Source organism: Gilvirhabdus luticola, from assembly GCF_040117515.1.
In the GTDB taxonomy this organism is placed as follows: domain Bacteria; phylum Bacteroidota; class Bacteroidia; order Flavobacteriales; family Flavobacteriaceae; genus Gilvirhabdus; species Gilvirhabdus luticola.
On record NZ_JBEEEN010000001.1, the window covers coordinates 1 to 57671 of the forward strand.

General features: G+C 31.2%; 51 protein-coding genes and 1 other RNA gene (1 of these 52 running past the window's edge). 17 read left to right on the forward strand and 35 right to left on the reverse strand.

Translation table 11 applies throughout. The features are described from left to right. Positions 1-136: 136 nt before the first annotated feature. The 5 genes from AAFP94_RS00005 to AAFP94_RS00025 form a co-directional block, all read right to left on the reverse strand. The gene (locus tag AAFP94_RS00005) at positions 137-2104 is read right to left on the reverse strand and encodes a putative porin (protein ID WP_316661264.1); all 1968 of its coding nucleotides are present in this window, start codon (positions 2102-2104) and stop codon (positions 137-139) included. A gap of 113 nt (positions 2105-2217) precedes the next feature. Beyond that, positions 2218-3054, reverse strand: coding sequence for a hypothetical protein (locus AAFP94_RS00010; RefSeq protein WP_316661263.1), 837 nt, complete (start codon positions 3052-3054; stop codon positions 2218-2220). 25 nt (positions 3055-3079) lie between these two features. Then, positions 3080-3892, reverse strand: a complete 813-nt coding sequence (locus AAFP94_RS00015; RefSeq protein ID WP_316661262.1) for a hypothetical protein — start codon at positions 3890-3892, stop codon at positions 3080-3082. Positions 3893-3897: 5 nt separating this feature from the next. After that, positions 3898-5325, reverse strand: a complete 1428-nt coding sequence (locus AAFP94_RS00020; RefSeq protein WP_316661261.1) for a RagB/SusD family nutrient uptake outer membrane protein — start codon at positions 5323-5325, stop codon at positions 3898-3900. A 10-nt stretch (positions 5326-5335) separates the two neighbouring features. Next, positions 5336-8419, reverse strand: a complete 3084-nt coding sequence (locus AAFP94_RS00025) for a SusC/RagA family TonB-linked outer membrane protein (RefSeq protein ID WP_316661260.1) — start codon at positions 8417-8419, stop codon at positions 5336-5338. Between the two features lie 191 nt (positions 8420-8610). Here AAFP94_RS00025 and AAFP94_RS00030 point away from each other — a divergent pair, with 191 nt between their 5' ends. The 3 genes from AAFP94_RS00030 to AAFP94_RS00040 all read left to right on the forward strand — a co-directional run bounded on the left by AAFP94_RS00030 (position 8611) and on the right by AAFP94_RS00040 (position 13337). Then, the gene (locus AAFP94_RS00030) at positions 8611-9210 is read left to right on the forward strand and encodes a ribonuclease HII (RefSeq protein WP_316661259.1); all 600 of its coding nucleotides are present in this window, start codon (positions 8611-8613) and stop codon (positions 9208-9210) included. Further along, positions 9207-11639 (forward strand): DNA ligase-like domain-containing protein, encoded by a 2433-nt coding sequence (locus AAFP94_RS00035; RefSeq protein ID WP_316661258.1) that lies wholly within the window; start codon positions 9207-9209, stop codon positions 11637-11639. The genes AAFP94_RS00030 and AAFP94_RS00035 overlap by 4 nt, the downstream gene beginning before the upstream one ends. A 141-nt stretch (positions 11640-11780) precedes the next feature. After that, entirely contained in the window at positions 11781-13337 is a 1557-nt protein-coding gene (locus tag AAFP94_RS00040; RefSeq protein ID WP_316661257.1) for an OmpA family protein, read from the forward strand. Positions 13338-13374: 37 nt separating this feature from the next. Here AAFP94_RS00040 and lipB read toward each other — a convergent pair whose 3' ends face one another. Continuing rightward, positions 13375-14100 (reverse strand): lipoyl(octanoyl) transferase LipB, encoded by a 726-nt coding sequence (lipB, locus tag AAFP94_RS00045; protein ID WP_316661256.1) that lies wholly within the window; start codon positions 14098-14100, stop codon positions 13375-13377. Positions 14101-14129: 29 nt separating this feature from the next. Then, complete coding sequence (locus AAFP94_RS00050; protein ID WP_316661255.1) at positions 14130-14288, reverse strand: YqaE/Pmp3 family membrane protein; 159 nt, start codon at positions 14286-14288, stop codon at positions 14130-14132. Positions 14289-14398: 110 nt separating this feature from the next. Between AAFP94_RS00050 and AAFP94_RS00055 the strand changes: the two genes are divergently transcribed. The 4 genes from AAFP94_RS00055 (at position 14399) to AAFP94_RS00070 (ending at position 18843) form a co-directional block, all read left to right on the forward strand. Then, positions 14399-15457, forward strand: coding sequence for a helix-turn-helix transcriptional regulator (locus AAFP94_RS00055; RefSeq protein ID WP_316661254.1), 1059 nt, complete (start codon positions 14399-14401; stop codon positions 15455-15457). Positions 15458-15565: 108 nt separating this feature from the next. Then, on the forward strand, positions 15566-15982 hold the full coding sequence (locus tag AAFP94_RS00060; protein WP_316661253.1) for a DUF1573 domain-containing protein: 417 nt from the start codon (positions 15566-15568) through the stop codon (positions 15980-15982). 103 nt (positions 15983-16085) lie between these two features. Further along, positions 16086-17780, forward strand: coding sequence for a lysine--tRNA ligase (gene lysS / locus AAFP94_RS00065; RefSeq protein WP_316661252.1), 1695 nt, complete (start codon positions 16086-16088; stop codon positions 17778-17780). A gap of 16 nt (positions 17781-17796) precedes the next feature. Beyond that, positions 17797-18843 (forward strand): strictosidine synthase family protein, encoded by a 1047-nt coding sequence (locus AAFP94_RS00070; RefSeq protein ID WP_316661251.1) that lies wholly within the window; start codon positions 17797-17799, stop codon positions 18841-18843. 28 nt (positions 18844-18871) lie between these two features. Here the strand turns inward: AAFP94_RS00070 and AAFP94_RS00075 are convergent, their stop codons facing one another. The 4 genes from AAFP94_RS00075 to AAFP94_RS00090 form a co-directional block, all read right to left on the reverse strand. Beyond that, the gene (locus AAFP94_RS00075) at positions 18872-19450 is read right to left on the reverse strand and encodes a luciferase domain-containing protein (RefSeq protein ID WP_316661250.1); all 579 of its coding nucleotides are present in this window, start codon (positions 19448-19450) and stop codon (positions 18872-18874) included. A 123-nt stretch (positions 19451-19573) separates the two neighbouring features. Further along, a complete protein-coding gene (eptA, locus tag AAFP94_RS00080; RefSeq protein WP_316661249.1) occupies positions 19574-21094 on the reverse strand; it encodes a phosphoethanolamine--lipid A transferase EptA in 1521 nt (506 codons plus the stop codon). Between the two features lie 58 nt (positions 21095-21152). Beyond that, positions 21153-22133, reverse strand: a complete 981-nt coding sequence (locus AAFP94_RS00085; RefSeq protein WP_316661248.1) for a PLP-dependent cysteine synthase family protein — start codon at positions 22131-22133, stop codon at positions 21153-21155. 79 nt (positions 22134-22212) lie between these two features. Next, on the reverse strand, positions 22213-23448 hold the full coding sequence (locus AAFP94_RS00090; RefSeq protein WP_316661247.1) for an ABC transporter permease: 1236 nt from the start codon (positions 23446-23448) through the stop codon (positions 22213-22215). Between the two features lie 9 nt (positions 23449-23457). Between AAFP94_RS00090 and AAFP94_RS00095 the strand changes: the two genes are divergently transcribed. Both AAFP94_RS00095 and AAFP94_RS00100 read left to right on the forward strand, forming a co-directional pair. Next, entirely contained in the window at positions 23458-24690 is a 1233-nt protein-coding gene (locus AAFP94_RS00095) for an exo-beta-N-acetylmuramidase NamZ family protein (RefSeq protein WP_316661246.1), read from the forward strand. Between the two features lie 70 nt (positions 24691-24760). Continuing rightward, on the forward strand, positions 24761-25837 hold the full coding sequence (locus AAFP94_RS00100) for a serine hydrolase domain-containing protein (RefSeq protein ID WP_316661245.1): 1077 nt from the start codon (positions 24761-24763) through the stop codon (positions 25835-25837). Here AAFP94_RS00100 and AAFP94_RS00105 read toward each other — a convergent pair. The 3 genes from AAFP94_RS00105 to AAFP94_RS00115 all read right to left on the reverse strand — a co-directional run bounded on the left by AAFP94_RS00105 (position 25820) and on the right by AAFP94_RS00115 (position 28076). After that, the gene (locus tag AAFP94_RS00105) at positions 25820-26650 is read right to left on the reverse strand and encodes a glycerophosphodiester phosphodiesterase (protein WP_316661244.1); all 831 of its coding nucleotides are present in this window, start codon (positions 26648-26650) and stop codon (positions 25820-25822) included. The genes AAFP94_RS00100 and AAFP94_RS00105 overlap by 18 nt on opposite strands. A 63-nt stretch (positions 26651-26713) precedes the next feature. Beyond that, on the reverse strand, positions 26714-27553 hold the full coding sequence (locus tag AAFP94_RS00110) for a sterol desaturase family protein (RefSeq protein WP_316661243.1): 840 nt from the start codon (positions 27551-27553) through the stop codon (positions 26714-26716). Between the two features lie 31 nt (positions 27554-27584). Continuing rightward, positions 27585-28076 (reverse strand): YkgJ family cysteine cluster protein, encoded by a 492-nt coding sequence (locus tag AAFP94_RS00115; RefSeq protein WP_316661242.1) that lies wholly within the window; start codon positions 28074-28076, stop codon positions 27585-27587. A 61-nt stretch (positions 28077-28137) separates the two neighbouring features. Between AAFP94_RS00115 and AAFP94_RS00120 the strand changes: the two genes are divergently transcribed. Further along, positions 28138-28851, forward strand: a complete 714-nt coding sequence (locus tag AAFP94_RS00120) for a class I SAM-dependent methyltransferase (protein WP_316661241.1) — start codon at positions 28138-28140, stop codon at positions 28849-28851. Here AAFP94_RS00120 and AAFP94_RS00125 read toward each other — a convergent pair. From AAFP94_RS00125 to AAFP94_RS00135, 3 genes are all read right to left on the reverse strand, one after another. After that, positions 28823-30442 carry an amidohydrolase gene (locus tag AAFP94_RS00125; protein WP_316661240.1) on the reverse strand — a complete coding sequence of 540 codons (1620 nt, stop codon included), beginning with the start codon at positions 30440-30442 and terminating at the stop codon, positions 28823-28825. The two genes, AAFP94_RS00120 and AAFP94_RS00125, sit on opposite strands and share 29 nt — an antisense overlap. 83 nt (positions 30443-30525) lie before the next feature. Then, entirely contained in the window at positions 30526-32253 is a 1728-nt protein-coding gene (locus AAFP94_RS00130; RefSeq protein ID WP_316661239.1) for a TonB-dependent receptor, read from the reverse strand. A gap of 29 nt (positions 32254-32282) precedes the next feature. After that, the gene (locus AAFP94_RS00135; RefSeq protein ID WP_316661238.1) at positions 32283-35309 is read right to left on the reverse strand and encodes a tetratricopeptide repeat protein; all 3027 of its coding nucleotides are present in this window, start codon (positions 35307-35309) and stop codon (positions 32283-32285) included. 187 nt (positions 35310-35496) lie between these two features. On the opposite strand from AAFP94_RS00135, the gene AAFP94_RS00140 reads away from it, so the two are divergent. Then, entirely contained in the window at positions 35497-36180 is a 684-nt protein-coding gene (locus AAFP94_RS00140) for a cell division ATP-binding protein FtsE (protein ID WP_316661236.1), read from the forward strand. Here the strand turns inward: AAFP94_RS00140 and AAFP94_RS00145 are convergent. Continuing rightward, a complete protein-coding gene (locus AAFP94_RS00145) occupies positions 36177-37763 on the reverse strand; it encodes a right-handed parallel beta-helix repeat-containing protein (protein WP_316661235.1) in 1587 nt (528 codons plus the stop codon). The two genes, AAFP94_RS00140 and AAFP94_RS00145, sit on opposite strands and share 4 nt — an antisense overlap. Before the next feature lie 105 nt (positions 37764-37868). Between AAFP94_RS00145 and AAFP94_RS00150 the strand changes: the two genes are divergently transcribed. Both AAFP94_RS00150 and AAFP94_RS00155 read left to right on the forward strand, forming a co-directional pair. After that, entirely contained in the window at positions 37869-38723 is an 855-nt protein-coding gene (locus AAFP94_RS00150) for a glycosyltransferase family 2 protein (protein WP_316661234.1), read from the forward strand. Then, positions 38723-39658: a glycosyltransferase family 2 protein gene (locus AAFP94_RS00155; RefSeq protein ID WP_316661233.1), complete on the forward strand. Its 936-nt coding sequence runs from the start codon at positions 38723-38725 to the stop codon at positions 39656-39658. The genes AAFP94_RS00150 and AAFP94_RS00155 overlap by 1 nt, the downstream gene beginning before the upstream one ends. Here AAFP94_RS00155 and AAFP94_RS00160 read toward each other — a convergent pair. The 5 genes from AAFP94_RS00160 to typA form a co-directional block, all read right to left on the reverse strand. After that, complete coding sequence (locus tag AAFP94_RS00160; protein ID WP_316661232.1) at positions 39655-40761, reverse strand: glycosyltransferase; 1107 nt, start codon at positions 40759-40761, stop codon at positions 39655-39657. The genes AAFP94_RS00155 and AAFP94_RS00160 overlap by 4 nt on opposite strands. A 15-nt stretch (positions 40762-40776) precedes the next feature. After that, positions 40777-42102, reverse strand: coding sequence for a phosphoethanolamine transferase (locus AAFP94_RS00165; RefSeq protein ID WP_316661231.1), 1326 nt, complete (start codon positions 42100-42102; stop codon positions 40777-40779). Between the two features lie 313 nt (positions 42103-42415). Next, positions 42416-43711 carry an O-antigen translocase gene (locus AAFP94_RS00170; protein WP_316661230.1) on the reverse strand — a complete coding sequence of 432 codons (1296 nt, stop codon included), beginning with the start codon at positions 43709-43711 and terminating at the stop codon, positions 42416-42418. Between the two features lie 35 nt (positions 43712-43746). Beyond that, entirely contained in the window at positions 43747-45051 is a 1305-nt protein-coding gene (locus AAFP94_RS00175) for an O-antigen translocase (RefSeq protein WP_316661229.1), read from the reverse strand. Between the two features lie 192 nt (positions 45052-45243). After that, positions 45244-47043 carry a translational GTPase TypA gene (gene typA, locus AAFP94_RS00180; RefSeq protein WP_316661228.1) on the reverse strand — a complete coding sequence of 600 codons (1800 nt, stop codon included), beginning with the start codon at positions 47041-47043 and terminating at the stop codon, positions 45244-45246. Positions 47044-47196: 153 nt separating this feature from the next. Between typA and AAFP94_RS00185 the strand changes: the two genes are divergently transcribed. Together AAFP94_RS00185 and kdsA are read left to right on the forward strand one after the other, a co-directional pair. After that, on the forward strand, positions 47197-47553 hold the full coding sequence (locus tag AAFP94_RS00185) for a hypothetical protein (RefSeq protein WP_316661227.1): 357 nt from the start codon (positions 47197-47199) through the stop codon (positions 47551-47553). 33 nt (positions 47554-47586) lie between these two features. Continuing rightward, positions 47587-48405, forward strand: coding sequence for a 3-deoxy-8-phosphooctulonate synthase (gene kdsA, locus AAFP94_RS00190; protein ID WP_316661226.1), 819 nt, complete (start codon positions 47587-47589; stop codon positions 48403-48405). A gap of 1 nt (position 48406) precedes the next feature. Here the strand turns inward: kdsA and AAFP94_RS00195 are convergent, their stop codons facing one another. Next, entirely contained in the window at positions 48407-48775 is a 369-nt protein-coding gene (locus tag AAFP94_RS00195; RefSeq protein ID WP_316661225.1) for a DUF1801 domain-containing protein, read from the reverse strand. 233 nt (positions 48776-49008) lie between these two features. Between AAFP94_RS00195 and AAFP94_RS00200 the strand changes: the two genes are divergently transcribed. Continuing rightward, positions 49009-49395, forward strand: coding sequence for a ribosomal maturation YjgA family protein (locus AAFP94_RS00200; protein ID WP_316661224.1), 387 nt, complete (start codon positions 49009-49011; stop codon positions 49393-49395). Here the strand turns inward: AAFP94_RS00200 and AAFP94_RS00205 are convergent. Then, the gene (locus tag AAFP94_RS00205) at positions 49374-50582 is read right to left on the reverse strand and encodes an NAD(P)-dependent oxidoreductase (RefSeq protein ID WP_316661223.1); all 1209 of its coding nucleotides are present in this window, start codon (positions 50580-50582) and stop codon (positions 49374-49376) included. The genes AAFP94_RS00200 and AAFP94_RS00205 overlap by 22 nt on opposite strands. A gap of 105 nt (positions 50583-50687) precedes the next feature. On the opposite strand from AAFP94_RS00205, the gene ssrA reads away from it, so the two are divergent. Continuing rightward, positions 50688-51082, forward strand: a transfer-messenger RNA (tmRNA) gene (ssrA, locus tag AAFP94_RS00210). A 174-nt stretch (positions 51083-51256) separates the two neighbouring features. Here the strand turns inward: ssrA and AAFP94_RS00215 are convergent. The 10 genes from AAFP94_RS00215 to AAFP94_RS00260 form a co-directional block, all read right to left on the reverse strand. Beyond that, positions 51257-52072 carry a T9SS type A sorting domain-containing protein gene (locus AAFP94_RS00215; RefSeq protein WP_316661222.1) on the reverse strand — a complete coding sequence of 272 codons (816 nt, stop codon included), beginning with the start codon at positions 52070-52072 and terminating at the stop codon, positions 51257-51259. Between the two features lie 573 nt (positions 52073-52645). Next, positions 52646-53188 carry a hypothetical protein gene (locus AAFP94_RS00220; RefSeq protein WP_316661221.1) on the reverse strand — a complete coding sequence of 181 codons (543 nt, stop codon included), beginning with the start codon at positions 53186-53188 and terminating at the stop codon, positions 52646-52648. 121 nt (positions 53189-53309) lie between these two features. Next, positions 53310-53609, reverse strand: a complete 300-nt coding sequence (locus AAFP94_RS00225) for a hypothetical protein (RefSeq protein WP_316661220.1) — start codon at positions 53607-53609, stop codon at positions 53310-53312. 187 nt (positions 53610-53796) lie between these two features. Then, complete coding sequence (locus AAFP94_RS00230) at positions 53797-54567, reverse strand: hypothetical protein (protein ID WP_316661219.1); 771 nt, start codon at positions 54565-54567, stop codon at positions 53797-53799. 209 nt (positions 54568-54776) lie between these two features. Beyond that, on the reverse strand, positions 54777-55181 hold the full coding sequence (locus AAFP94_RS00235) for a rhodanese-like domain-containing protein (RefSeq protein WP_316661218.1): 405 nt from the start codon (positions 55179-55181) through the stop codon (positions 54777-54779). Between the two features lie 17 nt (positions 55182-55198). After that, positions 55199-55507 carry a rhodanese-like domain-containing protein gene (locus AAFP94_RS00240; RefSeq protein WP_316661217.1) on the reverse strand — a complete coding sequence of 103 codons (309 nt, stop codon included), beginning with the start codon at positions 55505-55507 and terminating at the stop codon, positions 55199-55201. A gap of 76 nt (positions 55508-55583) precedes the next feature. After that, positions 55584-56204: a thioredoxin family protein gene (locus tag AAFP94_RS00245; protein WP_316661216.1), complete on the reverse strand. Its 621-nt coding sequence runs from the start codon at positions 56202-56204 to the stop codon at positions 55584-55586. Positions 56205-56209: 5 nt separating this feature from the next. Further along, on the reverse strand, positions 56210-56755 hold the full coding sequence (locus AAFP94_RS00250) for a TlpA disulfide reductase family protein (RefSeq protein ID WP_316661215.1): 546 nt from the start codon (positions 56753-56755) through the stop codon (positions 56210-56212). A 164-nt stretch (positions 56756-56919) separates the two neighbouring features. Beyond that, positions 56920-57273: a T9SS type B sorting domain-containing protein gene (locus tag AAFP94_RS00255; protein ID WP_316661214.1), complete on the reverse strand. Its 354-nt coding sequence runs from the start codon at positions 57271-57273 to the stop codon at positions 56920-56922. A 49-nt stretch (positions 57274-57322) separates the two neighbouring features. Further along, on the reverse strand, positions 57323-57671 hold the 3' portion of the coding sequence (locus tag AAFP94_RS00260) for a hypothetical protein (RefSeq protein ID WP_316661213.1). The gene runs 23 nt beyond the window's last position; 349 of the gene's 372 nt are visible here — the last part of the coding sequence; its start codon lies off the right edge, out of view; it ends in the stop codon at positions 57323-57325.

Consider the following 57671-nt stretch of genomic DNA (forward strand, 5'->3'; position numbering starts at 1 on the left):
GCCCCAAAGCGGGTGCAAATATAAAACCCTTTTTGCAATTCTACAATCCTTTTTCAATAAAAATTTTATTTTTTTAAAAACCTTTATAAACAAAGGGGTTAACCCTTGAAAATAAGCAATTTACAACCTAAAAAAATTATAAAAAGAAATTCCAAACAAGACCGAAACGAATTACAAAATCTCTATAAGGGTAGTTTGGAGCTGAATAAAAGTTATACCCTGTCCATGCTGAATTAAAATGTTCTGCTATTAAATATATTCTTGTTTGTCTAACTTTTGCATTTACAAAAAAATCAAATCTAGGAAAAGCACCATATTTTTTTTCATTTTGAACATAAAATTCTGACAACAAAGGGTCATAGGCATTCATATTATATTCTGTGAAATAATTAAATGTTACTCCGGTCTGCAAATACAAGGCATTATTTTTAAAAAAATGATTGGAGTAATACAATGTATTACGCGTTACAACTTCAGGAAGATTTAAAGTTTGATTTTCATCATTAATTTTTTGGTACATTATGGTATTGTCTAAAAAGAAATGTCCAACTTTAAATTCCTTTCTATATTTTACTTTTAAATAATTAATGGCTCCATCATTTTGAAATGGATATACCAAACCATCTTCTTTTTTTGCAAAATAAGTATAGTCATTAATTGTTGAATAGTCTATGTCAAGATTACCAAATCGTTTTGATATTAATTTAAATGAAAGCTCTTCAATTTCGGTGGTATTAAAGTTGTTATTCCAATTATAATTAATGTAATCACTTTGATAGAGAAGTTTATTATAATTAGGTAATTTTGACAAATGCCTTATTTGCGTACTTAATTGTAAATCTTTTAATAGATTAAAAACGGCTTCACCTCTAAAATAATTACCATCAAAATCGCCGGAGACATTAATACCAAGTTCTCCGTTTATCTTAAAGTTTTTAAATTGTTTATTATAGTTCCCTCCTACAGAAAATATATTCCCTTTAAGCCTATTTGTAATTGTATTATCATTTAACACAACAACTTTATCATATCCATAATTATAATTATTATGACCAACATTCAATTGTAAATCGCCAAGAGTTTGGTTGTAATAATTTAATTCTAATCTGTTACATAAGTTTTCAAGCGTCACTTTATCATTCATGTTGGACTGTCTAAATCCTTCGCCAAAATAATTATTTTGAGTACTTTGAGTAAACTGATAATATTTATCATTAAATGAAATTATGTGCTTTGCATTTAAAGTGTTTTTAGAAATAGTGTCTTTCTCTAATATTTTATATGTTTGATCTAGATAAAATCTTTTACCTTTTAATATTCCTTCAGCATTTTGAAAATTAACATCCAATACTGCCCTATCCAGAAATTCAGGATTTCCTGATTCAAAATATTCTATATTGTCGTCTTTTAAACCTCCATTTTCTTCATTAAGAATATCTTGCATAGCAATATGTGCCCTTGCAAAATATTTGTTGTTCTTTGTCTTATAATTGGTAGTAAACCTAAAATTACCTGAACTAGTTACTATGTGTTGATATTTACCAATTGATCTTTCACCTTTATAAGCAATTGAAAAATTAAATTGTTTTGACGTGTTAACCGTAAAAAAAGCATCCAAAAGATTTCCCTGTTCAAATGGTGTTTTATATAAAAGTTCTGTTAAAGGAGTCGGCACATGGTAATAAAACAAATCATTAATTTGCATATAGTTGAAATGTTTAGACTGTGCTGCAAAACCGGGCATCATATCATTTGTAAAAAAACTATATCCTAAATTATTATATGTTTGACCCAAATTTGAAAATGCTAATAATTCAAAATTGTCTTTTCTTAAATAATTAAACTTATAATATTTATTAATCGTTAAGGTAGTGTCTACAAAAGTCGTATCATTACTATGTGAGATAATTAAATAATCGCTTATCAAAGCCTTGTCATTATTCAAATCTTTTGAAAGTGCTTTTGTCCTATCTATGGAATCTCTTAAAACTCGATTTTGAATTTTTGTTGAATCTAATTGTTTAGGTATATTACCATCTGGTTCTTGGCAAAATGCCAATACATCAAAAAGAAGAAATAATATTAAGAATAAATAGGACTTCAATTAATTAATTTTTAGTGAACAAAAGTAAGTATTTGAACGTGAAGTGTAGAAAAATATTTCAAATAAAAAAGCCTGCAATAAAAATGCAGGCTCTAAAATATGTAAGTTTCTATTTAAACTTTGGTTAATCTAATTATAGCATCAGCTTGTGCTCCACAAGAAGCGCCTCCTTCATCATCTGCAAAATGAATCTCGAAAACAGAATCGTCATCAGGATCATAAGTTCCTAAAGTATCTAATGGCCCTAGAGTTGTACTTGAGCCACAACCAACATTTGTGGCTTGTCCTCCTGGAACTTCTACTTTACCGCAAACTAAACTAAAGTCAAATTCCATTGCATTAAATACCCCGAATGCAGGATATGGTCTAGAAACCAAAAATCTATCATTTTCTTCATCTCCCTGATAAACCATAACAGAACCAGGTGTGAATGTAGGGGTATCAAATATCCCATTAGCTACAATTGATAATGTATACTCTCCTAAAAATTCTGCATTAACAGGACAAAATCTAATGATGTTCAATTTGAATCTATTTGTTGTGCCTAATGCTGCATCTTCAACAGAATCCAAATTAATAATTAAAGATTTACCTTCTAATGTGGATGCTCCATAGTCTGCAGTTACTGTAATTTTACCAACCACTGAATTGGCTGGTATTATCATGCTAGAACTCATCGTAAAATCAACGCCCTCAACTGCAGTTGAAGAAGGATCAATTGAAAACACAAAAGCTCTATCTAGAGGTTTTGGTTCAGAGATTCCTATAATAACATCGTAAGAAGAAACACCTGTCTCATTCACAAGTAAAGTGGCTAATCCAGATGGTGCAAAAAATGAAACCGACGTTCTATCATCTAAAAAGCTTGTATTATCATCTGTACTATCACAACCTGACAGGCCAATAAATAGTAAGAATACAAAGCTTAATTTTATAATTTTATTTATCATAATACAATCTGTTTTAAATTAATGGTTATTGTGGCACATAAACTGATACACCTTCTTCTCCATATCCTGTACAATACCAAGATATTGTTATCACTCCAGTACCTAAATCAACAGCATTTACTCCTCCATCCAGTAATATAATATCTCCCCATGGGTCTGTTTGTCCTGTCCAACTAATATTTCCGCAAATATCAGAAAACACTAGCGGCCAATCGCAACAATTAGTACCATAGGCACTGCCATAAGGTCCTTCTGTATATAAACCTCCAGAAAAATCATAAACTGAATATGTGGTCTCATCTATAGCAACGACTTCCATCATAATGGTACTAGGATTGTAATCAGGCAAGAAATCATGATATCCATAGGTAGTAGTTACCTCATACATCCCTGCCAAATCAGATTGGCATAATTTGAAAATATCTAATGTGAAAGTTGTATCAAAACCTGCAATATTTTCTCCAGTTAGATTCAAAACCAATTTTGAACCTGTTTCAAGAGCTCCATCAAAAATTCCATTTACAGTTAAAACACCTTTGTATTCATTTGCAGGTATTGTAACTGTACTAGAAGCTAAAGTATAATCTACACCATCCATGGCTGTAGATGAAGGATCAACGGATACATTAAAAGTTCTAGCGGCAGCAGTAGCTACAGTAGTAACAATTTCAATATCCATACTAGGATTATCAGCAGTAACCAATAATATACTAGTAGTAAGGTCAAAATAAGCAATTTCATCTCCGCTATATATTTGCGTATCATCAGACTCGTCGCATGATATGAAAGCAAATATAGTAAGAAATGCTAATGCCGGAATTAAAACAATTTTTTTCATAACAATTAATAATTTGTACATGGATTTTGTACCATGTTTGGATTAACATCTATCTCTGCTTTAGGGATTGCCAATTGAAATCTACAGTCACCAGAAGGCAACGTCTGCACAAAGGCAGGTGAACCAGAACCATCTGCAAACTCCCCAAAATTATCTCTTTGTACTGGCAGACCATGTCTTTTTATATCAAAAAAACGATGGCCTTCAAAGGCTAATTCTAATCGTCTTTCTAATTGAATAGCATCTTTTAAATCTTGCCCAGTTTCCCCACCAGAAACAAAATCAGTATATCTTTCACTTCTAACAGCATCTAAAGCCGCCAATGCCATACCATCTTGATCCATTTCAGCATAGGCTTCAGCCTTATTTAAATATACTTCTGCTGCACGTATAACCTTAACATCAACAACACCAGAACCCTGATTGATAGCACTAGATAAGTATTTTGCTACATGATTATACAATAGGCCATTATATGCACTTGTATTCACATACGCTGCTTTTCTAATATCATCATCTATAAATAATTCGTTAAATGAGTAAGAAACCAAATATTCTGAATAAATTCCAGCGGTTAATGTCTGGCTGTATGGAATACCAACACCTATACCTTGTTCTGAATCCAAATTCTTAAGTTTAAAAAGCACGCCTTCAGCACTTGAGTCATCCCAAAGACCTACAAAATTACCAAAACTAGAGACTGTAGTTGTTACAGCATTTGCAGCAGTAATTGCTGAAGAATAATTACCGTTGTACAAATAAGCTCTTGATAGCAAACCATTGATAGCTTCAATATTAAACCCATAGACATCATTATCACTACCTATCATTGATTTGGCCATTTCTAAATCGTTAATGATGTTAGTATACACCTCACCTACAGTATTTCTAGAAGGTAGTTGTCTTATATCTGAACTTGTTAAATATGGAACACCTAAAGAACCATTAGCATCAGCAGATTGGGTAGGTATTTTACCATACACTTTTACCAGATCAAAATGAGATAAAGCTCTAGCTGCCAATGCTTTTGCCATGATATCATCTTTAAAATCTCCTTCATCTAACTTGTCAATATTTTCTAAAATAAAATTAGCCTGTTGTATGACATCGGCACAATCTCCCATAAAATTCCGCTTTGCACTATTGGCATCATAACGCCATTCAAAATATACCTTTTGAGTTTGTCTGCCATCTGGATTGAAAATTAAGTTATCCGCAAGTACATCTGGAAAACACATGAGGTCAGCGCCATAGTATGGGGAATTTAACATCATGTAATATAAACCATCTACAGCAAGTTCAAAATCACCTGCAGTATTCAAAGCTGTAGCAGCTGAAACCGAATCGAATGGAGCTAAATCCAGTCTATCTTTTTCACAAGAAGCGAAAACTATACTTATTGTAAATAAATAATAAATTATATTTTTTTTCATTTTCATTTTTTTAAAATTTTAAATCAATACCAAATGTTATACTACTTGTTGTAGGATAGCTATACAATGAAAATTCTCCTGGAATCACATTATTAACCGTTTCTAACGATCCAATACCAACTTCTGGGTCACCCGAATAGTAAGGTGCATAAGTCCAAATATTAGTACCCGCAACATAAAACCTTAATCCTTCAATGGCCAATTTATCAATAAATTCACTAGGTAATGTATAACCAACTTGTAAGCTACGTAATCTTATATAGTCTCCTTTTTCTAAAAATCGATCTGAAGATAAATGCGAATTGCTATTTGGTCTTGGCAACACATTGGTATCCCCTGGGTTTCTCCAGTAGTTGAATGCATCCAGTCTTTGGTTCGCACCAGAATTAGAACCATCACTTAATTGGTCAAAGTTCCAAGCTTGATTCCATATATAGTTACCTGCTTTAAAATAAAAGTTAGCAGATAAGTCAAAGCCTTTATATTGAAAATTCGTTGTAATACTTCCATCAATGTCTGCAAGCGGAGACTTTCCTGATAAGACCACTTGATTACCGGAATTTACATTAGTCACAACGTCAGTTGGGTTTCCATAACCATCACTTTCATAATACAAAGCCTCTCCATTGGCCGGATTAACACCGGCATACCTCACATCATAAAATGTATTGATCTCCTCCCCAACTCTTAATATAGTAGATGTATTGAAAACCGTAAATAATTCTTCAGGTAAAGGATTTCCATCATCATCTAATAAAGGTTCTGCTCCAGTAAGTTTCGTTAATTCATTGTCATACAAGTTAACATTACCAGAAATAGTCCATCTAAAATCTTGTTTTCGAATGACATCAACCGCTAATTCAAATTCCCAACCTGAATTCTCCATTTCTCCAAGATTACCGGTTACATTATTATCCCCCGTAAAAATAGTTAACTGCTCATCTAAAAGTAAATTTGTTGTTGTTCTGTGATAATAATCTACTAAACCACGGACACGGTTATTGAACAAACCAAACTCTAGACCTATACCATAATTAAAATTCTCCTCCCAACCTAAATTTGGATCTCCAAAATTATTAGGCACCAAAGTAGTATTGCCATTGTAAGGCACATAAGTGTAAGTTGTTTGTGACGCATATCTACCTATTTGATCATTACCAGAGGTACCAGCAGCTGCTCTTAATTTTAAAGTGTTTACAAAATCTACACTTTCCATAAATTCTTCATTGTTAATATTCCATGCAAAACTTCCACTGTAGAAAACACCATACTTCGTATTTTCACCAAATCGTGAAGATCCATCACGTCTGACAGTACCATTCAAAATATATCTATTATCGTAATTATAATCTAAATTGGCCGCTAAAGAAAAAATGGCATATTCAGATCTTGTTCCTCCAACAGCATTTGGCGTTGCAGCAACATTTAAAACCGATGGTCCACCAACAACAAACCCCTGGCCATTAGCTGAATAATTTCTAAAATTGTTTTTAATATATTCCGATAAACCAGTCAACTCCACATTGTGCTTTTCACCAAATGTCTTATTAAATGTAATTTTATTTAAAATGGTATATGTCCAGTCGAAACTACCATTATCTGTTTTACTTCCCGTTGGAGTTCCACCAAAAATAATTAAATCAAGCGTAGAACCAGGCTTTAAATAAGATTCTCTTCTATATTGTTGGTAGACCCCAGAAGCTTGTGTTCTCCAAGACACATTATCATGTAATTTTAAATCCAAATAAATATTTCCTCTGGTAGTATTGTAATATCTTGTATTAAGAACTTCTCGTAATTCTGAAGTTACTGGATATCCAGACGAGGTTGGATTTATTATTGGATCCCCATTGTCGTCTAAAATTTGATTGTTATCATCATCTAAAAGATACAATGTTTCATAAGGATTATAAGCGTACGCTGCATAAAACGGATTTTGATCATTATATATATCTCTAGGATCCTCATTTTGTAAAGCACTAAAATTTAGACTGGTCCCAATAGTTGCCCATTCTTTGGCATCATAATCCACATTTAAACTTGCAGATAAACGATTATAACCATTTAAATCCCTAATAATACCCGATTCTTCATCATATCCAAGTGAGAAGTAGTAACTAATTTGCTCTTCACCACCTGTAACGGAAAAGGCCGTAGATTGTATGAAGCTATCTTGTAACAGTGTTTCTCTCCAATCATTATCTCTACTTAAATACCTGTCATATTCTTCTTGGGTTGTAATAGATGATGCAACACCGGCATTTAATCCATAGGCATTCATTTCAGCCTCATACTGAAGCTTTTGTTCAGCATTCATCATTTTGAAATTATCCTTGGTTTTCCTTCCCCAACCAATTCTAGAATTAATTCTAAAAATGGCATCCGTATTTTTAGCACCTCTTTTAGTTGTAATAACTACAACTCCATTTCCTCCTCGTGCACCATAAATAGATGTAGAAGCAGCATCTTTCAGGATACTTACAGATTCAACATCACTAGGGTTGATACTATTTACATCATTTTCATTCATCGTAGCTCCATCAACAATGTAAAGTGGCTCATTACCAGCGTTAATAGATCCAATACCACGAATTCTGATATAAGCCGTATTACCTGGTTTACCATTTCTTGCGGTGACCTGAACACCAGAAGCAACTCCCTGTAGCATATTATCTATACTCACAGATGGCGTAATTCTTTCTAAATCTTCGGTAGTCACATTTGCAACAGCAGATGTTAATTCGTCTCTTGCTTTGGTGCTAAATCCTACAACAACTACTTCAGTTAAAGATTCAATATCTTCTTGAAGTGCTACATCAATTGTGTTACTTGTCCCAACAGTAGCTTCGAAAGTCTGCATTCCCAAAAACGAAAATGTAATGACCTCGCCTTCACTGACATTAATTGAATAATTACCATCAAAATCTGTTTGGACTCCTCGTGTAGTGTTTTTAACAATTACATTTACTCCCGGCAAGGGTAATCCGTCTATAGACGAAGTTACAGTTCCAGAAATGGTTTTCTCTTGTCCGTAAGAGAACTGAATTGCTAACGCCATAAATAGCATTAACAACCACGTTAACTTTATTTTCATAAAACAATTATTTTGAGTTAGTCAATAGCAAACTTCTTAATAAAATCTTAATAAAACAAAGAAATTCCTTAAAATAATGTTAAAAGCGCAACGATTTTGGAATACTGCATTTATAACTAAAAATTAACAATTATAAACTTTTAAAAGATATTAATTAATAAAAATTTATTTTTGATTATTATTAAAAATTAATGCTGTCTTTAAGTTTTTCAAACTTTGTATTAGAATGTGGTACCGACGAAGCTGGTAGAGGCTGTCTAGCTGGACCGGTTACAGCTGCTGCGGTTATCTTACCCAAAAAGTTTGAATCTTCTATATTGAACGATTCCAAACAACTATCAGAGAAAAAGAGAGAGATATTAAGGGTTTTGATAGAAAAAAACTCTTTGACATATGCTGTTTCTAATGTATTCCAAGAAGAAATTGACAACATTAATATACTCAAGGCGTCAATTCTCGCCATGCATAATGCTATTGACAGTTTAAAAATGCAACCAGATTTTATCATTGTTGATGGTAACAAATTCAATCCTTACAAAAGCATTCCTTATAAAACTATTATTAAAGGAGATTCTAAATATATGAACATTGCGGCGGCTTCTATATTAGCTAAAACTTACAGAGATGAGTACATGTGTTCAATTCATAACGAGTATCCTATGTATAATTGGAAACAAAACAAAGGTTATCCTACTGTTGAACATCGTGAGGCTATAAAAAAATACGGAATTAGTAAATATCATAGAAAATCTTTTAAATTATTCCCGAAACAGTTAACATTTAATTTATGAAATTTTGGAGTTTATTTATTTTAATTATCACATTCATCAGTTGCAAATATGACAATACGACTTCAACTCAACTTATAGATTTTGTGCCTGAAGAAACATTTGCAATAGTCTCTATTGATAATTTTGATGATTTAAATAGCGGTTTAAATAATAATGATATGTACGGATTAATATCAAATTCCAATTTTCATCACGAGTTAAGCCAGAAATTAGATTTATTCATATATTTTAAACCAACTCATAAAACCCTTCTATGCTTTTCTAAAGATGAAAATAATTACACACACTACACTCTAATAACCAAAAACGAACATGATATTTTACAAACAGATTCATTAACGAATTATATAGGAGAAACTCTTACATATAAAAACAAAAAAATTCTAAAGCATACAACAAACAATGTATTCTACAGTACAATAAACGACAGTATTTTAATGATCTCAACATCACTGAAACTGATTGAAAATTCCAATACTAAAAAAGGTATACATCCTGAACTGGAAAAACTATATCACACTTCTGATCAAGAAAAACCATTGTCTGTGTTATTAAATATAAAAGACAAAACTTCTTTCAATTCCTTTTTTGTGAATGATTCAATTAAAACAAAACATTTATCAAATTATATTTCTGTAGATATAGATATATCACAAAAAGAAATACTTATAAATGGTGTGACCAAAGCTGAAGATTCCAGTGAAAGTTTAATTAACATTTTTAAAAATTTAATTCCCCAGAAAAATCAGATGGCATCCATCACACCTTCAAGTGCAGATGGTTTTTTAAGTTTCACATTTAATGATTATAATCTATTCAAAGAAAATTTGAACAAATTTAATCGTATAGATTCATTAGATTCATCTACATTCTTATTTGATAATATTAAGGAAGTTGGTATTATTTATGAAGAAGGTGAAAAAGCTGTTATTTTAAATTCTATAGATTCTGGTTTAACTCAAGAAGCGTTGTTATCAGAACAAAGCCTTATTTCAAATTTTAGACAGACCGATATCTTTAGTTTTAGTGATAAAGATTTGTTTTTAGAAGTTTTTTATCCTCTTATTACTTTCGATAAAGCTTCACATTATTGCATTATAGAAAATTTCTTTGTGTTTGGTGATACAATTGAAATACTACAAAATATTATCTCTAGTTATCAAAATAAAACCACTTTTGATAATGGCCAGTATTACAAAGACATTGAAAGCCAATTGAGCGACCAATCTTCTTTCCTAACTGCTGTAAACGGAATAGGTCTAAAACAAATTTTAATTAAAAATCTTCAAGAAAATTTAGATATTAATTTGAATGATTATAGAGCATCTGCCTTGCAATTTGTTTATGATAATAATTTTGCTCATGTAAATGGTGTTATTAAAAAGAGTAGCAAAAAAGGATTGGAATATTCTGTTTCTGAAGAATTGAACATAAAATTGGATGCAGATTTATTAATAGATCCACAACTTGTCACAAATCACTACTCCAAAGAAAAAGAAATTGTTGTACAAGATATTAACAACAATTTGTATTTAATCTCTAACAAAGGGAAAATTCTTTGGAAAAAAAGAATTAATGGCCAAGTTTTAGGTAAAATAGAGCAAATTGACATCTACAAAAACGGAAGGCTTCAACTTTTGTTTGCAACACCGCATCGTATATATTTAATTGACAGAAATGGAAATGATGTAGCGCCTTTCCCTAGTAATTTTAATGATGAGATTACACAACCTTTATCTGTATTTGATTACGATAACAAAAAGAATTATAGGCTTTTAGTTACACAAGGAAAAAATGTCATCATGTATAATGCTTTGGCTCGAGTTGTCAAAGGGTTTACATTTAAATCAGCAAAAAGTGAAATTATTCAGCAGCCACAACATTTTAGAATTGGAAGCAAGGACTACATAGTTATTAAGACTGACGACCAATTATATATTTTAAACCGAACTGGAAAAGCAAGAATTAACCCTAAAACATCAAATAACTATTCAGACCAATTGGTCTATATCTATAAAAACAAATTTACAACCACTTCAAAAGATGGACAATTAATAAGTATAGATGAAAAAGGTAATGTTACTTCTCAAAATTTAAACATTTCTGAATTACATAGTATAGACGCAACAAGTAAAACTTTAGTAGCTCAATACGAAAACAAATTACGTATTAAAGACAGAATTGTAGAGTTGGATTATGGTACCTACAGCAAACCAAAAATATTTTATATAAACGATAAAATATATGTTTCTGTAACAGATCTTCAAGCGCAAAAAATATACCTTTTTGATAGCCAGGCAAAAATGTTGTCAAATTTTCCAGTTTATGGGAATTCTCAAATTGTATTAGACAAAATAGATACAGACAATAATCTTGAATTTATAACTAAAGGAGAAAGCAATGGTATCCTTATTTACAAAATAAATTAGATAGCACTTTGATTATTAAATAAATAATTTTTACTTTTAGAGTTCTCTCTCACAATTTATTAATTGCCAATTATTAGCCCTGAAACTAATTTGTTCAATAGCCTTCACTATTTACTATTGTTAGCAATAAATTATATAATCATGATAAAAATCAAATCCAAACCTTACCAAACAACAATCTTTGCTTTGTTCTTTATCTTAAACCATTGTATTCAAGCTCAAACAAAAAAAATAAAACGCCCTAGTAGTAGTGTTGGTGTTGCTAGTACCGATACTTTTGTAAAAGAATCTTTCGATATTTATGACAAAGTATATCTGTATGAAACCTATGCACAATCAGATACACCTTTAGATGATAGCGCCATTGATTTCTTGGAAGATGCCCTGAACGATGTAACCAACCTTAGCGCAAGTGCTCCCAACGTTATTTCAGACCTTGATGGTCAAGGTGCATTAAAACAAGCCAAGGCGACTCTACAAATTAATAAAGCAAAAAAAGCCTTAAAGTATAGCCTAGTAACCATTAAAGAGTTATTAGCAGGCAGAAGCGATGACGAAACCTCTGAATCAACCGAAATTGACAATGCTAAGGAAGTATCAAATGATATTCAAAATGATCCTCAAGTTGAAGAAAGTCCTACCCAAATTATTGAGCCACCTGAAGACACCAATGCATCAGACAATTTAGAAATCTACAGTAAATTTGATTTTGTTCCTGGTGATAAACTCATTTTTTTTGATGATTTCTATCAAGATTTCATTGGCGATTTCCCAAGTAAATGGAATACCAATGGTTCTGGCGAGGTTGTTAAATTAAGTAAAGCTGAAGGCAACTGGTTTGAATTCAAACCTGGTTACGGAATAATTTACTTGCCATTGGTTAGTGAGAAATTACCTGAAGAGTATACTATAGAATTTGATTTATTTACTGAAGGCCTCGGAAAGAAAACTTCATCTACTGCTAGATTGTACATCACTTTAGATGATAACAATGGCTTTTCTAATGGTAAAGCTTATACTTATGCAACTATTCCTTTTGGTCAATATGGAGCGTTTGGTATTCAAGTAAGAAATACAGATCCAGAAGCTACCAAAATTAATGCAACTGTAACAGCAGATATTAGAAAAGCAGTAGTTAATAATCCGCACATTTCAATTGCTGTAAATCAAAAACGTTTCAGGATGTGGATAAATGAAAAGAAATATGTAGATGTTCCTCAATTTATTTTCGATCCAAGTAAAATAGGGTTTTTAAAGTTCAACCTTCTAGGTACAAAAGATGGTGAAGAACGCATCTTTATTCAAAACTTGAAAATCGCAGAAGGTGGAATAGATTTAAGAAAAAAATTAATGAGTGAAGGACGCGTATCGACTAATGGTATTTTGTTTGATTCAGGTTCAGCAAACATCAAACCTCAATCTTATGGTATCATTCGGCAAATCTCGCAAGTACTTTCACAAGATGAAGACTTAAGATTAAATATTATTGGTCATACTGATGCAGATGGGAGTAATGAAAGCAATTTATCATTATCGAAAGCTCGAGCAGACGCGGTTAAAAATGCACTTGTTGAAATATATAATATTGCTTCAAACAGACTTCAAACCGAAGGTAAAGGCGAAAGTGAACCAGTTGGTGATAATACTTCTTCTGATGGGAAAGCTCAAAATCGTAGAGTAGAATTTGTAAAAATATAACGATAACCAAATCGATGCAGCCCTTTATCTAGAAACGTCAAAGTGTTATACTTTGGCGTTTCACATTTACAACCACTGCCTCAAATAAGTTTGAAAAGTGTTTCAATAGTTTTTCTTTAACTTCAGATTCATCTACTGTTGGTATACCTAATTCAACATTCAAAGAAGTGACTGCTTTACCACGAATACCACATGGTATCATGTTATCAAAATAACCTAAATTGGCATTAACATTCAAAGCAAAACCATGCATGGTTACCCAACGGCTGGCACGAACTCCCATAGCACAAATCTTTCTGGCAAAAGGTGTACCAACATCCAACCAAACTCCAGTTTCGCCTTGACTTCGCTCGGCTTTAAGACCATATTCTGCAAGCGTTAGAATAATCATTTCTTCCAGTAAACGAAGGTATTTGTGAATATCTGTAAAGAAATTATCCAAGTCTAAAATAGGATAACCTACAATTTGTCCTGGACCATGATAGGTTATGTCTCCTCCTCTATTCACTTTGTAAAACGATGCATTCTTTTCTTTTAGCTGGTTTTCATCAACTAAAAGATTAGACATATCTCCACTCTTGCCCAATGTATAGACATGAGGATGCTCTACAAAAAGAAAATAATTAGGGGTTTCTATTTTGGTCTGTTCTCTTCTATTTTTAATTTTAAGATCAACTATATCTTTAAATAAAGATTCTTGATAATCCCAAGTATCTTTATAATCTTTATTTCCTAAATCTTGTAACTCGACAATCTTATTCATAAGTTACAAAATTACAACATTTTTAAGTTTTAAGACTTTGGGTTATTTAATATTACAAGTGCCGCTATAACTCCGGGCACCCAACCACAAAGGGTCAATAAGAAAACAATAAGGATAGAACCACAACCCTTATCGAAAACTGCCAAAGGTGGGAATAAAATAGAAAATAAGACTCTCCAAAAACTCATGATGATTAATTTATATGATTGATGTACTTATGTGACGTTAACACTACATATTTGTTACAACGAAATAAATTGAAATTTCTTTTTAAAATATTTTGTATTAGCTTCGTACTATGAATATAAAATTACTATTCGTATTGTTTTTTATTTCATCTTTTTCGGTAAAAGCACAATATTCTTTTTCTGGACAAGTTGATGAAAATCATTTGGAAAACAGCGTCTATTTATCTCTAATTGAAGATTACAGAAAATTATCAGGTGTTTTTTCTGAACAGATAATTACTAAACAGCAAATAGATACTTCAGGGCATTTTCAGTTTAGAGGAAATCAATTAGATACAGACAACAGAATTTATCGAATTCATATTGATAATTGTAAAGAAGATGAACAGAATCAAAATCACTTTGATGGACATTGTGATGACAGCAAAGAAATTCTGTTTATTGCAAAAAATACAGATACTATTTCATTTCCGTTTTCCTTTGACAATCAAATATTTTGTAAAATAAACTCAACAAATACTAAAGCTAACGCCTTTGTAAGAATTGATTCCCTAAAGGAAGTTATGAAGTTTGATTATGGAGAATTCAGGAGCGAAACCAACAGAAAACTTAATAATAAAAAGTGGTTTAAAACGCTTCAGTATTTTGGTAAACAATTAAACGAGCCTTTAGCAGAACTCTCTATTTATGCTTTTTTATCAGATAGAAGTAATAATTTTCATGAGTATTATTTAGAAGACTTAAAAACCAGCACTTATTATGATGATTTAAATTTAAGATTAAGTGAACAATATCCTAATTCGGTATATTTAAGACAATATGAAAATGAAATTAATGCCGATAAATTTAGTATAGAAGAACCTGATAAAATTTCTTCTGGAAAATGGTCTTCCATACTTTTGATTTTTTTAGGAATATCTCTTCTTTTTAATGGTTTCCTATTGTATTGGTTGATTAAAAAGAAAAACAATAACAAGTCAAATTTAAAATCATCACTTACCAAACAAGAACACAATATTCTTCAACTTTTATTAGAAGATAAAAGCAACAAAGATATTGCCGAAGTTCTCTTTGTAAGTGTAAGTACTGTTAAAACACACATTAACAACGTTTATAAGAAACTTAATGTCCAAACAAGGGGCGAAGTTAAAAAATTGTTTAACAAGTAGTTACGATTAATAATTTAGGTACTAGTACTCATTTCAAACCTGATTTTCTTAAATTTTACCGATAAATTTTGGATGTTTGCTTTCGTATTAATTTTAAAACGAACAGTTATGAACAATCAATTAAACAAAAAAAGTTATTTCGTATTATCACTATTCTTATTAATTTTTGCATTTGGTTTTTCTCAAGAAGAAGCTACATCAGAAAAAGTAGGTGAGTTTTCTTTTGAAACCGACGTTATAGATTACGGAACCATTCAACAAGATGCAGATGGTGTGCGTGTTTTCAAATTCACGAATGTCGGAGACGCACCGATAGTTATAACCAATGCAAAAGGTTCGTGTGGTTGTACCGTACCAACGTATAGTGAAAATGTAATTGCTCCTGGTGAAACTGGAGAAATTTCTGTAAAATATGCTACTAACAGAGTTGGAAAATTCACAAAAACTGTGACTTTAACCTCTAATGCTTCAGAACCTACTAAAGAGTTAAGAATTAAAGGAGAAGTCCTTAAACCTGTAGAATAAATCACGATTTCATCAATCAGAATTTCAAAATAGTAAATCTACCATTAAAGTTGTGTGCTAATTTTTTTAAATAATGTAATTTTGCATTTCAAAATTAATTAGCATGCAGCTTTCAGAACAAGAATTAGTAAGAAGAGAAAAGTTAAACAAACTCCGTGAGTTAAAAATCAATCCTTACCCAGCAAACTTATTTCCTGTAAACCATACTTCAAAACAGGTAAAAGATTCTTTCTCTGAAGGTAAACAGGTAATTGTAGCTGGTAGATTAATGTCCAGACGCATACAAGGAAATGCGAGTTTTGCCGAACTTCAGGATAGCGAAGGCAGAATTCAAGTCTATTTTAATCGAGACGAAATTTGTACTGGCGACGATAAATCTAAATACAACGACGTTTATAAAAAGCTATTAGATATTGGTGACTTTGTAGGTGTAGAAGGAGAATTGTTTACTACCAAGGTTGGAGAAAAAACCATTAAAGTAAAAGATTTTACACTATTAAGTAAAGCTTTAAAACCACTTCCACAGCCAAGAGAAGATTCTGACGGTGTAATACATGATGCTTTTACGGATGCCGAGCAACGCTACAGACAACGTTATGCTGATTTAGTTGTAAATCCACATGTAAAAGAGGTCTTTGTAAAGCGTACAAAACTCTTTAACGCCATGCGCGAGTTTTTTAATAATGCTGGTTATTTTGAAGTAGAAACACCTATTCTTCAGCCAATTCCTGGTGGTGCTGCAGCAAGACCATTTATGACGCATCATAACAGTTTAGATATTCCCTTATATATGCGAATTGCTAACGAATTGTATTTAAAACGATTAATTGTTGGAGGTTTTGATGGTGTCTACGAATTTTCCAAAAACTTCAGAAACGAAGGCATGGATAGAACTCATAATCCAGAATTTACGGCTATGGAAATTTATGTAGCTTATAAAGATTACAACTGGATGATGGATTTCTGCGAAAAGCTTTTAGAGCATTGCGCTATTGCAGTAAACGGAACCACAAAAGCTACTTTTGGAAAACATGAGATTGACTTTAAAGCGCCTTACCCTAGAATAACCATGGCAGATGCTATAAAACATTATACAGGTTTTGACATTACTGGAAAAACTGAAAGTGAAATTAGGCAAGCTGCAAAAGATTTAGGTGTTGATGTTGATGACACTATGGGCAAAGGCAAATTAATTGATGAGATTTTTGGAGAGAAATGTGAAAGCAATTACATCCAACCAACCTTTATAACAGACTACCCTAAAGAAATGTCACCATTATGTAAAGAACACAGAACCAATCCAGAATTGACCGAACGTTTTGAGCTCATGGTTTGTGGTAAGGAAATTGCTAATGCATATTCTGAATTGAACGATCCTATTGATCAAAGAGCACGTTTTGAACATCAGCTTAAACTCGCGGCAAAAGGTGATGACGAAGCTACAGAGTTCATAGATTATGACTTTTTACGCGCACTAGAATATGGTATGCCACCAACTTCTGGCATGGGAATTGGCATGGACAGACTGGTCATGTTCTTAACCAACAAACAATCGATACAAGAAGTCTTATTCTTTCCGCAGATGCGTCCTGAAAAGAAACAGCTTGATTTAAACGATAATGAAAAAGCTATATTTGAGATTCTAAAATCTCAAAAAACGATGAATCTAACTGATCTAAAAACACAATCTGGCTTGAGCAATAAAGGTTGGGATAAAGGCATGAAAGGTTTATCCAAACTAGGTCTTACCAAAGTCACCAAAACTGATGAGGCACTAATTGTTGAGCTTCAGGAATAATTTAAATTATGCTATTATGAAATCCCTCAAAAAAATTGTTTTATTCATAATAGTCTTACTTTTTGCATTTGTTACTTACACATTTATTTCTACCGGTTATTTTAGAACTATTGAAAATCACTTTGATGGTTCCATAGTAAAAAAAGTAGAACTATCTGGAGCAGAAGATATAACTGTGAGCTTAGCAGATAGCTTTGCCATAGTATCTTCTACTACAAGGCAAAAATATCCACCACAAAAAGAAGAACTTGGTGGCCTATATTTTATAGAGTTAAAAAGTGGTGAATTTAATATTAGACCGCTTACGTCATCGTTTAAAAAGCCTTTTGCTCCTCATGGTATATCAATGTTAAAGCGTGATAGCACTTATAAAATAATGACCATAAACCATACGCTAAAAGGTCACTCTATTGAAGTTTTTAATCTTAAAGACAAAACCTTAAATCATGTAAGAACACTGATTGACCCTTCCATGATTAGGCCTAATGATTTAGTAATGATTGATGAAGAGCGCTTTTATTTTACAAATGACCATGGATACACCAAAGGTCTTGGTATGCTTTTAGAAGATTATGCTGGCCTAGCTCTTTCTAACGTCATATATTTTGATGGAAAAGATTACAGAGAAGTGGCTAGTGGTATTTCTTACGCTAACGGTATTAATTATGATGCAAAGCGTAATCTCCTTTTTATAGCATCTCCTAGAAAATTTTTAGTGAAAGTGTACACAGTTTTACCAGATGGGTCTTTAGAGTTTATTGAAAATATTAATTGTGGTACTGGAGTAGATAATATTGAATTTGACACCAAAGGAAATTTATATATTGGTGCACATCCTAACCTATTAAAATTTGCGTCTTATGCTAAAGGAAAGGTTATACACTCACCTTCAGAAATCATTACAATAGAATATAGAAATACAAATGACTATACTGTTGAAACCATTTATCTTGATGACGGCAGTACAATGTCAGCATCTACTGTTGCTGCACCATTTGGAGATTTACTATTAGTAGGAAATGTTATGGATGATAAATTTTTAATTTTATTAAATCAAAACTAGTCATTTTAAAACTCAATGATTATTATCATTAATAATAATCAGTAGCTACTAAATTTTGTCCTGTGACATAGTTGAATGCTTCTACTATAAGCTGGAATGTCACATTAAGCTCTTCAATAGACTGTGGTGTATAGAGCATGACAAAACCATTCCATTCTGGTAAGTTTTGCACTGCAAATGGATGAAAAATAGCCCAACAGGCTGAAACTGCTTGATTACTTCGAGTTGGTTCCAAAAAAATGTGCAAACTGGCATCATCATGTATATGGCCAAATTCCCGATCTCTAATTAAGGCTTCAGGCACAACTATATTAACTTCTTCTGTTAACCACAATGCCCGCCATCCTAAAATAGCAGACTCGCGATTCTCAATTCCTGGTATGGAGTAAACCCTTCGAAATAATTCTTCAATTACTTGCGGTATTTGTTCAAAACCACCAAGCTGCATATGAGGTATATCTGTAGTTGTTTCAGGAGGAGATCCATCTCGAGCTGGTAAATCTTCTGACGAAGCACAAGTTACAATATTCTCATCATCTGCAAGAATACCATTATTTACAATATTATTATCAATTCTAGAACTATCGTTGGTACATGAGATTACCATTAGACAAATCAATATTATTGTTAATATCTTAATTTCACGTATTCTTAATATGTTATGCGATTTGAAAGACAAATTTTGATATTATGATTTTACTCAAAGGTACACCAAATTATTCTATGTCAATCATTCAAATATGTTCATGCTTTCATTGTAAATAGGACTTTCTATGGCTAAAAAATTCAGGACACTACTAAAAACATGATTTTGTGATAGTACTTCATAGGGTTTTAGTTTTTTTGAGCTGTCTGATAACCACACAATAAAAGGAATTTCCAATTGTTCTTTAGGTGCAAAACTTGCTGGTATGCCGTGCATATATAAATTATTTTCACCCAAAGATTCTCCATGATCTGAAACAAATAGCATCATACTATTGTAAGCTTTTAATTGCTTTAAATTATCTACTAAGCGAGATAGAATATAATCTGTATAAATAATGGTGTTATCATACGCATTGATAAGTTCTTCACGACTACATTTTCCCAGTTCAACACTACTGCATACTGGTTTAAACCTTTCAAATTCTTTAGGATATTTCTTATTGTATGTTGGTCCATGACTAGTACTTGTATGCAGAACAATAAAAATTTTATTTTTATTACTTGCTAAAATTTGCTCTTTTAATCCGTTTAAAAGTATTTCGTCATAATTACATGTATCGCCTTCGCAGTTTTTTCTTAAATCCTTTTTATTATAAAAGTTTTTAATATGGATTGGTGGTTCGCCCCAATTGGTAGTTCTCCATATAACCTCTACATCATTTCTATATAAATAGTTAGGTAAAACTTCATATAATTTTTTAGTATTAGTATGTTCTAATATGCACTTTATTCCTGCTCTCGTGTAGGTTGCACAAGCTGTTGCATTAAAACTGTACACATTCTCTGTTTTGGATAATAAAGGATTAGTAGGTCTTTCATAACCATATAACGAAAAGTTTTCACTTCTGGCAGATTCTCCAATAACAAGAACTGCAACAGATTTTTTAGCGTCTTTTATTTTTGCATTGGGTAATAAAATTTCCTTTTTATTTTCTTGACTTTTATGAATATAAAACAGTGATGTATTAACCACATAAGACCATGGCATGACTAGTCCTCCTAGTTCTGTTGAATTTTTATCAATCCATAACCAATTACTGGTATTAGCAAAAACTACAGCTAGAACAAATACAAATGTCAACAAAAAGGTTTTCAAAAATTTTTTGAATGGTACTTTAAGTGTCTTTATTTTAATGATAATAATGCTGGGAATTATACCTAATACAATTAAATACATAATTAACCTTAACGAAAAGAAACTACTTGCCTCTTCATAATTGGTATTAAGCACATTACCAATCATTGTTTCGTCAATAATAACATTATAGGTGTTTATAAAATATATGGCAATGGCGTTGATTATGAAAAATAATACTAGTAAAAGTTTGCCAACATATCGAGAAAGAAAAAATATAAGATAAAATACAAATGCGTTTAGAACTAACATTAAAATTACTAAACTTATGATAATGGTAATTCCGTTTAAGCTTTTATAATCTAGATTATTGAATACGAATTTAAAAAAGGTGAAATGAAATAATAAAAAATTAACAATGCTAATTATGAATACAAAATAGTTTAGTTTCATATTATTTCTTAACATAATTGTAGATATAAACTATTGAACAACCAAAAAATACAGTATTATAAATACTACTATTTTAATCCAGAAAACCTTGCTTTTTCATCCAATCGTCATTGAACATTTTACCAACATATCGGCTACCATGGTCATGAAATAAGACCACAACAACATCCTCTTTTGTAAAATGTTCCTCCAATTGCAAAACACCTTTTATGGCTGCACCGGCAGAGTTGCCCAAAAACATGGCTTCTTCTTTAGCTAAACGTTGTGTATAAATAGCTGCATCTTTATCCGTTACTTTGGTAAACCCATCTATAACACTAAAATCTACATTCTTTGGTAAGATATCTTCACCAATACCTTCTGTTACATAAGGGTAGATTTCATTTTCATCAAAAATGCCCGTTTCATGATACTTTTTAAAGACACTACCGTAAGTGTCAACGCCCCAAACTTTAATGTTGGGGTTTTGTTCTTTTAAATACTTTCCAATACCAGTAACAGTACCTCCTGTTCCAACACCAACCACAAAATGTGTGATCTTACCATCGGTTTGTTTCCAGATTTCTGGTCCTGTACTTTCGTAATGTGCTTGTGTGTTACTTGGATTATCGTATTGGTTAACATACCACGAATTTGGTGTTTCTTCACCTAAACGTTTAGACACAGAATAATATGAACGTGGGTCTTCTGGAGCAACATCCGTTGGGCATACAATAACCTGGGCTCCAAACGCTTTTAAAACATCTACCTTTTCTTTAGATTGCTTGTCGTTAATTACAAAAATACACTTGTAACCTTTTACTATGGCAGCCAATGCCAAACCCATTCCAGTGTTTCCAGATGTACCTTCAATAATAGTTCCTCCTGGTTTTAACCGACCATCTGCTTCTGCATCTTCAATCATTTTAAGCGCCATTCTATCTTTTGTGGAGTTTCCTGGATTGAACGGTTCGTATTTGGCTAATACCAAACATGGTAACTTTTCTGTAAGTTTATTCAATTTTACCAAAGGTGTATTACCAATAGTTTCAAGGATGTTTTTGGCGTATTTCATGTGTTTAATTTGCGGTGCAAATTTAAGGCAAAAGTTCAGAGTTTAAAGTTTAATTTGGCATTTATTTAATAGTTAGTAGTTACTCAAACCGAATTGCCTTAACTGGTGAAATCTTTGTAATCATATACGAAGGCAACAATAACATAACCAAGCACAATACCAATGTTCCAATATTTAAAGCTATAATATAGCCTATGTTAATATACACAGGCGCTTCTGTAACATAATACACACTAGGATCTAACGGAAATAGTTTAAAATATTTTTGTGCAAACAATAAACCCAATCCAATTAAATTACCCCAAAACAAACCAACAAAAATCAGATAAGCAGCATTATATAAAAACATTTTTCGAATACTCCAATTTCGGCTTCCTAACGATTTTAAAATACCTATCATTTGAGTACGCTCAAGGATCAATACAAGCAAGGCTGTGATCATATTGATTCCTGCCACCAAAATCATAACCCCAATAATAGCATAAATGTTGGTGTCAAAAATTCTAATCCACTCAAAAATGGAATAATACTTATCTGTAATGGTTTGTGTATTTAAAGTAGATGGTGTGTTCTGATATATTTCTTTACCTTTTTGTTGAAGTTCATTATAATCATCAATAAATACTTCAAAGTTTCCGATTTGGTCTTTCTCCCAATTGTTAATGCGTTGCAGATGTCTTATATCTCCAATCATATACGTGGCATCAAAATCCTGAAATCCGGAATTATAGATTCCAACAATAGTATAACCAATAATATTTGGCGATTTGTTGGGGTCGTCTTTTACAAAATAAGTTTGAAATTTATCTCCCAATTTAAAATTCAATCTTTTAGCTAAATATTCAGAGATTAAAATATCTTCATTTCGTTTTTGGGTAAAATCTGGCAAACGCCCTACAACCAGAAAATCTTTAAAGTAACTCCAGTCATAATCTGCACCAACACCCTTTAAAATAACACCTTCAAAATCTTTTTCAGTTCTGATCACTCCAAATTTGGTAGCCACAGCCTGAATGTGTTTCACACCATCAACCGATTTAAACTCTGGATAAAATTCTTGATTGGAAGAAATAGGAATAACACTTTCTTGCGAGTTGTTACTATCAAAATTAGAAATAGTAACATGACCATTAAATGCCACCACTTTATCACGTATTTTTTGCTGAAGACCTATTCCTGTTGCAATGGCAATCATCATAACTACAATACCAATAGCAATTGCTGCAATTCCAATTTTTATTATTGGTGCCGAAATACTACTTTTATACGCCTTACTACCAATTATGCGTTTTGCTATAAAATATTCGTAATTCAAATTAAATAGATGACATTTTATAATTTCAAAAGTACAGTTTTATTATTTGTTTTCGTGATGATTTCTTATGGTTCTAAATCGAAATCTGAAATCGTTAATAATAATGAGATTCTGCATCAGGTTCAGAATGACAAACCAGTTATTGTTGGTGCAAATCAAACTGAAAAATACTTGCCTTTTTTAAACGGAAAACGAGTTGGTATTGTTGCCAATCAGACTAGTGTTTTGTTTAAAAATGATGGTTCTTACACACATTTGGTGGACTCTTTGGTCTCATTGAATATTGAGGTTAAAAAGGTATTCTCACCGGAACATGGCTTTCGTGGTACGGCAGATGCAGGCGAAAAGGTTAAAGATGGAATTGATACAAAAACTCGATTACCTATTGTTTCACTTTATGGGAAAAACAGAAAGCCAACAATGGAACAGATTAAAAATATTGACATTGTGATATTCGATATTCAAGATGTTGGAGTTCGGTTTTACACCTACATTTCAACATTACATTATATTATGGAAGCTTGCGCTGAAGCAAACATTCCTGTGATTGTTTTAGACAGACCTAATCCAAATGGGAACTATGTTGATGGACCAACATTAGAAATTGAAAATAAAAGTTTTTTAGGCATGCATCCAATACCTTTAGTACACGGAATGTCCATTGGTGAATATGCACAAATGATTAATGGTGAACATTGGCTAGAGAATGGAGTTCAATGTGATATTACTATCATTCCAGTTGAAAATTATACCCATGACTATAATTATAGTTTACCTATTAGACCTTCGCCAAATCTTCCTAATGATCAATCGATAAAATTATATCCTAGTTTAGGGTTATTTGAAGGCACCAATATTAATGCTGGCAGAGGAACAGAGTTTCAGTTTCAACGTTTCGGTGCACCTTTTTTAGATAAAAATATTTTTACTTTTACTTATACTCCTATTGAGAATTTTGGCGCAAAAAGCCCAAAACATAAAGATGTATTGTGTTATGGCGAAGATTTAAAAGATATAAAGGCAAAGGATGAAGTCTCTCTTAAATGGTTGATAAAGGTTTACAATAATGCTACAGATAAATCTTTAGTATTTAATGCGGCTAACTTTACAAAACATGCTGGGACAGATAAACTCCAAAAACAAATTGAAGCTGGTTTGAGCGAAACTGAAATTAAGAAAACTTGGAAATCTGGAATAGATACTTTTAAACTTATTCGTGAAAAGTATTTAATGTATGAATAATGGATTCCTGCTATAGTTTATCTTGAGTGATAGTCGAAAGGCAAGAATGACAAAATTTAATTTATAACTTATGAAAAAACTCATTTCACTTTTACTATTCATAAACCTTTCATTTGGTTTTGGGCAATCTCTTGGGAGCCTTCAAGACGAAAAAATAAAAACTGCCAAAGAAATCGCTGAAGCATTTTTAAATAAAAATAATATTCCTGGTATGGCAATTTCTGTTTCCAAAAATGGAAAAATTATTTGGTCTGAAGGTTTTGGCTATTCTAATATTGAATTAAAAACTGAAGTGTCTCCTAGTGAAACACAATTCCGTATTGCAAGTATATCAAAACCAATTACTGCTGCCGCCTTGGCTAAATTAGTAGATGACAGAAAACTTGATTTTGATGAAAGTATTTATACATATATTCCTGAATTTCCAAAGAAAAAGTTTGACTTTACAGTTCGGCAAGTTGCTGGTCATATTGCTGGTATACGGCATTATAATGGTCAAGAATTTATTTTAAACAAAAAAATGACCATTGTCGAAGGGCTTGATATTTTTAAAGACGATCCTTTAAAATTTAAGCCTGGAAGTGATTTTAGTTATAGTACTTATGGTTGGAATTTATTAAGCGTTGTTGTGCAAAATGCTGCACAAACACCATTTAACGATTACATGCAAGAAACTATTTTTAAGCCTTTAAAAATGGATTATACTACGTTAGATCTTTCAGATTCAAATATGCCAAACAGAACACAATTTTATCGAAAAACATATGCAAACAAAATTGTTTTAGGTCCTACCGTTAGTAATGAACATAAAGTTGCAGGAGGTGGTTTTTTATCAGCTTCAGAAGATTTAGTGAAATTTGGCAATGAAATTATTTCACCAGAAATATTATCAGAAGCTTCATTAAAAGAACTGGTAACACCTTTAACTCTCGATTCTGGTGAAAGTACAAACTATGGCATTGGGTTTGGCATCGGAAAGACCAAAAAAGAAACATCAATATATGGTCATACTGGTGGCGGCGTTGGTGCTTCAACTTTATTAAGGATGTATCCTGAAGAGAATATTGTGATTAGTATTCTAACAAATTTATCACAAGCACCTATCAGAGATATTGGTGAAGAACTTGAGCTAATTTTTATTGATTAGCACTATTAATCTATCTGGGTAATCTGTAATAATACCATCTACATTTAAATCAATCATAGTATTCATATCATCAATGTCATTGACTGTCCAAGGAATGATTTGAAAACCATGTTTTTGGTATGTTTCCACATTTTCTATATTCAATAATTTAAAATAAGGGCTAATAATTTCTGGTTTAAAACTCAATGAATTCAGTTTTGTTTCAATGGATTCGTTTTCATCCACTAATAATGCGACTTTCATTTTTAGTGATTGACGTTTAATTTCTTCTAAAGTTCTTACATCAAAAGATTGCAAATTTACTCTGTTAAAAACATTATAATTATTAATCACTTTTAAAACCAAGTTCACAAATTCTTTAGGTTTTGGGGTGAAAATAGTATCATATTTAGGGTGAGACTTAATTTCAATATTATACCTAATATTTGAATTGAGTTCTTCGGAAAGCTCAAAAACTTCGCTTAACAAAGGTTTGTTAACCTTCATTTTTTTTTGTTTTGGAAAACGCTCAAAATATTTTGAACCACAATCAAATTGCTTGATTGAATCGTAAGTCATTTGATAGAAGTTATACGTTATTTCATCCTCTTCAGAAATTTCATTGCCTTCCGCATCCAAACAAATTAGATGATTCATAAAAGGTTCGTGAGAAACAACAACCTGTTTGTCTTTGGAGATTGCTAAATCCAGTTCGAGTGTATTCACACCAAGTTCAATTGCCTTTTTAAATGCTGGAAGCGAATTTTCTGGAAGTAGTCCTCTACAACCACGATGGCCTTGAATATCTACTTCTTGTTTTTCATTACAACTCATATTCAGTATTAAAATGATGAGGCTTATTTTGATGAAATACTTCACTGTGTTTTGAATGACAGATTATTTATCTTCAGGCATTATTGTTGGTTTCTGATACTTCTGAAACGGTTGTTTTAGTAATGTCCAAATCTTTCCATTTTCTATTTCATCTGGAAAGACATCAACACCATATACTATTTTGTCCGTATCTAGCTTCTTATAAGTTCCTAATAACCTATCCCAAATTGAAAAAATATTACCATAATTAGAATCTGTATAAGGCAACACATAATGATGGTGAACTTTATGCATATCTGGTGACACCAAAAAGTAACTCAACGTATGGTCAACCTTTTTAGGTAGTTTGATATTTGCATGGCTAAATTGTGTTGCAATTACAGAAATTGTTTGATATAGCATAACCAATCCTATTGGTACACCTACGACAAAAACACCTATTAATGTAAAGAAAAACCTTATAAAACTTTCTAAAGGATGATGTCTGTTGGCTGTTGTTGTATCCACCTTATGGTCTGTATGATGCACTAAATGTATCATCCATAATGGTTTTACTTTATGCTCAATATAATGAGGTAAATATGCACCAAAAAAATCTAAAAACAAGACACCAAGAAATGCATATAACCACAAAGGCATTTCTGGCAACCAATTAATAATGCCAAAATTATTAGCAACTACCCAATCGGATGTATTCAATAATAGAAAAGCTAATGGGAAATTGATAATCATCAATGTTAAATTAAAAAACAAATTAGGAATTGCATGTTTCCATTTGTTATATTTAAATCTAAACAATGGTATTCCGCCTTCAATAAGCCAAAAAAAAGTCAATCCACCTGCAATTAGCAACACTCTATGATGCGGTGCAATGGTTTCAAAATAGGTAATGACAGTTTCCAATTCGTTAAATGAAATTTAAGTTTAAATATAATTATTTTATTCGTTTTTTCATTTCTTCAACAATATTGTAAGCTGCTGGACAAATGGCCACATTTTTTAATGTTAAATTAGAAATCTGTTGAAACTTTTTTCGGTCTGTATGTGGAAATTCTCTACAAGCTTTGGGTCTAACCTCGTAAATAGAACAATAATTATCAGCTCCTAAAAATGAGCAAGGTACACTCTGCAAAACATAATCGTTTTCTTCATCTATTCTTAAATACTGTTCAATAAATTGTTGTAGTTTTTGTTTAAAATGTTTTGCAATGCGTTCAATATCTTTATCTGTAAACAAAGGTCCTGCAGTTTTACAGCAATTGGCACAGGTTAGGCAATCTGTTCTTTCAAATTCTTCATCATGTAATTCCTGCATGACATAATCCAGATCTTTTGGTGGTTTCTTTTTTAGCTTTACAAAGAATTTCTTGTTATCATTATGTTTATCTTTGGCCAGCTTTGGCAGATTTTCTAAAAAGTCTTGCATGGTGTAAAAATACTATTTTTAATGAGATGCTGAATCAAGTTCAGCATGACAATAATTGTAAATGAAAGACCTTTTCGGGAAAGCTTTACTTGACTATCAAAACGGAAATTATACAGAAGACATCATAACGTCCACAAGTATTTCTGATGAAGATGTCTTATCTCTTCCCTATTTATTCCGAAGTTTTTCTGAAATGCCAAAATTGGAACAAAAAGCACTTCAGCTTTCTAAAGGAAAAGTTTTGGATATTGGTTGTGGTGCAGGAAATCACAGTTTATATCTTCAAGAAAAAGGGGTGAAAGTAAAGTCCATAGATGTTTCGAAAGGAGCTATTGAAGTCTGCAAACAAAGAGGATTAAAAAATGTTTTTGTTCTTGATATCACAAATGAAACTGAAACATTCGATACCATTTTAATGCTTATGAATGGTTCTGGTTTTTTTAAGAATTTAGATAAAACACCAGAAGTTCTTCAGCATTTAAAATCTTTATTGAAACCAAATGGACAAATTTTAATCGACTCGTCTGATATCAAATATATGTACGAAGATGATGATGGTGGTTATTGGGTAAATGCCAATGCCAACTATTATGGTGAATTGGAATACCATATAAGTTATAAAGGAGAAAGTGAGTCTTTTCCTTGGATGTACATTGATTTTGAAAATCTAAAATCAGCTTGTAAAAAAGTTGGTTTAAAATGTGAACTTGTTCTTGAAGGTGAGCATTTTGATTATTTGGCTAGGATTATTTCTTTTGAGCCTCGCCTTCAATAAAAGTATTGACAACTTCTATATAAGGAAGTTGAGCTTCTTCAACTTCCATAATATCTTCATTAAGAATGATGAAATCTGCAAATTTTCCAACTTCAATACTTCCTTTTTCGTTTTCTTCAAAATTGGAATATGCCGCCCAAATGGTCATACCCTTTAAAGCTTCTTCTCTGGTTAATGCATTTTCCATCTGATAACCTAAATCCGGATAACCTTCCAAATCCTTTCTAGCTACTGCTGCATAAAACGTATAAAACGGACTTACATGTTCTACTGGAAAATCCGTGCCTAAAGCCACTCGCCCATTCACATTTAAAAGGTCTTTAAATGCATAAGCCCCTTTAATACGTTCGGCTCCTACACGGTCTTCAGCCCAATACATATCGCTTGTAGCATGTGTTGGCTGTATTGACGGAATAATATCATCAAAATATTGAAAGTCTTTCGGAGAAACTACTTGAGCATGTTCTATTCTCCAGCGTCTGTCTGATTGTCCCTGCAATACCTTTTTGTAGGTTTGTAACACAATATGATTTGCTGAATCTCCAATGGCATGCGTATTCATTTGATATTCTGAATTTGCTACGCGCTGTGCATCAGATTCAAGGTCCTCAAGAGATGTTACTGGCAATCCAAATGTATTTGGACTATCACTATAAGATTCTTTCAATAAAGCACCTCGTGATCCTAAAGCTCCATCTGAATAAAATTTAAACGATCGAACATTTAACTTATCTGTTTTGATAATACCTTTATTCAGATAGTAATCTAAATTCTTTTTGGATGCTGAAACCATTGCATACACACGTATTTTTAAATCGCCTGCTTGTTGTAAACTATCTATTATTTCAATGGTATTTCTATTCAATCCAGCATCATCAACTGTGGTCAAGCCTAAATTGGTGCAAATTTTTTGAGCATCTAATAACGCTTCAACTGTATCGTCTCGATTAACTTTTGGCCAAAAATTCATTACTAAAAATTCTGCATTATCAACCAAAACACCTGTTAATTCTCCATTTTCTAAAACAACTTCTCCCCCTTCAATTTTACTATTAGTATTTACATTTCCTAATTCTAAAGCTGCCTGATTACATAAAATAGCATGCCCATCAATACGAGTTATGCTAATTGGTGTTTCTGGAAATAAGGCATTTAGAAGTTTATTGTTAGGAAATTCTTTAACATCCCAATCATTTTGATCCCAACCAAAACCTTTTATGAATTTTAAATCATTTTCATTTTGAAAATCAACAATACGTTGAACAACTTCATCAAAACTTTTTGTACCTACAAGGTTCACCGATTTTTGGTCTAAACCCAAACCATAAAAATGACAATGTGCATCTATAAAACCAGGCACAATAGTTTGATTTTTAGCATCTACAATGGTATCTGCTTCAAAGCTGTTTTGAATATCTTCAGAACTTCCAATCTCAACAAATTTTCCATCTTTTATGGCAAAAGATTCAGCTTTATCAAATTTTTCATTAACAGTATAAACATTAGCATTGATTACAATAGAGTCTACTTTTTGTTTCTTTTGACATGATGTAAAAAAAACTACAAGTATTATAGAAAGTACATATTTCATATTTGGTTATGTTTCGGGTAAAAATAACAAAAGCGTTACAAATTGTAACGCTTTTGTTCGCTATTAATCATTTCTATTGTATTTTAGAAATCAAATTTAAAGGTTGCTCCAGCTAATAGTTGCAAACCCTGTGTTGGGAAATTCTGCCAACGCTCATATTGTTTGTCAGCAAGATTATTGGCTTTGGCAAATACTGAAATCTTATCATTAATGTGATACCCTAAATGTACATTGGCATCAAAATAACTTTCTAAAACAATGGTTTGTGGCGTTGATGGGAACATGATGTCATTGTAAAAGAATTGGTCCTTTCTTTCACCAACATAAAACAAGTTTGCTCCTGTAAACCAATGTTCATCTATTTGGTAATCCATAAACAATGAAGCTTGTACATCTGGTAAATTCCATGCTTCATTATCACCTTTGACATTATAACTAAAATATTCAGCTTTTAGAACCAATTTAAAATTTCGGCTAACATCTACATTAATTTCTCCAGCAATGCTAAATGTATCAACATCATCATAAACAATTCCGAATGAATTACCATACATATAATCTTCCGTACCAGAAGTAATATCATTATTAATAAACATGGCTTTGTTGCGCTCCGCTATATATTTTCCTTTAAAATTATAGCTCATGTTATTTGATACTTTCCCTTTTAAACCAACAAATGCGTCATATTGTTGATCTGTAGGCATTAAAAACAATGTTGGAGATACAAATGGATTCTCTGATGCAAAGCCATGATATGTATTCTGAACAAGACCTCCTTGAATACCTCCATAAGCAATTAAAACATCATTGACCAATCTGTAAGATCCAGTAAAGTTTGGATAAATGTAGAATTTGTTTCTTCCACCTTCTGTATCATTCAAATAATAAAAAGAGACCCCTAAATTAACAGTTAAATCATCTTGCTTAATTTGGTATGTTGGTGACAAACCAACCTGAAAATTGCCATATTTCAATTCATCTTCAGATATATAATTTCTATCAAAGTGTCCTTTTAAATATTCAAATTTAATTTCTGTAGAAATTTCTTCTCCATTTATTGGGACATCTACTTCAGACTTTAAGACAAACCTATTTTCGCCAGAACCTTGGTTGTCTCCAAAATGTCTAAACAACACGCTACCTGAATTAAAATGAGTGTCGTTAAAAGAAATATCACTTCCCAAATGAAATCCATAAAACGAATGTTCAGGGTCAACCATATCAGCAGTAGTGTCGTCAAATAAAGGTTGTGGTAAACCATACCAATTGTAACGCTGCTGTTGGAATCCAGCTTCAAAATTCCAGGTAAGGTCTCTCAAGGTTTTTGAATAATTGGCATTAATCTTTGAATTGTAAAAATTGTCATCTAACAATATATTATCAATACCTCCTGCAGATGAATGATGGCTAATATAACCTCCAACACTTTCAGTGCGGTTTATAGCATGATTTAAATACAATTCACCAAGAAACGTAGTATAAGTACCAACACCCAAAGTCATGTAATTATCATAAAGTTTTGCTGATGGAGCTTTTTCTACTACAGCTGCTTTACCTTTTGCTGGTGTAAAAGTTGACGCCACAGGAAATGAAAAAATATTGTATTTCACATCCTTTTTGATACTCGTTTCTTTATCATCTATTGTCGCTGTTTCTTTCACTTTAAATGCATCAGAAATTGTGGGTGTATATGGCTTTACTACATTAATTACATCTGTATTGATGGTATCATTATCTCTTTCTTGTGCAAACATGAAACATGAACACAGAATACCTATAAAACCTGTTAAAATATTTAATTGCTTACGCATAGTTAATTACTTTTTTTTGATTAATGAAATTAATTACCTTCTTCGGTTTGTATTGATGAATTTCTTTTTGCCTCTTCAGTTTTGATTTTACCCAATTCTAACTTGGCTTCACTCACTACATCGTCAAACTCTTTGAAATTTTCAATAACACTTTCCAAAATATAGGTTGCTTGAAATGCATCATCTAATGCATAGAAATTTTTTGCCATAATAATCAAACCTTTAGCGCTATAATATTTATAGGTGGAATAATCTTTTGCGAGCTTTTGGATTTTGGCATTAGACGCTTCATAATTGCCTTCTTTATTTTTAAAGTAGGCATTATAGTACAAGGCTTCTGCAGCTTGTTCTCCAGTAGCAATACGCTCTACTTCTTCAAAAGCTATTTTGGCCTTTTCTTCATCACCCATTTGAATTGCCGAACGAGCAATAATCACTTTGGCATCACTTTTTATTCTGTTATCTATTTTAGACTGACCAAGCACTTTTTCGGCATAACCAACTGCATCCTGATAATTTTGCAATTCGTAGTTGGCTTTCATTAAATTAGATTGTGCGAACACAATATTCTGCTCAAAATTAGCTTCACTTTCCAAACGTTTCAATACAGGAATGGCATCAATCCAGTTCTTGTCTTCCAGATAAATTTGGGATAATCTTGATAATGCTTCTTCTGTAAATTCACTTTGTGAGGCATCAACCAAATATTTGTAATGTGGAGAAGCATTTTGTTTTAAGCCTTTCTTGAAATACAATTGCGCCAGATAAAAATGAGATTGCAACGCGTGAATTCCATTTGGGAAATTGTTTAAGTAACCATTAAATTGTGTTATCGCTCTATCTGTTTTATTTTCAAGATATTGCTTTTCTGCAGCTTCATACGTTGTATTGTCTAAATCTGCATCTGTAACCTCTACATAATCTAAAGTTTTTACCCAAGCAGCATATTCGTTAACTCTTCCCATGTCAACATAAATCAATCTAGCTGTAGAAACGGCTTGAACAGCTTCTGGAGAGCCAGGATAATCTCCAGCTACTTTTTTAAATCTGTTTAAGGCACGCTCATTATCACTATTGTTATAATACACAAGACCTTGCCTTAATAACGATTTTGGAACAAAAGAACTCATTCTGTATTCAGAGTTCAACCTGTCATACATTTGAATGGCTTTAGTTGTTTCGCCAACTTTTACATAAGAATTCCCTAACTCATACATAGCATCGTCACGTAATTTTGAGTTTGGATAATCTGAAATGAATTGCTCTAATTCTGAAATTTTAGTTGAAGATTTTCCTATATAACCTGCACTAATGGCTTTTTGAAAGAATGCATAATCTGATTCTATTTCATTTATTTTAATGGCTTCATTGTATGCGTTTATAGCACTTTGATAATCGCTCGAAACAAAATGACCATCGCCAAGTCTTAAATAAGCATCATTCAATCTTACTTTATCTTCTTTGTGATTGCCTATAAACTGATTAAAATATTGTGTGGATTGTCTATAGTTTTTCTGCTTGAAATATGTATAAGCCAAGTTATAATCTATATTGGCATTCTCCTTTAACGAGGTAGAAGGTGACAATTGCTGAAATTGTTTAAACCCAACCAAAGCATCATCATAATTGGTTAAATTATAATCTGTTTCGGCTTTCCAAAAAGTTGCTCTAGCAGTGTATTCAACAACTCTTGGTTCATTTAATGACTTATCGAAAAATGTCTCTGCTTCAAGATAATTACCTTCGTTGTATAGTTCTATACCTCTGTAATACGACACTTTTTGATAGGCTACTTTATTCTCAAAACTCTTCTTGCCTTCAAGCAGTTTAATAGCTTCCTTGTAATTCTTTGAGGTAATGTAAGAATCTATTAAAAGGGTTTCAATTTCCTCTTTATAACTCGTGTCAGGATATTTGTTTAAATAACCTGTTAAAACCTGCGGAACTGATTGATAAGGGTTTCCTATTTCGTAACTTATCTTGGCATAGTTTAACCATGCATCTTCCTGAATTTTAAGGTCAAAATCCATTTGAGACGCATTTCTGAAGGCGTTTAACGCTTGTTGTTTTTTATCAACATGCACATAACTTTCTCCTAAATGGTAATAGGCATTTTGAGCTACACCATTATTACCATCAATAATCTTATTGAATTCTGAAATGGATTTTTCATAGTCTTTCTGCATATAATGCGCATAACCTAGAAGATAAAAATCTGTATTACTCCAACGACCTCTTTTTCCTTTATATTCTAACAAATATGGAATCGCTTCTGCATATTGTTCTAAATTAAAATAGCTCTCACCAATTATTTTATTAAGCTCTGAAACTTCTAACTCATCACTGATTGGTAATTGTTCTTTGGCAAGTTCAATAGCCTTTTCAAAATTGCCAAGTTTAAAATTGAGATCTGCTTGATAATATGATAATTTTTCTCTGTATCGTTCTTGATCACTTACTTGATCAAAATACTCATTTGCTGTTTCGTAATCATCTCCTTCATAAGCCATAAAACCAATATAGTATTTACTTTGAGAGCCATATTCTTGAGAATTTTCTACTCTACTCAAATATTTTTTTGCATCGCTATATTGTTTTGTTGCAAAGGCCGAATATCCATTATTGAAATAGAATTTATCACGCTCATTTCTTGCCAGAGATTCTTCATCTACTTTATCATACCACTTTCTGGCATAAGCATATTTTGAGTTTTCAAAATAGTAATCACCAACATCTACAAAAGCAGTATTTCTTTTGGTGCTTGTTGGATAATCCTTTACAAAATCTTCTACCAATCTATCAGCGTTTTGTTGGTTTAAACGTACCGCACAATTTGCAATATGATAGGCGCAATCGGATTTTAGAACCTCTTCATTTGCTGTTTTATTTACCTGATAAAATAATGATTGTGCTGCCAGGTATTGCTGATTGTTATAAAGTGATAGTGCTTTTTGATAATCCACCAAATCGCTAGTGTAGGCAGCTGTTTGTTGTCCAGCCATTTGATAATTTAACCCAATCAAGATCAAAAGGGTTAATATGTTTTTGTTAACCATTGACTATTCGTTTTTTGTTGTTTTGATCAAAGATAATTGTATCTGCATGCTATAACGCAAGAATTTAATGTTAATTATAAACCGAGTTATTAAAAGTAAAAATCGTGCCAAAAAAGCAATTATTAAATATTTTAAAAGTTATAATAAAGCCATACTTTTACAGCAATCAAAAAATTCATGTTTTTTTATGTCAAACCCTGTTTTAAAATTAAAAGACGTTTCTATTTATCAAGGTAATAGCCTTGTTTTATCTAATGTGAATGTTGAAATAAATAAAGGCGACTTTGTTTATTTAATTGGGAGAACAGGAAGTGGTAAAAGTAGCTTTATGAAAACCCTTTATGGTGATTTGCATCTTACCGAAGGCGAAGGTCATATTGTAGATTATAATTTAAGAACACTTAAAGAAAGTGAAATCCCATTTTTAAGACGTAAGCTTGGCGTGGTTTTTCAAGATTTTAAATTGCTTACAGACAGAACAGTTAATGACAATTTTTTATTTGTCCTACAAGCTACCGGATGGAAAGACAAACAAGCTATGAACACCAGAATTGAGGAAGTATTAACCAAAGTAGGCATGAAAACTAAAGGGTTTAAATTTCCGCATGAACTTTCTGGTGGAGAGCAACAACGTGTTGCTATTGCAAGAGCCTTATTAAATAATCCTGAACTTATCCTAGCTGACGAACCAACAGGAAATCTGGATCCTCAAACCAGCGTTGAGGTCATGGAAGTTTTGCAGGAAATTAACAAAAACGGAAATACGATTTTAATGGCCACACATGATTATGCTTTGTTGCTTAAGTACCCGAGCAAAACCTTAAAATGTGATGAGAATCAGGTATATGAAGTTGTACAACGTAAGTCTTAAAACAACCAACTGAAGAATTTTCCTAGAAAACCAATTTTTTTTGAATTTTCGGCATTATTAAATTCAACAATAAAGACTCCAAAATTATCTAGGGTTTTATTTGTATCATTCTTATTCAATTTCATTGGAAATACTATTTTTTTATCATTCCCTAAAATTCCAGACTTCAGAACTTCTGAATAATTTTCAACATCTTTTATTATGAACGAAGTTCCTTTGGTAATTCCATATTCTGAAAAATCTACAATGACATCATTTTCATTTTTATCAAACAAAACAACTCTATACTTATTTTCATCGTATTCATTCTGTGAAATATCTAGAACATTATTAAGATTGAACTCTTTAAAGTTCTTGTAAGTGGTTTGCGCATCTAATCCATATTTTTTATTCCACTCTTGAATATTATAATCTCTTACACCTTCAATTCTAATCGGAGTATTTCTTCTTGTATAATATGTATTGTTTGAAAATTTCCAATTTTGTTGATTTATATGTTTTATTGTAGACTCTCTAAAACGCACAAAACCACTGTAAACACAATTGTTTTTAAACTGTAGTGATTTGACATCCAAGATTCTAATTGCATCTTTTCTCCCTATAATAATATTGTTTAAAACTTTAATAGATTCTATTGGAGCATTTTTATTAAACCCTAATGTTAGTGAAGGTGCATTATTGTTTTCAATAGTTTTTGAAAGCGCAGTATTATGATAGAAAATGTTGTCTTTTACAGTTATGTTTTTTGCAATGTTGATTCCGTTATTATCGTTAGTTGCTATAATTAAATTATCTCGAGGTGTTCCAGTTATTAAAGCACTATTGAAAATTACATTGTTCTCTAAAATTATATTTTTTACATATTGTTCTTTTGCATTTCGATTGTCTGACCATACCTCAATACCTTTATAGTAATTATTGAAAATAATGTTGTCCTTTATCAATTTATTTTGTTCTGTAGAATTTTGGGCATAGATACCGACTCCACTTCCTCGTTTCGCAGAATAGTAACCGTTATTGAATATCAAGCAACCATTAATTTCTGAATTGCCTGTTTGTTTCCATGTACCAAAACCTGAACCTGGATTGTTATGTATAATAAGGTTGATAAATTTGCAGTTTATACCACTATTGTGATTTATACCGTCAGATTTTTGAAAGTTTAACTCTGTTTGCTTTCTAGAAAAATCCCCTAACCAAGTTATTTCAAAACTTTTATAAATAACACGACTTCCAGACACTGTTAAAACAGAAGTTCTTTTAGAATTAATATTACCATTTAAAATAGCCCACTCATTTGGAAATGAAGAAACAGTAATGTGTTTGTGTTTAATATTACTCTGCAAATTACTCACAAAACGTCCATCATAAACACCTTCGTGTAGCCAAATAACATCTCCACCATTTATTACTTTAGAATTCTGGTTTAATGCGGTTTGTAAATCCCATGGATTTTGGATACTACCATTCCCTGTTGGTTTTCCAGGAGTTGTTTTATGGTTTTGAGGATACACATGAAATTCATTTTGTCCTGTTAAAACAAATGATATTAAAACAAAAATAATTGTGTAAATCAATTTCATATAGTTAAAAATACAATTACTGTACCATTTGTTTAGAAATAAAAAAACAATTGATGAAATCAAATGTATAATATTGATTAGTTTTGAAAAAATAAGTAAACATTAGTGCTCTCTATTTTAATTCCAACATATAATTATAATGTTTATCCACTTGCAAAAGAGCTTGCAAAGCAAGCATTAAGCGCTGGAATAAATTTTGAATTAATCTGCATAGATGATGGTTCAAAATCAGTTTTAAATAAGAAAAATTCTAAAATAAATAATATAGAAAATTGTGTGTTTAAAGAACTTGAAAACAATATAGGTCGAAGTTCTATAAGAAATTTGTTGGCCAAAGAATCAAAATACAATGACCTGCTATTTGTTGACGCAGGAAATTTTCCTGAAAGTGAAAATTTCATCAACAATTATATCAAAATTAAAAACTACGATGTTATTAGTGGTGGTATGTTTCCTCTTAAGAGATCTCCAAAAAAGCCCTATAAACTAAGATGGCTTTATACTAAATTAAGAGAACGTAAAAATTTATGTTCTTCAAATTTTTTGATTAAAAAAGAGGTTATGCTTAAATTCCCATTTGACCACACCATAAAAGAGTATGGTTATGAAGATGTTTTATTTTTTAATCAACTAATTGAAAACAATATTTCAATTTTAAAAATAAAAAACCCTGTTATTCATAATGCCGATGATGATGCCGAATCATTTGTTGAGAAAACTGAAATGGCCATCACAAACTTAATGGTATTGCTTAATCATAAAAAGTTAAAAAAAACAGTATCAAGTTTATCAATAAAATTTTATTTCTTAAAAAAGGCTGGACTTACAAAACCTGTTGCTTATATGTTCAACTTTTTAAAACCATTGTTGAGAAAAAATTTCAATTCAACATATCCCTCTATTTTTTTATTCGATTTTTATAGACTGGGTTATATGTGTTTAATTAATCAAAAAAAATAATGCCATTTTTTTCTGTAATAACACCATTGTACAACAAAGAAGACTATATTGAGGCAACAATAAAAAGTGTGTTAAATCAAACTTTTGATGATTTTGAAATTGTTATTGTTGACGACGGAAGTACAGATAATAGTTTAAAAATACTTTCTCAAATAAAAAGCTCAAAGATCAACATTTTAGTGCAAGAAAATCAAGGTCCTTCGGTAGCAAGAAATAAAGCCATTGCAAACGCTAAAGGAAAATATATAGCACCTCTAGATGCAGATGATATTTGGCGTGAAGATCACTTGGTTGAATTAAAAAGTTTAATAGACTCATTTCCAAATGCTGGGGTATTTTGTAATAATTATAAGGTTAAGCTAAATAAAAACTTAACACGAAACGCCCATTTTAATTTTGATTTTGCAACCAGTCATTTGATAATTCCTGATTTTTTTGATGCAAATATTTACAATTATATAGCATCATCATCATCCACTGCCTTTTTAAAATCCTCCTTTATTGAACTTGGTGGCTATAATACAAGTTTGAGAACAGGACAAGACCTTGATTTATGGATTCGTTTTGCTCTTAAATACGAAATTGCATTCAACCCAAAAGCAACGATGATTTATAATAATTATGATGATTTAAGTTTATCGAAAAGTGAACTTAATGAAACGAGATATAATTTTATTTCATCTTATAAAAAAGAGGAAGAAAAAAATCCCTCTTTAAAAAAATATTTAGATGTAAATAGGTTTGCTCTTGTTTTAAGGTGTAAAATGAACAATGAAAATGAGCTCTACAAAAAAGTTCAAACAGAAATTAATTATAAAAATTTAAACTTGAAACAAAAAATACTAATCAATTCTCCAAAATTTATACTCCATTTTTTAAAAAAAATCCAGAGGGTTCTGATTAAAAACAAAATGTACTTAACAGCATATAATTAAACAGGTTTCGGAATTTTTTCGAATAGTACTTGCCAATCTTTTGAAATTTTTTTAATTGAAAATTGATCTATATCATTTTTTGCATTCTTTTTACAAAATTGGTATAGCTCTTCGTCTTCAATAAAGGTGTCAAATGCTTTAGCTAGAGCTTCTGGATTATGATTTTCAACTAATAAGCCATTAAATTGATGCTGTATGATCTCTTTAGGTCCAGCTTCACAATCAACAGAAATAACAGGAGTTCCCAAGCTTAAAGATTCTGGTATAACCATAGCAAAACCTTCAGATCTACTGGTTAAAACTGTGAATAATGCATTTTTAACATAAGGAAAAGGATTTTTTGAAAACCCGATTATTTTTACAAAATATTTAAGTCCCAGTTGCTCTGAAAGTGTTTTTAATAAATCGGTATCTTCTCCATCTCCTAAAATGAGTAACTTTACTTTTCTTTCTTTTAATCTGGAGCTATTATACGATTCAAGAAGTAATCTTAAATTTTTTGATTTGTCCTGAATTCGACCGTAATAAATTATATAATCACCTAATCTTAAAGACACTTCTTCTTCCGATTGCCTTTTAATTTCATCATAATTAAAGGCATTATAAATAGTATGTACATTTTTTAATGCATATAATTCTTTAAATTTTTTAGTCCCTGTTTTAGAAACACAAACCATGTTTGCATTGCTGTACAAATATTTATTTAGCCATTTATATTTATTGAAAGCTATTGTTGCCTCAAAGGAATGAATCACATAAATCGTAGGAAGATTATAAATGAATTTAGTAATTAATAATTCGCGATAAGCACTATTTCTAGGTCTGTTGTCTACGATTAAATCAAATTTGTGTTTATTAAGAAATCTTTTGAATTTAATTAACCTTGAAATTCTTCCAAATTGAGAGTTTTTCTTGTATTTATATACTCCTAAATCAAACACATTTCCACTGTAATTATAGGCAATTCCAGATTCAACAGTTACAATAAAAACCTGATGCCCTAATTCTTGAAACATTATTGATTGTATGGCTGAAGCACGCTCTGCACCACCATGATTAAGAGATGTACATATAATGCATATTTTCTTATTGTGTTTATTCACAAAAAACAAGATTTATTACTTATTTAAAAATAAGCTGTCATAATCCAAACTATCTTTGATGATTCTTTTTCTTTCTTTAAAATTACTATTAAAAATGCTTCTAGTAGTATCTATTTCAAGACTGGTTACTTTACAAAGGTCTGCAATAGAATGGAAAATATCATCTGTCATATACTTTTTATCTTGATTATCCGCAATAATCTTATTTTCGCTATATGCATTATTCATCCATAAAAATAAAGGTATATCATACATGTTTTTTGTAATCATTTGGTCAACAGTTTGCCCAAAAAAATCAATTTGGTCATAAACTTCTTGACCATGGTCAGAAAAATAAAGCACAAAACTTTTAGCCGATACTTTTTTAGCAACATTAATAACCTCATATAGAATACTGTCTGTATATCTCATCACGTTATCATAAGCATTAATAGTTTTATATACCTCTGGTCTTTTGAACTTAGTTATTGGATTATCTCTATAAATATTAAATTTTGGAGGATAACGCTTTTCATAAAAAAAGTGAGCACCAATCATGTGTAAAAAAACAACTTTTCTCTGTGTGCTGTCTTGAGCAATTTTATTAAGCTCTTTTAACAAAACTTCGTCATAGGGTGTTTGCTCACTAGTATGTTTGGTGTTAAGAAAAATAGCTGTATCAGAACCTCTAGCTATTTTTGTGACATGAGTATCTGAAATTCCAATGGGTCTTTGATTCGATATCCAATAGGTGCTAAAACCTGCTTGATTTAACAATTGTATTATTGATCCTTGATATACACCTTCAGGATCTTCAATGTTACCTAACGTTAACCCTTTTGATAACGACCCAATTGTGTAAGCATGGGGACTAATAACGTTATTAAATATTTTTATCTCCTCTTTTAAACTATTCAATAGCGGTGCAGTTTTTCTGTAGTAGAGATTATCCAAATTAAAATGGCGTCTGCTTGTAGATTCTCCAATGACAATGATATAAAATTCCTTATCATGGCTTGTATTAAAATGCTTTACCTCCAAAAATTTTCCCGTCTTATTGTCCTTGCCATAGTTTTTGAATTTATCCATTTCGGAATAATATGAAATTGGAGTTCTTACAGCTAAATATGGTACGTTAAATACTATTAATTTTGTGTATTTTAAAAACAATAAGATAGTTAAAATAGAAAGAACAAGTTTAATTTTTTGTCTTTTGCTTACAGCAAATTCTTCAACCGAACCCTTAATAATTTTAAATTGAAAAATGATGAGAATTAATGTAATCAAACTCAAAATAAGTATAGCATTATTAAAGTAGGTTTGCAAAAATTCTTTTGTCTCTGCTACGTTAGTTTCAAGCATAACAAAAATCGTTGAGTCACTAAAGATACTATTGAAATGATAATAGTAAAAAGTTTCTAAAAACAAACAAATATTAAAGAAAACTAGGGCAAATTTCAGAAAGATTACTTTAACCTCATGTCGGTTAAGTAAAGTGTAAATAAAAATTAATATAAAGGCAAATAAAATATTTTCAATAAGATTATAAACTCTATCAATATTAGTTTCCTTGCCAACAACTTCAAATAGAAAAAAAATTATTATTGATAATATAAAAGCAAAACAAACTTTAAGAATTTTAACCTTATTCAAACCACCCATAATCATTATTAATCTATATTGATATATTACGTCTACTAATGAAATTATTTCTCAAAATAACAAGCACAACTAAAAAATATAAAATATATCTTACAAAATGTGCCATAACAATTCCTTCAGTATCATATAAGTCTATAAAATAAACCGAAAAAACATAAAACAATATGACCGACAGTAGTTCTGTAAAAATATAATAACCTATTTGCTTTTTAGCCAAAAACTGATAGGAAATAACAATGGCTATAAACTTCATAAGATCTCCCATAAGTTGCCATTTAAAAAAGCTTTCAATCACTAAAAACTCTTCAGTATATAACAATTGAATAATTAAATTTCTAAACAAAAAAACCAAAATCATACCTACAACAATTAGAGGCAATAGCAGTTTGTAAATTTTTTTGACTTCATTTCTAAAAGTAAATGTGTTATTAATTTTTGCATACCTAGGTAAAATGTATAAAGGAAAAATTGCCGCAGGAAACTGCATATAAGTTTTAGAAATAGATGCCATTGCTGTCCAATAACCTGCTTCTGAAATATTTAATCTGTTTTCTATTAAATTTCTTATTGCTATATCAGTCAAATTTATACCTAAAATAACGATTATAGTCATGAAACTGTAAGACAATAATTGGTTTTTAAAATCCAATGAGAAAGATAACTTTCTAAAATTGAAATAAGGTTTATGAGAGTTGCCAAAAAAAATAAAATAAGTTAAAAACTGAATTATAGGAATTGTAATAACGGCTAGTAGTGCACCTCTTATACCATAATAATACGTTAAGGCTATGATTACTACCGTGCTTACTACAATAGTAATAAAGGTTAGTTTTGAATATAATTTATAAGATGAAAGACCATTAAGTAATGCATATAATATGGCATTTAAACTAATAAATGGTACAATAAAAGATAGAATTTTAAAGATATAGGCATAGCTGTAATTTGTTCCAAAAATAAAATCATTTAGTACGCTCGAGCAGAAAAATAAAACTAAAAAAGAAACTAAAGTGGCTATCGCAGCAAAAATAAAAGTTGTTGAAAAAAGATTCTTTAATTGTATTTTATCATTTTTATATTGGGAAATAAATTTTATTAAACCATTTGAAGTTCCTAAAACAGAAAATTGTTCAAAAAAACTAATGACATTTTTTAAGTTACCTACTAAAGCTATTCCTTCAGCACCAATTAAGATAGCCAGTACTTTTTGAGATATTAAAGAAAACCCCATTCTTGTAAACACTAAAAGAGTGTTTGCTGAAGTAACTTTAAATAACAGATTGTTATTTATAAATTCTCTAATCTTCATTTATTATTCATGATTAGTGAAGCCTATATTAAAAACTATTCTACATTTTTTTCCTTTATTATCCCAAATAAAGACGATCCAAAGATCAATAAAATTACACCATAATACATTAAATAGGTTACAAAATGTGCAATAGTAGCTCCTTTAACACCATAAATATCAATAAAGTATATGCTAGTATAATACAATGTAACAACTAAAAAAGCTTCAGTAATGATGTAATGCCAAAACATTTTTTTTGCTAGGAATTGATATGCAATAACTATAGATAATACCTTAACAAAATCTCCCAATAGTTGCCATAAAAACAAATCTTCAACAGGTTCAAATTCATTTGAAAAAATGACTAAAACAATTATTGGTCTTAAAAAATAAATGATCACTAACCCAAGTGCAAACACTGGTATAATACTTTTATAAAAATTAAATACCTCGTTTTTAAATTCTTTAACATCTTCAATTTCAGAAAATCTAGGCAAAATATATAAAGCCATTAAAGAACTTATAAACATTAGATAATACTTTGAAATCCTTGTCATAGCCTCCCAAAATCCAGCCTCTTTATAGCCAATATTATCAATGATATAAGATCTAATAATCAAAGCAACAATTGGTAAAATAACTGCCGAAAATAATACCATAAATGAATATGGACTTAATTTCTTTATATAATCAAAACTTATATTTTCAACTTTTACCAGAGGCACTAGACTTCTTTGGTTTATTATTCCCACCAAGGTAATTAAGAAAATAATAGATTCTGAAATAACCACAGAAACCAAAGCTCCATCAATCCTGTTTTGGTATATCAACAATAAGGTTACACATAAACCTAAAATTTGTCCAATAATATTTATAACTAAAAGGATCCTGTATTTAGAAAATCCGTTCATTATAGAAAAGACAAACATGTTTAGAGAGTAAAAAGGAAGAGCAATAGCCAAAATTCTTATAACATAAGAATAATCACTATACTTAGGAAAAATAAGATCATTTATATACTCGGCATTAAAATAGCATGCAAATGAAACTATCATCGTAGCAATAAAACCCAAATAAAAAACAGTAGAAATTGTTTTACTTAACTCTACTGTTTGCTTTTTAAATTCCGAGATAAACTTGACTACACCATTATAAAGGCCTAAAATCGCAACAGACTGAACTGAACTTAAAAAGTTACGTAAATTCCCTATTAAAGCTAAGCCTTCGGCACCAATAAAAACAGCAATTGCTTTAGAAGTTAATACACCAGCAAGAACTCTTGTTGCCACAGATACTGTATTTAATGAAGCGGCTTTATTTAATACTTTATTATTTATGTATTTTGTTAATTTACCCAATCAATAATTTATTAAACATAATTAAATTCAAAAATAGCATTTTCAATATTTATTAACGAGGGATTTTACAATGGGCTATAATTTAAAAATAAATACTATTTTTCTTTAGAATACAACAGAAAATTTGTTTTTAAAATAAAAAAGGAATTCTAAACTGAATTCCTTTTTATAACATATACCACTTTTTATACATTAAATTGTCTTGTTCCTTTTACGCTCTACTTCAGTTAAAAGTATTTTTCGTAATCTAATATGGCTTGGTGTTACCTCAACATATTCATCTTTTTGAATATATTCCAAAGCTTCTTCCAAACTAAATTTTATTGCTGGAACGATTTTAGCTTTATCGTCTGCACCTGAAGATCTTACATTACTCAACTTTTTAGTTTTGGTTACATTGATAACCATATCATCACCTCTTGAGTTTTCACCAATAACCTGTCCTTCATAGATGTTTTCTCCTGGATCAACAAAAAACTTACCTCTATCTTGCAATTTATCTATAGAATAAGGAATTGCTTGACCTTTTTCCATAGACACTAAACTTCCGTTTTGACGCTCTGGAATTCCTCCTTTAAGTGGTTGGTATTCCTTAAACCGATGAGCCATAATTGCTTCACCAGCAGTTGCCGTTAGTAATTGATTGCGCAATCCAATAATACCTCTTGAAGGAATCATAAACTTACAAATCATTCGTTCTCCTTTAGATTCCATACTTAACATCTCTCCTTTTCGCATGGTAACCATTTCTATAGCTTTTCCTGAAACTTCTTCAGGAAGATCTATAGTCATTTCTTCTACAGGTTCGCATTTTACACCATCCATTTCTCTAATGATAACTTGAGGCTGACCAATTTGAAGTTCATAACCTTCACGACGCATGGTTTCAATAAGTACAGATAAATGCAATACTCCACGACCAAAAACCATAAACTTATCAGCACTATCGGTTTCTTCAACACGTAGTGCTAAATTCTTTTCTAATTCTTTGAATAAACGCTCTTTAATATGACGTGAAGTCACAAATTTCCCATCCTTCCCAAAAAAAGGTGAATCATTTATAGTAAATAACATGCTCATTGTTGGTTCATCTATAGCAATAGTCTTTAACCCTTGAGGATTTTCAAAATCTGCAATAGTATCACCTATTTCAAAACCTTCTAATCCTACAATGGCACAAATATCACCAGCTTGGACTTCATCTACTTTTTTACGTCCTAATCCTTCAAAAATATGCAGTTCCTTTATTTTAGATTTCACAATCTTTCCATCGCGTTTTACTAATGAAATTTGCATATTAGACTTTAGCATTCCACGCTGTAATCTACCAATAGCAATTCGCCCTGTAAACGAAGAATAATCTAAAGATGTAATAAGCATTTGCGTTGTACCTTCTTCAATCTTTGGTGAAGGTACATGTTCAACTACCATGTCTAAAAGAGGCTCGATAGAATTGGTTTGGTTTTTCCAATCATCACTCATCCAGTTATGCTTTGCAGATCCATAAACAGTTGGAAAATCTAATTGCCATTCTTCTGCACCAAGTTCAAACATTAAATCGAAAACAGCTTCATGAACTTCATCTGGTGTACAATTCTCTTTATCAACTTTATTAATTACAACGCAAGGTTTTAACCCAAGATCTATAGCTTTTTGCAATACAAATCTTGTTTGTGGCATCGGTCCTTCAAAGGCATCAACCAATAATAGTACACCATCAGCCATGTTAAGAACACGTTCTACTTCTCCTCCAAAATCTGCGTGACCAGGAGTATCTATGATATTAATTTTAGTATCCTTATAAACTACAGAAACATTCTTTGAGACTATTGTAATACCTCTTTCTCGTTCTAAATCGTTGTTATCAAGAATCAAATCACCAGTGTTTTCGTTATCACGAAAAAGCTGACAATGGTACATAATCTTATCAACCAAAGTTGTTTTACCATGGTCTACGTGAGCAATAATTGCAATATTTTTAATATCAGTCATATCTGCCTTAATTTAAGCGTGCAAAGGTACGTTATATTTTAACATTCAAGCTATTAAATAATAATATTTCGTTAATTAAATGTTATAATTTACTTATTGAAAAACTTTATTAAAAGTTTGATCGTTTAATATTTAAACAACGATTTAATAATTATGGGTTTTGTAAACAGATATTCAAAATTTATACCTTATTTGTATTTCATCGCTGTAATTTCTTATTGGTTCACAGACGTAAATAGAACTGAAGGTTTAATTGCATTTCCTATATTACTTCTTGGTATTCCTTTTCTTTGGCAAATTATAATGCCTAACAGAAATTTGAATTTCACATTAGGAACTGTATTTGTTTGCCTATCATCTTATTTGATTTTGGCATATTTAGGCCATATTTTAAATTTAGCCAATTTTTCTACATTACAGAAAATGGGTTTATTTGGTGGGTTTTTTATCCTTTTTCATTTTATTATGGCCATTTGGATTATAAGAAATAGTTTAAAAAGAAGCTTTTAAATTGTGTAACTTTGCGACTTTAAAAGCAAAGTGATGAATCTTAACGAAGTACCGAAACTAAAATATACTGACTCTAACAACTTTTTTTTATTGGCTGGTCCTTGCGCTATTGAAGGTGAAGACATGGCATTACGTATAGCTGAAAAGATTGTAAAAATTACTGATGGTCTTAAGATTCCTTATGTTTTTAAAGGTAGTTTCAAAAAAGCAAACCGAAGTAGAATAGATAGTTTTACTGGAATTGGTGATGAAAAAGCATTAAAGATTCTTCAAAAAGTGTCTCATACTTTTAATATTCCAACAATTACAGATATACACGAAGTAAGTGATGCTAACAAAGCAGCAGAATATGTAGATGTATTACAAATTCCTGCTTTTTTGGTCAGACAAACAGATCTTGTTGTTGCAGCTGCAGAAACTGGCAAAGTTGTGAATCTGAAAAAAGGACAGTTTATGAGTCCAGAAGCCATGAAACACGCTGTTCAAAAAGTGAAGGATGCTGGCAATAATAAGGCTTGGATTACCGACAGAGGTACTATGTTTGGTTATCAAGATATGATTGTCGATTTTAGAGGTATTCCTACCATGAGACAATTTGCACCGACAGTATTGGATGTTACACATTCTTTACAACAACCAAATCAATCTAGTGGTGTTACTGGAGGAAGACCAGATATGATAGAAACCATTGCCCGAGCCGGAATTGTAAACCATGTTGATGGCTTATTTATTGAGACCCATTTTGATCCAGCTAATGCAAAAAGTGATGGTGCTAATATGCTACATCTAGATCATTTAGAGAAATTACTAACTAACTTGGTGGCGATTAGAAAAACAATAAACAACCTTTAGTTTATTTACTGTAAAATGATTTGCCTTTCTGTTTTTCCGCTTCACGAAGAATAGTAATAAAAATATCTTCATTAATATCTTCTAATGATTTATATCGTAAGGACTTAACAACTTTACGATTTTCACTAACCAGATATTCATCAAATTTTGAAAGATAAGCAGAATGCCAAAACGCCACATCTACAAACTGATTTTTGTGACTCGCATTTAAGTAACACATAGGTGTTTCTCCCAGATAATAACATGGAATTCGCCACTTATATTTCATTTCAATATTAGGAATTGTATGCTCTATAATAACTTGTATATGCATCAAAATAGAACGATAAGGTTCTGGTTGATTGAGTATGTATTCTTCTGCTGGATTCAAGAATTAAAATTTATCCAGCAAATTTAAAATTAATTAGTAATTTACAAATTGCAAGAAACATCAATCGCTCTATTTTCTACAAATATGTTTTCGATCAAATTAAACTCATCAACCATGCAAAAAACCAATAACTACATTGGGATACTTAATAACGCTAGCTACATTATTATTAGCACTATCATTGACCAGAGTCATGAGGGTTTCACTTATTTCTCAACTTTTAAATTAATGAATTGAAAATATATTTCAATAAAACTTATTTTTTACTTTTTTTAATTCTACTATTTGTTGAAACAGCCATTGTTTGCTTTTTTTCAAAAGGCTTCATACGTTTTACTTTTGGCGATTTTTTAGTGGTGATGCTTGTGTATTGTTTTGTTAAAAGCTTTCTAAACGTTAAACCAATAATTGCGGCTTTTGGAGTTTTAATTTTCGCATTTGCTGTAGAATTCTCACAACTATTCAACCTTATTGGCATAATAAATCTTCAAAACAACCTAATTGCCAAACTGATTTTGGGAAGCACTTTTCAAATTGGTGATTTAATTGCTTATACTCTTGGAGTGATCACAATTACTATTATAGAAAATAAAGTATCTTACTCCAAACCATCAACATAATCCTGAAGGTAAGAAAATCTATCAGTAAGTTTTCCTTTTGATGAAGTGATTTTAGCACGTTGTAAAATACCTTCAGCATCCTTATTAAAAAATGATGGAATTACATACTTTAGAAACATCTCACCAAAACCTTCACTGGCATCTTTAGGTAATTCGCATGGCAAATTATCTACAGCCATAACAGCAATGGCATTTATATTTTTATAATCAACTTCCTTTTCAGTTTTTGGATTATAACCATAAATTGGTTCTGCAATAGTTGATGCTCTAATTGTTGTGGCTACAGGTCCATCAATATCACAACTCACATCGGCCACAACTTTTATATTAAAATCTCTAGATTTTGCATCTTCTCTTGTAAAAAGAAATGGTGCACCATCTCCGTAAAAATGACCAGCAATAAAAAAATCTGTCACTTTGGTAAAGCGCATAAAATCTGACACATACTCTTTTGGGTTATCGAAAAAATCAAACATGTCAATCACGTTTCCATCTTTTCTTTTGCTATAATCAAGTACATCAATATTGCAATACACAGCTTCTTCAAAATCTTTGTGTAAATAATCATCTACGGAAACCTCTTTGATCTTTATAGCATCTAACATTTCTTTTGCGCCTCTAGCTACTTTTCCATTACCAGTAAGTAAAATTTTAAAAGTAGGAAGTGTGATTTTTTTCAATTCCGCAATTAAAGCTAATTGGTCTGGTAATGCCTCTACTTTGGGTAAATACCAAGAGTTGTACTTTAAACCCCAAGCTCTAAACCCGTTATAAGCCCCAACAATTCCAGCATATCGACCAAAACCAATTAGGCGGAATCCTTGTTGGTCTACAATGGTTTCGTGGTCATAAAGCTCAATATTTTTATCTAAAATAGCTTTAAGAAGTTCTCTATTATATGGCTGTTTTTTTATAGTATGCGAAAAGAAAAAATATTTTTTATTCGGAATTAAATTTTCTATTGGCACTTCCTTTACACCTATCATGACATCACAATCAAACACATTGTCTGTAACTGTAAATCCTAATCTTTGGTAATCCAAATCTGGGAATATACGTATATCTGAAGACTCAACAATAAACTCTGCTTCGGGAAATTGTGCTCTGGCTTCGGCAAGTTTTTCTGGTGAAAAAACGACTCGTCTGTCAGGTGGGTTTTTACGTTCTTTTATAATGGCAAATTTCATAAAATAACTTGGTATAAATTTTGCACGAAAATAAAGTGAATTGTGAGCTTAAACAAACTTTTCACTAACTTTGCACACTTTCAATTTTTGAAGGCTTCATAAAATGGGGTCGACTGGTTTTGACAGCGAGATTAATTGAACAGTAAGCACGTCGTGTAATGACATTGAAACACGTAAAAGGCTAGGTCAAACTTTAAACGGCGAGAATAACTACGCTTTAGCTGCTTAATCTGAATTATAGTAAGATAAAGCCTCGTCCTACTAGGTAGGAAAGCTAAATGTCTCTTGAAAGCCTTGGTTAACGGCGTTCTAATTAGAGGCATCGTAAAAGTTAACATAGAATAGTTAGCGCTTTGATGACTATTTGAAACTAAAAAAGATAAGTTGTAAGTAGAGTGTTTTTTATCAGCTTACAATCGAAAACCATGAAAAAACTAAACGTGTAGAAAGCTCTTTAATTACTTGTTTGGACGAGAGTTCGATTCTCTCCGACTCCACAATTAAAAACCATAATTGCTTTATTATTAAAGCGTTATGGTTTTTTAATTTTATTATTTGTACGATTTTTGTATTGTAAAACTAATTTTATACAAATAAGCCTGTTTTTTTACCTCAATAAGAAAGTTATAATTACAGAGCATATTTATCCAGTTCATGCCCATTCTTAAAACTCCTTATTTCTTAATAATTTTAACTGTACCTATTGCATCTTCAGTATTAAATTTTAGGAAATAAATTCCAGCATGTAATGATGAAATATCAATGACTCTAAAGTTATCTTTAGCACCCATAACAAGTTTACCAATAACGGAATACATCTCTACAATCCGTAATTTGCTAACATCACCTTTGACATTCAGTATACCAGTTGTTGGATTGGGATATATAGAAAGACCTGTTAAAGTCTCAAAATCTTTGTTAGATAATGTGGAGCCAGAACTATCAAAATAATCGGGAGTTAGGTGAATAGGATAGCCAAGGTTACAATCATTCCACCCACCATTATTTGGACAATCCGTATAGAATCGGTCGTCATACGCATTGCCTTTCTCAAATCGGAACATAGGGTCCTGCCCCACATCTACATACTTAACTTTTACATGGCACAACTTTGCAGGTGTGCCGTTCACATTTGGTGCAAACGCAACTCCAACAGGACTAAACTTCCATGATACCCTAAAATCGGTATCGTCATTGGTTGTAAATCCAGTATAATTGTAGAAATTTCCAGAATATTCTCCGCAGATATAACCAGGGTAAGGATGTGTCACTTCAAATGCTCCATTGGCATTAATGCTGTTACCAAAGGCGGCAGTGTTATATAAAAAAAACAACTCGCCTGAGCCCAGTTCGATTTCAGGCTTACCAGGTTTATGTATCATCACATCCACTTCGTAATAATCAAAACTACCGTCATTGGTGTTCTGGGCATTTGCAAAGGTAAAATAGATTTGGGAGTGGGCAACGTACCCCAAAAAAAACATTACCATGATAGATGCTTTAAGGAAACCGGATGTGTTAAGAATTTTCATTAGAAAAAGGTTTTAGTGTTAGTAATTATTATTTAAAACTTAAAAAAGAAAATATTGTAGGGAATAATTAATTGTTTCTTACAGGGATTTAGAAAACAGATTTACATATTAAAATAGAAAGTCTAAAGGAATAAAAAGTAGATGTTGGAGTTAGAACTTATTGTAATGTAGGGATTAAATTCCTAATAAAGAATTGTTTAGTAATAAAATGAGTTGTTAAGAGCATATTTATCAAGACTATGCCCATACTTAAAACTCCTGACTTCTGTAATAACATTATATTTTGATTGATAAATTACCTCCACAAAAAAAATGGCAACGGCATAACAGTTGATGCGAATCCCTTCTGTAATGTAGTTATCTAGAAAAATGCCATGCTTCCAAACAGTCGCCTGTTTTTCTTCAAGGGATAGGGCGTTAAATTCGAATAGGGTAATTTATTAACCAGTAGTATTTTTATTCTCTCCGACTCCACAAAAAAAAGCCTATGTTGAGTAAACATAGGCTTTTTTGATTAATTTAAATTTTGTTTTACTCTTCAGCTTCACTTTCTCCGTCATCTTTATCATCTTCGTTATGCAAATACCTAAATAATCCTGAAGTATCACCATACCCTTGCTGAAATAAAATTTTTCCTTCATCATCAAAATCGTAAGACTCGTAATATTTTACAACACCTGATTTAGCTTCAGTTGAATCTGTCGCCGGAATTGTTACTTCCCATTCGCCATAATAACGTACAGAGCCGTCTAACTCTTTTGTGTCCGGATTAACGCCAGGCAATAAGACTAAAGGATCTGTGATTAATTTTAAATCGTAATTATCCCAAAGCCATTTGTCGCTTTTTTTAACATCCTCCAAGCCTAAAGAATCTTTAGAGCCAAATGAAGTGCCTCTCATCACAAAATCGGAAGCATATTGCGAATAGTCAACATTCTCCTCTTGAAAAGCTTTTAAATTTTCTAGAACTGTTTGTGAATTTTTCTCAAATGCTTCTTTAGCAGAATTATCTGGTTTTGGTTGACAACCTATAAACATGATTGACAAACATAAAATAGATAGAATAAATTTCATAAAAATTGTATTTATAGTTAGTATTAATTTTATAAAGTTAAGCTATTTAGAGTTTGAAATAAAAAAAACCGTAAAAGAATTTAATTTTTACGATTTTGATAGTTTTTAGATAAATATATTATTAAGTTTTACTTTTTTCAGGTTTAAATTTTCCTTTTTTAATCCATTCATTCTTTATTTCTTCTAATCTTTTTAAATCTTCTTTCATTTCTTTGCGGCGCTCATCCATTTTTTTCCATTTCACATTTCTTTCTTCTTGTTTACGAGCCTGTTCTTCTAGCCTTGAGGCTTCTTTACGGATTTCTTCTTTTTTTGCCATTTTACGCTTTCTTTTTTCCATATAAACTGAAAAATTAGCAAATGCATACATAGAAATGAATAGTAAAGCAATGACGATTAAAATAACATAACCTTGTTTCATAATTAAAGTTGTTTAGAGCAATTATATAAAATTATAAAAAAAGTAATTACTATTTAAATTTAAAGGGTAAAGTGTTGAAAAAGAAGATAAAATCAATGTTTTTATAGAAAAAACCTCTTGACATTTTGATCAAGAGGTTTTTAATAATTAATACACTTATTACTAAATTTTGATATAATTCATGTTTTTAATTTCCACTCATATGGGCATTATATACCCATATCTCATCCCATGTGTTTTTAAAATTAGCCTGATATAAATCTTGCTGATTCTGCCATGAATTTTCCCCATTTACTTTATTAAATGTCTCAACCCACTCTAAGTCTTTATCAAATTCAGCCCAATTTTTATAAAATCCAAAAGTCGCAATATGACGCCCCAGATCACCTTGTCTAAACTGATTATAATATACACCCCAAGGGTTTACTCCTTCTAGTGCTTTTACGGTCTTGCTTATTCTTTCAAAAAATAAGTTAACACCTGGAGACGGTCCATCAGCCACTTCATAATATCTTACAAAATAAATAGGATATTTAGAGTTATCGCCATCCAGCATACTTGTGTTATTCAACTTTTTGTCGGCTGTCCAATATTCTATAGTTTGAATTTTCTTGATGTAAGGCATAACATTATCTCGCCAATCAGCATCATGTCCTCCTTCACCTGGTCTAGTATCATTATGTGAATATTTCATCGGACCCATTTCCCAAATAATATTTCCAGCATTGGGCCCTGAAGCAATATTATATACTATGGCCTTGAATGCACCATCTTTATGATAGGTCGCATTATGTTTTCTCATGTTATCCTGTAATACTTTTAATTTCGTATTGTCAGGAGTTAACATAATGTCTTCCCACATTGTGTAATCATCAGAGTCTTCTTGTGCGTTTAAAGTAAAAAGGCCACTAAATACTATAGCGACCAAGCAAATTAATGAAATCGATTTTTTAATCATGATAATAAAAAGTTATTGGTTAGTTAATTAACTATATATCTATTATATAGTCTTTGTTTTAAAAAATAAATTCAAAGTTTTTGGCTTTGAAAATTTATAACTGGTAGGTAAAGTTCAACTATTTGAAGTAATTAAAGATACAAAATATTAGTCAATAGTTTTAAAAAAAGTGAAAAATAAAAAACCTCTCAATTTGAGAGGTTTTTTAACTATTCTAATGAAATTTCAAATCCTTCATGCTCCCATTTAGATATTCCTCCATCTAAATCATATATTTTTACAAAGCCAGCATCTTTCATCTTTTGTGCACATTTGGCACTACGACCACCTGACCGACAATATAAAATTACTGGTTTGTTCTTGTCTAATTTTTCAATATCCTCATCAAATGTAGGAGACTTAAAGTCTATATTTTGTGAATTTGCAATATAGCCATCATTATATTCTTCGGGTGTTCTCACATCTACCAATTGTACACCATCAATAAGAAGAAGTTCTTGCATTTCTTCTGGAGATATTACAGTAATTATTTCTTCGGAAGATTTAACGTCCTTTTTACATGAAGCCGTAAATAAAGCTGTAACTAAACAACATAAAAAGAATAAATTTTTCATTGTATTGGGTTTTTAGGTTAGTTTATATCTCCTTCCCATTCTATAATTCCTCCTACTAGATTATAAGCCTTTTCAAAGCCTAACTGATTCATTATTGCACAAGCTTGACCGCTTCTGTTTCCAGATCTACAATACACATAATAAGATTTACTCTTATCCAATTCTTTTATTTTTGAAATAAACCCTTGGCCTTCGTAAATATCAATATTAATAGAATTTGGTATGTAACCATTATCAAACTCATCCTCTGTTCTTACATCTAAAATAACAGCATTATCATCTAATGATAATTGCTCTGACCATTCTTCTTGGGTTAAATCTGCCATAGTTAAAATTATATAATTACAAAATTAACAATTCGCAGGACATAAACGGAAAAAGGGAAAACCCAAATAAAAAAAATTATACTTTAATAGTACACCCAATGGCTTTAGTTTGAGCTTTTTCAACAGATTTACCAGATAACAAAGCATCAACAGCATTCTCCACATATTTTTCTTTAACAGCTAAGGCATCTTTATAATTATCGTCTATTGCGCCAATATACCTAACAACATTTCCTTTTTTAGTTTTTTCTAAAATAAACATATGTGGTGTTTTGGTGGCTCCGTATTGTGGATAAATTTTCTGACCATCATCCAACAAATAAGGGAAAGTAAATCCTTTAGACTTTGCCCTGGCTTTCATGGCTTCCATATTATCACCTGGCTTTACATCGGTATTATTTGGCATAATTGCAATTACTGGATAACCTTTTGACGCGTATTTTTTATCAAGCGCAATAATTCTATCTTCATAGGCAACTGCATAAGGACAAGTATTACATGTAAAAGTTAAGATAAATCCTTTTGCATCTTTGTAATCTGATAGCGAGACCATTTTGCCGTCTACATTCATAAGTTTAAAATCTGTAGCAATATCTCCTATTTCATAACCATTACTAGTTGTTTCAAAATTAGTTGTAAATGCACTTATTGATAATATTACCAATAGTGCTACAAAAAGTTTCATTGTATTTTTCATAGTGTTTAATTTAAAAATTGTTTGACTTCTGTTTCTAATTCATTATAGGTAAAAGAACGTTCGTAAAATTTACGAGTATCATTTTTGTAGATTATTGTAGCAGGTATAGCTCCTGACCATGATTCGCTCACTTTAGGTATCCAGGTATCCATGTCTACATCGTCCAATGCTACAACCTTTGATGTCAATTCATTCTTTTGAATAAATGGTTTGAGCTTGCTTTCATACAAATGTGGAAAATCCAAACTCACTAAAATAACCTCAACATTTTGATTGGAATAATTATCGTTTAATTTTTCGAAATAAGGCAATTCTTTAACGCATGGTTTACACCAAGTTGCCCAAAAATTAACAACATAAACTTTGTCATCCTTTAAAGACAGGAATTTCTCTAAACCATCAAAATCATAAACTTCTAATTGAAAATTTTGTCTGCCTGCAACTTCAATATTTTCTGTTTCAGAATTTTGAGCAACACTAGAATCTTTGCTTTCATTGTTCTTACATGAAACCATAACTAATGTTATAAATAGTAGTATTTTTATTTTCATAGCATTAAAATTAATGATTAGGAAACTGATTACCTTAACTTTAACATAAATTTAGATAAACTATCTTATCAAGCTAAAGTGCCCTCCGTAAATCTTTCCATTTGATGTAATAGCCTTATACCAATAATCGGAAATGGGCATTCTTTTTCCATTCATAATTCCATTCAACCTTTACCATAAGGATCTATTTGTTTAATTAATTTTCCATACCTATCATATATGTATAGTGCCTCAATAATAAAGTCATGATTCCTATCATGGAGATATTGCCAATAATCATGAAACCCATCAGAATTTGGACCACAACCCAAAATTGTAGAAAAGCTGGTCTGATTACAGTCTATTGCTTCTCCAGTACTATTAAAAGGCACAATACGGATAAAATAAAGACTATTAGGCTCAAAATTAAGTGCGAAAGTGGAATTAGTATAGAACACTCCTCCATTTAAAATATCATTCTCTATAGGTGATGAACCAATATCAACCTTATAAGCAGTTGCTCCTGAGTTTCTTCCCATTCAATGAGTGGAGACAGCGGAACATTTGTTGCTTGATTAACCGGATAAATTATGAACTGCCGTTGGGCAATGATGCAACTACGCCAGTAGTAAAACTTTCTTCCAAACAAGATGTTAAATTTCCATTTTCATTATATGGTATAAGCCTAATAAATATTTCTGTTAAAGGAGGAAAATCTACACTAGGATTAAATTGTAACGCATTACGAACATCCAAATAATTTACTATATCTCTTAAAAAAGAAGTAGTTCCTATGGTAATAAAATAACCCCTTGCACCAGTTACATAGTTCCACGATATATTAGAGCCTATATTAATCTTGTTTGCTCCGTTTGAAGGATTTGACATTATTGTACAACTTGGAGGAACAGTAATGTCTACTGTAGAAAAGGATTCA

Bases quoted from the DNA above. Each gene is read 5' to 3' on its own strand.
- AAFP94_RS00010 (WP_316661263.1), bottom strand. From the start codon at position 3,054: ATGATAAATAAAATTATAAAATTAAGCTTTGTATTCTTACTATTTATT.
- AAFP94_RS00015 (WP_316661262.1), bottom strand. From the start codon at position 3,892: ATGAAAAAAATTGTTTTAATTCCGGCATTAGCATTTCTTACTATATTT.
- AAFP94_RS00020 (WP_316661261.1), bottom strand. From the start codon at position 5,325: ATGAAAAAAAATATAATTTATTATTTATTTACAATAAGTATAGTTTTC.
- AAFP94_RS00025 (WP_316661260.1), bottom strand. From the start codon at position 8,419: ATGAAAATAAAGTTAACGTGGTTGTTAATGCTATTTATGGCGTTAGCA.
- AAFP94_RS00030 (WP_316661259.1), top strand. From the start codon at position 8,611: ATGCTGTCTTTAAGTTTTTCAAACTTTGTATTAGAATGTGGTACCGAC.
- AAFP94_RS00035 (WP_316661258.1), top strand. From the start codon at position 9,207: ATGAAATTTTGGAGTTTATTTATTTTAATTATCACATTCATCAGTTGC.
- AAFP94_RS00040 (WP_316661257.1), top strand. From the start codon at position 11,781: ATGATAAAAATCAAATCCAAACCTTACCAAACAACAATCTTTGCTTTG.
- lipB (WP_316661256.1), bottom strand. From the start codon at position 14,100: ATGAATAAGATTGTCGAGTTACAAGATTTAGGAAATAAAGATTATAAA.
- AAFP94_RS00050 (WP_316661255.1), bottom strand. From the start codon at position 14,288: ATGAGTTTTTGGAGAGTCTTATTTTCTATTTTATTCCCACCTTTGGCA.
- AAFP94_RS00055 (WP_316661254.1), top strand. From the start codon at position 14,399: ATGAATATAAAATTACTATTCGTATTGTTTTTTATTTCATCTTTTTCG.
- AAFP94_RS00060 (WP_316661253.1), top strand. From the start codon at position 15,566: ATGAACAATCAATTAAACAAAAAAAGTTATTTCGTATTATCACTATTC.
- lysS (WP_316661252.1), top strand. From the start codon at position 16,086: ATGCAGCTTTCAGAACAAGAATTAGTAAGAAGAGAAAAGTTAAACAAA.
- AAFP94_RS00070 (WP_316661251.1), top strand. From the start codon at position 17,797: ATGAAATCCCTCAAAAAAATTGTTTTATTCATAATAGTCTTACTTTTT.
- AAFP94_RS00075 (WP_316661250.1), bottom strand. From the start codon at position 19,450: ATGGTAATCTCATGTACCAACGATAGTTCTAGAATTGATAATAATATT.
- eptA (WP_316661249.1), bottom strand. From the start codon at position 21,094: ATGTTAAGAAATAATATGAAACTAAACTATTTTGTATTCATAATTAGC.
- AAFP94_RS00085 (WP_316661248.1), bottom strand. From the start codon at position 22,133: ATGAAATACGCCAAAAACATCCTTGAAACTATTGGTAATACACCTTTG.
- AAFP94_RS00095 (WP_316661246.1), top strand. From the start codon at position 23,458: ATGACATTTTATAATTTCAAAAGTACAGTTTTATTATTTGTTTTCGTG.
- AAFP94_RS00100 (WP_316661245.1), top strand. From the start codon at position 24,761: ATGAAAAAACTCATTTCACTTTTACTATTCATAAACCTTTCATTTGGT.
- AAFP94_RS00105 (WP_316661244.1), bottom strand. From the start codon at position 26,650: ATGAGTTGTAATGAAAAACAAGAAGTAGATATTCAAGGCCATCGTGGT.
- AAFP94_RS00115 (WP_316661242.1), bottom strand. From the start codon at position 28,076: ATGCAAGACTTTTTAGAAAATCTGCCAAAGCTGGCCAAAGATAAACAT.
- AAFP94_RS00120 (WP_316661241.1), top strand. From the start codon at position 28,138: ATGAAAGACCTTTTCGGGAAAGCTTTACTTGACTATCAAAACGGAAAT.
- AAFP94_RS00125 (WP_316661240.1), bottom strand. From the start codon at position 30,442: ATGAAATATGTACTTTCTATAATACTTGTAGTTTTTTTTACATCATGT.
- AAFP94_RS00130 (WP_316661239.1), bottom strand. From the start codon at position 32,253: ATGCGTAAGCAATTAAATATTTTAACAGGTTTTATAGGTATTCTGTGT.
- AAFP94_RS00135 (WP_316661238.1), bottom strand. From the start codon at position 35,309: ATGGTTAACAAAAACATATTAACCCTTTTGATCTTGATTGGGTTAAAT.
- AAFP94_RS00140 (WP_316661236.1), top strand. From the start codon at position 35,497: ATGTCAAACCCTGTTTTAAAATTAAAAGACGTTTCTATTTATCAAGGT.
- AAFP94_RS00145 (WP_316661235.1), bottom strand. From the start codon at position 37,763: ATGAAATTGATTTACACAATTATTTTTGTTTTAATATCATTTGTTTTA.
- AAFP94_RS00155 (WP_316661233.1), top strand. From the start codon at position 38,723: ATGCCATTTTTTTCTGTAATAACACCATTGTACAACAAAGAAGACTAT.
- AAFP94_RS00165 (WP_316661231.1), bottom strand. From the start codon at position 42,102: ATGCTTGAAACTAACGTAGCAGAGACAAAAGAATTTTTGCAAACCTAC.
- AAFP94_RS00170 (WP_316661230.1), bottom strand. From the start codon at position 43,711: ATGAAGATTAGAGAATTTATAAATAACAATCTGTTATTTAAAGTTACT.
- typA (WP_316661228.1), bottom strand. From the start codon at position 47,043: ATGACTGATATTAAAAATATTGCAATTATTGCTCACGTAGACCATGGT.
- AAFP94_RS00185 (WP_316661227.1), top strand. From the start codon at position 47,197: ATGGGTTTTGTAAACAGATATTCAAAATTTATACCTTATTTGTATTTC.
- kdsA (WP_316661226.1), top strand. From the start codon at position 47,587: ATGAATCTTAACGAAGTACCGAAACTAAAATATACTGACTCTAACAAC.
- AAFP94_RS00205 (WP_316661223.1), bottom strand. From the start codon at position 50,582: ATGAAATTTGCCATTATAAAAGAACGTAAAAACCCACCTGACAGACGA.
- AAFP94_RS00215 (WP_316661222.1), bottom strand. From the start codon at position 52,072: ATGGTAATGTTTTTTTTGGGGTACGTTGCCCACTCCCAAATCTATTTT.
- AAFP94_RS00220 (WP_316661221.1), bottom strand. From the start codon at position 53,188: ATGAAATTTATTCTATCTATTTTATGTTTGTCAATCATGTTTATAGGT.
- AAFP94_RS00225 (WP_316661220.1), bottom strand. From the start codon at position 53,609: ATGAAACAAGGTTATGTTATTTTAATCGTCATTGCTTTACTATTCATT.
- AAFP94_RS00230 (WP_316661219.1), bottom strand. From the start codon at position 54,567: ATGATTAAAAAATCGATTTCATTAATTTGCTTGGTCGCTATAGTATTT.
- AAFP94_RS00235 (WP_316661218.1), bottom strand. From the start codon at position 55,181: ATGAAAAATTTATTCTTTTTATGTTGTTTAGTTACAGCTTTATTTACG.
- AAFP94_RS00240 (WP_316661217.1), bottom strand. From the start codon at position 55,507: ATGGCAGATTTAACCCAAGAAGAATGGTCAGAGCAATTATCATTAGAT.
- AAFP94_RS00245 (WP_316661216.1), bottom strand. From the start codon at position 56,204: ATGAAAAATACAATGAAACTTTTTGTAGCACTATTGGTAATATTATCA.
- AAFP94_RS00250 (WP_316661215.1), bottom strand. From the start codon at position 56,755: ATGAAAATAAAAATACTACTATTTATAACATTAGTTATGGTTTCATGT.
- AAFP94_RS00255 (WP_316661214.1), bottom strand. From the start codon at position 57,273: ATGGGAAGAAACTCAGGAGCAACTGCTTATAAGGTTGATATTGGTTCA.